Annotated in this window: 49 protein-coding genes, 1 tRNA gene, 1 pseudogene and 1 CRISPR repeat array (1 of these 52 running past the window's edge); of the genes and pseudogenes, 23 read left to right on the plus strand and 28 right to left on the minus strand. The window is 41.8% G+C overall.

Annotated elements, in window-relative coordinates:
* Positions 1-157: 157 nt before the first annotated feature.
* Positions 158-2,599 carry a hypothetical protein gene (locus ACM0OX_RS12270; RefSeq protein WP_414515116.1) on the minus strand — a complete coding sequence of 814 codons (2,442 nt, stop codon included), beginning with the start codon at positions 2,597-2,599 and terminating at the stop codon, positions 158-160.
* A 172-nt stretch (positions 2,600-2,771) separates the two neighbouring features.
* Here ACM0OX_RS12270 and ACM0OX_RS12275 point away from each other — a divergent pair, with 172 nt between their 5' ends.
* From ACM0OX_RS12275 to ACM0OX_RS12290, 4 genes are all read left to right on the plus strand, one after another.
* Entirely contained in the window at positions 2,772-4,121 is a 1,350-nt protein-coding gene (locus tag ACM0OX_RS12275; RefSeq protein ID WP_414515118.1) for a glutamine synthetase family protein, read from the plus strand.
* 26 nt (positions 4,122-4,147) lie between these two features.
* Entirely contained in the window at positions 4,148-5,287 is a 1,140-nt protein-coding gene (locus ACM0OX_RS12280) for an amidohydrolase family protein (protein ID WP_414515120.1), read from the plus strand.
* 835 nt (positions 5,288-6,122) lie between these two features.
* Entirely contained in the window at positions 6,123-7,292 is a 1,170-nt protein-coding gene (locus ACM0OX_RS12285; RefSeq protein WP_414515122.1) for a glycosyltransferase family 4 protein, read from the plus strand.
* Positions 7,293-7,355: 63 nt separating this feature from the next.
* Positions 7,356-8,495 carry a glycosyltransferase family 4 protein gene (locus ACM0OX_RS12290; protein WP_414515123.1) on the plus strand — a complete coding sequence of 380 codons (1,140 nt, stop codon included), beginning with the start codon at positions 7,356-7,358 and terminating at the stop codon, positions 8,493-8,495.
* 190 nt (positions 8,496-8,685) lie between these two features.
* Here the strand turns inward: ACM0OX_RS12290 and ACM0OX_RS12295 are convergent, their stop codons facing one another.
* Complete coding sequence (locus ACM0OX_RS12295) at positions 8,686-8,955, minus strand: hypothetical protein (protein WP_414515124.1); 270 nt, start codon at positions 8,953-8,955, stop codon at positions 8,686-8,688.
* Positions 8,956-9,526: 571 nt separating this feature from the next.
* Here ACM0OX_RS12295 and ACM0OX_RS12300 point away from each other — a divergent pair.
* Positions 9,527-10,825 carry a cation:proton antiporter gene (locus ACM0OX_RS12300; protein WP_414515125.1) on the plus strand — a complete coding sequence of 433 codons (1,299 nt, stop codon included), beginning with the start codon at positions 9,527-9,529 and terminating at the stop codon, positions 10,823-10,825.
* Positions 10,826-10,964: 139 nt separating this feature from the next.
* On the opposite strand, the gene ACM0OX_RS12305 is transcribed toward ACM0OX_RS12300, so the two are convergent.
* The 4 genes from ACM0OX_RS12305 to ACM0OX_RS12320 form a co-directional block, all read right to left on the minus strand.
* Positions 10,965-11,354: a hypothetical protein gene (locus ACM0OX_RS12305; protein WP_414515127.1), complete on the minus strand. Its 390-nt coding sequence runs from the start codon at positions 11,352-11,354 to the stop codon at positions 10,965-10,967.
* Between the two features lie 379 nt (positions 11,355-11,733).
* Positions 11,734-12,840: a saccharopine dehydrogenase family protein gene (locus ACM0OX_RS12310; protein WP_414515128.1), complete on the minus strand. Its 1,107-nt coding sequence runs from the start codon at positions 12,838-12,840 to the stop codon at positions 11,734-11,736.
* Between the two features lie 202 nt (positions 12,841-13,042).
* A complete protein-coding gene (gene crtD / locus ACM0OX_RS12315) occupies positions 13,043-14,557 on the minus strand; it encodes a C-3',4' desaturase CrtD (protein WP_414515130.1) in 1,515 nt (504 codons plus the stop codon).
* A 257-nt stretch (positions 14,558-14,814) separates the two neighbouring features.
* Entirely contained in the window at positions 14,815-16,746 is a 1,932-nt protein-coding gene (locus tag ACM0OX_RS12320; protein ID WP_414515131.1) for a pentapeptide repeat-containing protein, read from the minus strand.
* 316 nt (positions 16,747-17,062) lie between these two features.
* On the opposite strand from ACM0OX_RS12320, the gene ACM0OX_RS12325 reads away from it, so the two are divergent.
* Positions 17,063-17,266 (plus strand): hypothetical protein, encoded by a 204-nt coding sequence (locus tag ACM0OX_RS12325; protein ID WP_414515132.1) that lies wholly within the window; start codon positions 17,063-17,065, stop codon positions 17,264-17,266.
* Between the two features lie 206 nt (positions 17,267-17,472).
* Here the strand turns inward: ACM0OX_RS12325 and ACM0OX_RS12330 are convergent, their stop codons facing one another.
* Positions 17,473-17,628: a hypothetical protein gene (locus ACM0OX_RS12330; protein WP_414515134.1), complete on the minus strand. Its 156-nt coding sequence runs from the start codon at positions 17,626-17,628 to the stop codon at positions 17,473-17,475.
* A 109-nt stretch (positions 17,629-17,737) separates the two neighbouring features.
* On the opposite strand from ACM0OX_RS12330, the gene ACM0OX_RS12335 reads away from it, so the two are divergent.
* From ACM0OX_RS12335 to ACM0OX_RS12345, 3 genes are all read left to right on the plus strand, one after another.
* Positions 17,738-18,562, plus strand: coding sequence for an S-adenosyl-l-methionine hydroxide adenosyltransferase family protein (locus tag ACM0OX_RS12335; protein WP_414515135.1), 825 nt, complete (start codon positions 17,738-17,740; stop codon positions 18,560-18,562).
* Positions 18,563-18,892: 330 nt separating this feature from the next.
* Positions 18,893-19,549, plus strand: coding sequence for a DUF2301 domain-containing membrane protein (locus tag ACM0OX_RS12340; RefSeq protein ID WP_414515137.1), 657 nt, complete (start codon positions 18,893-18,895; stop codon positions 19,547-19,549).
* Positions 19,549-20,235, plus strand: coding sequence for an ElyC/SanA/YdcF family protein (locus ACM0OX_RS12345; RefSeq protein WP_414515138.1), 687 nt, complete (start codon positions 19,549-19,551; stop codon positions 20,233-20,235). Before ACM0OX_RS12340 ends, ACM0OX_RS12345 begins: the two co-directional genes overlap by 1 nt.
* A gap of 102 nt (positions 20,236-20,337) precedes the next feature.
* Here the strand turns inward: ACM0OX_RS12345 and ACM0OX_RS12350 are convergent, their stop codons facing one another.
* On the minus strand, positions 20,338-21,396 hold the full coding sequence (locus ACM0OX_RS12350; protein ID WP_414515140.1) for an alpha/beta hydrolase: 1,059 nt from the start codon (positions 21,394-21,396) through the stop codon (positions 20,338-20,340).
* 278 nt (positions 21,397-21,674) lie between these two features.
* Between ACM0OX_RS12350 and dprA the strand changes: the two genes are divergently transcribed.
* Positions 21,675-22,793 (plus strand): DNA-processing protein DprA, encoded by a 1,119-nt coding sequence (gene dprA, locus ACM0OX_RS12355; RefSeq protein ID WP_414515142.1) that lies wholly within the window; start codon positions 21,675-21,677, stop codon positions 22,791-22,793.
* A 387-nt stretch (positions 22,794-23,180) separates the two neighbouring features.
* On the opposite strand, the gene ACM0OX_RS12360 is transcribed toward dprA, so the two are convergent.
* From ACM0OX_RS12360 to ACM0OX_RS12380, 5 genes are all read right to left on the minus strand, one after another.
* Positions 23,181-24,200, minus strand: coding sequence for a DnaJ C-terminal domain-containing protein (locus ACM0OX_RS12360; RefSeq protein WP_334880097.1), 1,020 nt, complete (start codon positions 24,198-24,200; stop codon positions 23,181-23,183).
* Positions 24,201-24,320: 120 nt separating this feature from the next.
* Positions 24,321-24,869, minus strand: a complete 549-nt coding sequence (locus tag ACM0OX_RS12365; protein WP_414515144.1) for an AAA family ATPase — start codon at positions 24,867-24,869, stop codon at positions 24,321-24,323.
* 34 nt (positions 24,870-24,903) lie between these two features.
* The gene (locus tag ACM0OX_RS12370; RefSeq protein ID WP_414515145.1) at positions 24,904-26,193 is read right to left on the minus strand and encodes a glucose-1-phosphate adenylyltransferase; all 1,290 of its coding nucleotides are present in this window, start codon (positions 26,191-26,193) and stop codon (positions 24,904-24,906) included.
* 237 nt (positions 26,194-26,430) lie between these two features.
* Positions 26,431-26,730: a hypothetical protein gene (locus ACM0OX_RS12375; RefSeq protein WP_414515199.1), complete on the minus strand. Its 300-nt coding sequence runs from the start codon at positions 26,728-26,730 to the stop codon at positions 26,431-26,433.
* 113 nt (positions 26,731-26,843) lie between these two features.
* Entirely contained in the window at positions 26,844-28,571 is a 1,728-nt protein-coding gene (locus tag ACM0OX_RS12380; RefSeq protein WP_414515147.1) for a S8 family peptidase, read from the minus strand.
* A gap of 641 nt (positions 28,572-29,212) precedes the next feature.
* Here ACM0OX_RS12380 and ACM0OX_RS12385 point away from each other — a divergent pair.
* Positions 29,213-30,685, plus strand: coding sequence for a glycoside hydrolase family 13 protein (locus tag ACM0OX_RS12385; protein WP_414515148.1), 1,473 nt, complete (start codon positions 29,213-29,215; stop codon positions 30,683-30,685).
* 90 nt (positions 30,686-30,775) lie between these two features.
* Here the strand turns inward: ACM0OX_RS12385 and ACM0OX_RS12390 are convergent, their stop codons facing one another.
* The gene (locus ACM0OX_RS12390) at positions 30,776-31,195 is read right to left on the minus strand and encodes a fasciclin domain-containing protein (RefSeq protein WP_335196610.1); all 420 of its coding nucleotides are present in this window, start codon (positions 31,193-31,195) and stop codon (positions 30,776-30,778) included.
* Between the two features lie 149 nt (positions 31,196-31,344).
* On the opposite strand from ACM0OX_RS12390, the gene ACM0OX_RS12395 reads away from it, so the two are divergent.
* From ACM0OX_RS12395 to ACM0OX_RS12415, 5 genes are all read left to right on the plus strand, one after another.
* The gene (locus ACM0OX_RS12395) at positions 31,345-31,581 is read left to right on the plus strand and encodes a DNA-directed RNA polymerase subunit omega (protein ID WP_094351515.1); all 237 of its coding nucleotides are present in this window, start codon (positions 31,345-31,347) and stop codon (positions 31,579-31,581) included.
* A 130-nt stretch (positions 31,582-31,711) separates the two neighbouring features.
* A complete protein-coding gene (locus ACM0OX_RS12400) occupies positions 31,712-32,311 on the plus strand; it encodes a hypothetical protein (RefSeq protein WP_414515201.1) in 600 nt (199 codons plus the stop codon).
* A gap of 65 nt (positions 32,312-32,376) precedes the next feature.
* The gene (locus ACM0OX_RS12405) at positions 32,377-32,742 is read left to right on the plus strand and encodes a DUF1818 family protein (protein WP_099099025.1); all 366 of its coding nucleotides are present in this window, start codon (positions 32,377-32,379) and stop codon (positions 32,740-32,742) included.
* Positions 32,743-32,792: 50 nt separating this feature from the next.
* Positions 32,793-32,866: transfer RNA gene (locus ACM0OX_RS12410), tRNA-Pro, on the plus strand.
* A 181-nt stretch (positions 32,867-33,047) separates the two neighbouring features.
* Positions 33,048-33,398, plus strand: a complete 351-nt coding sequence (locus ACM0OX_RS12415; protein ID WP_414515150.1) for a histidine triad nucleotide-binding protein — start codon at positions 33,048-33,050, stop codon at positions 33,396-33,398.
* Between the two features lie 183 nt (positions 33,399-33,581).
* Here ACM0OX_RS12415 and ACM0OX_RS12420 read toward each other — a convergent pair whose 3' ends face one another.
* From ACM0OX_RS12420 to ACM0OX_RS12430, 3 genes are all read right to left on the minus strand, one after another.
* On the minus strand, positions 33,582-34,262 hold the full coding sequence (locus ACM0OX_RS12420) for a RibD family protein (protein WP_414515152.1): 681 nt from the start codon (positions 34,260-34,262) through the stop codon (positions 33,582-33,584).
* A 136-nt stretch (positions 34,263-34,398) separates the two neighbouring features.
* A CRISPR array of direct repeats spans positions 34,399-35,667; the repeat unit is 37 nt; unit sequence GTTTCAATCCCTAATAGGGATTTTAGTTGATTGCGAT.
* 253 nt (positions 35,668-35,920) lie between these two features.
* Positions 35,921-36,688: a circadian clock KaiB family protein gene (locus tag ACM0OX_RS12425; RefSeq protein ID WP_094349010.1), complete on the minus strand. Its 768-nt coding sequence runs from the start codon at positions 36,686-36,688 to the stop codon at positions 35,921-35,923.
* Positions 36,689-37,068: 380 nt separating this feature from the next.
* The gene (locus tag ACM0OX_RS12430; protein WP_414515153.1) at positions 37,069-38,352 is read right to left on the minus strand and encodes a type IV pilus twitching motility protein PilT; all 1,284 of its coding nucleotides are present in this window, start codon (positions 38,350-38,352) and stop codon (positions 37,069-37,071) included.
* A 730-nt stretch (positions 38,353-39,082) separates the two neighbouring features.
* Here ACM0OX_RS12430 and ACM0OX_RS12435 point away from each other — a divergent pair.
* Positions 39,083-39,454: a hypothetical protein gene (locus ACM0OX_RS12435; protein ID WP_094349008.1), complete on the plus strand. Its 372-nt coding sequence runs from the start codon at positions 39,083-39,085 to the stop codon at positions 39,452-39,454.
* 260 nt (positions 39,455-39,714) lie between these two features.
* Complete coding sequence (wecB, locus tag ACM0OX_RS12440) at positions 39,715-40,827, plus strand: non-hydrolyzing UDP-N-acetylglucosamine 2-epimerase (RefSeq protein WP_414515155.1); 1,113 nt, start codon at positions 39,715-39,717, stop codon at positions 40,825-40,827.
* 121 nt (positions 40,828-40,948) lie between these two features.
* On the opposite strand, the gene ACM0OX_RS12445 is transcribed toward wecB, so the two are convergent.
* The 6 genes from ACM0OX_RS12445 to ACM0OX_RS12470 form a co-directional block, all read right to left on the minus strand.
* Positions 40,949-41,539: a peptidoglycan-binding protein gene (locus ACM0OX_RS12445; protein ID WP_414515156.1), complete on the minus strand. Its 591-nt coding sequence runs from the start codon at positions 41,537-41,539 to the stop codon at positions 40,949-40,951.
* Between the two features lie 261 nt (positions 41,540-41,800).
* Complete coding sequence (locus ACM0OX_RS12450) at positions 41,801-42,220, minus strand: response regulator (protein ID WP_414515157.1); 420 nt, start codon at positions 42,218-42,220, stop codon at positions 41,801-41,803.
* Between the two features lie 194 nt (positions 42,221-42,414).
* Positions 42,415-43,125, minus strand: coding sequence for a Crp/Fnr family transcriptional regulator (locus ACM0OX_RS12455; RefSeq protein ID WP_414515158.1), 711 nt, complete (start codon positions 43,123-43,125; stop codon positions 42,415-42,417).
* Between the two features lie 80 nt (positions 43,126-43,205).
* A complete protein-coding gene (locus tag ACM0OX_RS12460) occupies positions 43,206-43,952 on the minus strand; it encodes a Crp/Fnr family transcriptional regulator (protein WP_414515160.1) in 747 nt (248 codons plus the stop codon).
* Positions 43,953-44,149: 197 nt separating this feature from the next.
* On the minus strand, positions 44,150-44,878 hold the full coding sequence (locus tag ACM0OX_RS12465) for a Crp/Fnr family transcriptional regulator (RefSeq protein ID WP_414515161.1): 729 nt from the start codon (positions 44,876-44,878) through the stop codon (positions 44,150-44,152).
* A gap of 219 nt (positions 44,879-45,097) precedes the next feature.
* Positions 45,098-45,238 (minus strand): hypothetical protein, encoded by a 141-nt coding sequence (locus ACM0OX_RS12470; protein ID WP_414515163.1) that lies wholly within the window; start codon positions 45,236-45,238, stop codon positions 45,098-45,100.
* Between the two features lie 467 nt (positions 45,239-45,705).
* On the opposite strand from ACM0OX_RS12470, the gene ACM0OX_RS12475 reads away from it, so the two are divergent.
* The 3 genes from ACM0OX_RS12475 to ACM0OX_RS12485 all read left to right on the plus strand — a co-directional run bounded on the left by ACM0OX_RS12475 (position 45,706) and on the right by ACM0OX_RS12485 (position 48,956).
* Positions 45,706-46,743, plus strand: coding sequence for an NADP(H)-dependent aldo-keto reductase (locus tag ACM0OX_RS12475; protein ID WP_414515164.1), 1,038 nt, complete (start codon positions 45,706-45,708; stop codon positions 46,741-46,743).
* Positions 46,744-46,904: 161 nt separating this feature from the next.
* A complete protein-coding gene (locus ACM0OX_RS12480; protein ID WP_414515165.1) occupies positions 46,905-48,032 on the plus strand; it encodes an aryl-sulfate sulfotransferase in 1,128 nt (375 codons plus the stop codon).
* 252 nt (positions 48,033-48,284) lie between these two features.
* Positions 48,285-48,956 (plus strand): glutathione S-transferase family protein, encoded by a 672-nt coding sequence (locus ACM0OX_RS12485; protein WP_335233340.1) that lies wholly within the window; start codon positions 48,285-48,287, stop codon positions 48,954-48,956.
* A 190-nt stretch (positions 48,957-49,146) separates the two neighbouring features.
* Here the strand turns inward: ACM0OX_RS12485 and ACM0OX_RS12490 are convergent, their stop codons facing one another.
* From ACM0OX_RS12490 to ACM0OX_RS12500, 3 genes and pseudogenes are all read right to left on the minus strand, one after another.
* Positions 49,147-50,160 (minus strand): zinc-dependent alcohol dehydrogenase family protein, encoded by a 1,014-nt coding sequence (locus ACM0OX_RS12490; protein ID WP_414515166.1) that lies wholly within the window; start codon positions 50,158-50,160, stop codon positions 49,147-49,149.
* 177 nt (positions 50,161-50,337) lie between these two features.
* Positions 50,338-51,360, minus strand: coding sequence for a tetratricopeptide repeat protein (locus tag ACM0OX_RS12495; protein WP_414515168.1), 1,023 nt, complete (start codon positions 51,358-51,360; stop codon positions 50,338-50,340).
* A 254-nt stretch (positions 51,361-51,614) separates the two neighbouring features.
* Positions 51,615-51,749 (minus strand): annotated as a pseudogene (locus ACM0OX_RS12500) (ATP-binding protein); the annotation flags it as partial.
* Positions 51,750-52,024: 275 nt separating this feature from the next.
* Here ACM0OX_RS12500 and ACM0OX_RS12505 point away from each other — a divergent pair.
* Positions 52,025-53,905: an ABC transporter ATP-binding protein gene (locus ACM0OX_RS12505; RefSeq protein ID WP_414515170.1), complete on the plus strand. Its 1,881-nt coding sequence runs from the start codon at positions 52,025-52,027 to the stop codon at positions 53,903-53,905.
* 232 nt (positions 53,906-54,137) lie between these two features.
* On the opposite strand, the gene dnaK is transcribed toward ACM0OX_RS12505, so the two are convergent.
* Positions 54,138-56,060 (minus strand): molecular chaperone DnaK, encoded by a 1,923-nt coding sequence (gene dnaK, locus ACM0OX_RS12510; protein ID WP_335188392.1) that lies wholly within the window; start codon positions 56,058-56,060, stop codon positions 54,138-54,140.
* Between the two features lie 426 nt (positions 56,061-56,486).
* The gene (locus ACM0OX_RS12515; protein WP_414515173.1) at positions 56,487-57,305 is read right to left on the minus strand and encodes an SDR family oxidoreductase; all 819 of its coding nucleotides are present in this window, start codon (positions 57,303-57,305) and stop codon (positions 56,487-56,489) included.
* A 194-nt stretch (positions 57,306-57,499) separates the two neighbouring features.
* Between ACM0OX_RS12515 and ACM0OX_RS12520 the strand changes: the two genes are divergently transcribed.
* Positions 57,500-57,671, plus strand: partial view of a TIGR03032 family protein gene (locus tag ACM0OX_RS12520; RefSeq protein ID WP_414515174.1) — the 5' portion only. The gene runs 890 nt beyond the window's last position; 172 of the gene's 1,062 nt are visible here — the first part of the coding sequence; its start codon is at positions 57,500-57,502; its stop codon lies off the right edge, out of view.

Raw genomic sequence — 57,671 nt, forward strand, 5'->3', positions numbered from 1 at the left:
GGATCAAAAGGCTGTGGTGCAACTCTAGAAGACTTGTGTGTACACCGTAGCCGCTCTTCGGGAGGGGAGACAAAGCGTAGCTTTGGCGGGGTGGGGTTCTTCGGGTTTAATAAGCAATCAAGCGGACATGATATTATGTCTTAATTGCTGTAAATACTCACCCCGCCAGCCGATACATAATTACTTTTCCTTTCCAATTTTCTTCCACAAATACCAGATGCTCGCCATTGGAACGCCGAAAAGCGCGAACACCGTAGGGTATATCAATCCAGCCACTTTCGCTGCCAACTTCTGGGCCTGGTTTTAACTGTTGTACTTGCGCTCCCGTCTTGGCATTGTAGACATATACCTCTGCGGTTTTGACTGTCACGGCAAATACATAGTCTCCCGTCACACTAATTGCTGCTGTAGACACTTCACGCTTCCCGGTGCTGTCGTAGGGTATTACAATCCGCCATTTGGGAGTACGATTTCCTTTACTCCAATTGTCAAAACGGGCAATCTCAGATCCAGCAACTCCAGCATCGTCACTAAATGCAGGACGATCTACCGTAAAGCCTGACAAAAACATACTATCTGTTTCAGGGAAATATTCGATCCGCCGCAAGTCGTTAAATATTTTGGGAGCAGTTTGCTTTTCCATCGAACTATAGCTGTAGATGGGGTTGCCTTTAGGATCTATTCCCTGTAAAGGATAGTGTCGAATGCCATCTTCTGTTCGCAAAGCTTTCCAAACATCTCCTTTGCTGTCTACCCACCAACCGCCGAGATAAGGATAATCTTTGCTGCGATCGTATTCGTTCTTTTCAAATTTGCCATTACCGTTGCGATCGCGCCAGATCCATTCCCCTTGTTCTGGCTGATGCGGTGGCCAATTTCCGTTGAAAAATGGTTTATCTGCGCCATTAGTTCCGACAAACATGCCGGCGGGGATGGCAACTTTACCATCTGTGGCGGCATTAAAACGATAGATTTGCAGAAAGCTGTTATACATATCTGTGAGGAACAAAAACCGCTTCCCTTGGATGCGGCGAACAAAGGTTCCATCTGGGGATGTATGCAGACGTGGATCTTGAGGATATTTAAAAGGATTTAAGGTATAGGCTTTGTAATTCCATTGCTTACCAGCAGCCTGACTGTAATCCATCAGATAGTGTTCTTGTTTGGTGAATAAATCTACACCATCAGTTTTAGGATCGGCATCTGCATTATCGACGAATATCAATCCCAGCGATCGCCACATTAGTTTTCCCGATGGCGAAAATTTCCGCAAATCTGTTCCTGATTTGTTGAAACCATTACTATTTATATAGATATTGCCGGAAGCATCTGTACCAACTCCGGTAAGTCCGTAAAGTTTCAAATCTCGAACTTCACCAGCAACTCCTGCATAGATACCGCCTTTAGAACCAAAACTACTCACCTGCACTGGCCGATCTTTGATGTCATAAGTCAACATTTGCTGACGCGGGCCATTTTCTGCTACTAAAAGCTTACCTTGATGATTAATAGCGATCGCTGTTGGTTCAACGATATCTGCAATCTGTTGGGGCAATTGCTTTCCACTTTGGGAATAATGTAAAATTTTTGCAGGCTTACTACCATTTTTACTTTGAATAATCCACAGATTTTTTTGTGGATCGATAGTTATTGCTCCCGGATTAGCAACGGCAAAGCTGCGAAGTTCCTTCATCGTCTCAGTATCATAAACACGAATCTGGTTAGCAGCAAAATCACTCACATACAACTCGTTTTCCACAGTTGCTAATCCAGTCACTTCACTTTTAGTACTGGTAATCAACATACTTTTATCCCAACCACGTCCATTCGGAAACGGCGCAGGTTTTCCTGATAAGTCATAGCGTCTAACGCTATACCAAGTTGTTCCTTCTGATGGGTAATCTTCTTTTGTATCGCCCCTCGAACCTTGAGTCATGGCAATGTAAACATATTTACTATTTGCGGTTACAGCTTTGCCACCGCCACGACTCCAGCCGTGAGTATCCCCAAGGGCAGCAATAACTTTACCATCTTTATATATTCCTGCTTCCATTGCCGCCTCATCCCAATGGCTGTTAGTATAAACTGTGCCATCAGGAGCAACATACATGCCCTCAATATTGTTTTGTATCCGCAGATTTCCACTGCCAATAGTATTACCTATCCACGAGGTTTTGTAGTTAAGCGCGGGTGTTTCAGTATTGTTTTGTACTTGCAGATTTTCACTGCCAATAGGATTACTTATTGGCGATATTTTGTGTGTAAGTGTGGGTATTTTAGTAGTGTTTTGTCCCCACAGAAGTTCGCTGCCAATACTATTACTTATTGGTGATATTTTGTGTGTAAGCGTGGATATTTCAGTATTATTTTGTACCCGCACATTTTCACTATCAATAGTATTATGTGTAAGCGTGCGTGTTCCAGTTGTCGCCCAATCTGTTGTAATTCCAAGGGTAGTAACAATGACTCCAACAGTCAGACTGAGTAAAAAGTTGAAAGTTTTATTTCTTTGCAAATATCTAGTATTAGATAATTTTTTGATGGATTGATTGAGCTTGTAACGTAGGTTTTTTAACCACGCCAGTAATTTATTTATCATATAATTTTTAGGTTTTAATTATTTATATACAATCATTGTTTATGAAATCCGTAAAAAAATATAACTATTTTGAAGTGGTTAAGATCCAGTCTATGTATGGACACGGCATCTGATATCACTCTGTCATAACTTTCATGAGAAAATAATTGAGTAAAAATAAAAATAACTAACAATGGCTGAAAAAAATAACTTTAAAAAAATACGAAAATATCTTGAAGAAGCTGATGTTAAATTTGTGCGAGTTCTTTGGTGCGATAATGCTAATATTATCCGTGGCAAAGCTGTGCATCTGGGAATGTTAGCTCACTACTTTGAACATGGAGTAGGGATTTCTGTAGGGCAGCAGGGAGTTCCCGTTATGTATGATGCAGTTGTGCCAGAAACAAATTTAGGGCCAGTAGGTGAAATTCGCTTAGTCCCAGATTGGTCTAGCCTCAAGCCTTTACCTTATAGTCCTGGTCATGCTCGTGTTATGGGCAATATGATACTAGATGGTGCTGCTTGGGGGTTATGCCCGCGAAATTTTTTGAAGCGGATGATTGCGGCAGCTAAATCAACTGGTTGGGAAGTACGAGCAGCCTTTGAAAATGAGTTTTATTTACTACGGCAAACACCTGATGGCATCATTCCGGCTGACTCCACAGTTTTTGCTTCCACTCAGGCAATGGATCTCCACCGCGAAGTAATTGATGAAATCGCTGATGCACTTATTGCCCAAGGTATACCTGTCGAACAGTATTATCCTGAATCAGGCCCAGGTCAACAGGAAATTACCATGCGCTATACCGATGCTTTACAAGCAGCTGACTGGCAAATTGCTTTTCGAGAAACTGTCAGAGCGATCGCCCACCGCCACAACCTCATCGCTTCATTTTTACCTAAAATTTTCCCGGATGCCGCTGGTAGTGGTTGTCATATCCATCTGAGTCTTTGGCATAGGGAGAAAAACCTATTACCCGATCCTCAGAGTATCTATGGTCTTTCTGAAGTGGCATTACAATTCATCGCTGGTATCCTACACCATCTGCCGGCACTGATGGCACTAACTACCCCAAGTACTAATTCTTACCGCCGCATTCTTCCTCATAGTTGGAGTGGTGCTTTCCGTTGTTGGGGATTAGATAATCGGGAGGCTGCTGTTAGAGTCCCTAGTAACCCTGCTTTGGGCTGTCCCAGCCACTTTGAATTGAAAACAGTAGATGCCTCAGCGAATCCTTACTTAGCTTTAGGAGCAGCGATCGCAGCCGGACTTGATGGCGTGCAGCACAGTCTCACACCACCAAACCCAGTCAATCAAGACCCCGGATATTTATCAATTGAAGAACGCAGTGCTAATGAAATAGACCCATTACCAAATAATTTGGGGCAAGCGATCGCTCACCTCCAGCAAGACGATATTCTATTAACAGCTTTAAATCCCCAGTTAGCCAAAGCGTTCTTAGCAGTGCGTCAAGCAGAGTGGCAAGCAATGAAAGATTGGGAATTAACGGCAGAAGTGAAAGCATTATTAGAAAAATACTAGCACCCACTCTCTACTCCCTACTAAAAATGAATCTGGCTGATATTCCTTTAATTGACCAACACGCCCACAACATCTTAAAACCAGAAGTAGCTGCCCAGTCTCCTTATGCAGCTGCCTTTACTGAAGGCTACGATCCAGAAATCATCAACTACCATGCCCGTCATACCTTCTTTTATCGGCGTAGCTTGCGCGATATTGCTGCTTTATTGAACTGCGAAGCTGAAGAAACAGCAATTTTGGCACGGCGAGAAAGTCTAGGATTAGAAGAACTAACGCAGATTTATTTTCGGGCTGCTAACTTAGAGGCGATTTACTTAGATGATGGTTTGCAGCCAGAAACTATCTTACCTCTGTCGTGGCATGAAAGGTTTATTCCTGTGCGAAAGATTCTGAGATTAGAACTATTAGCAGAACAGCTAATTGGGCAATCTCCTGATTTTGCTACTTTCCTAGCCAGATTCAACAGTGAACTCGATCCCCCACCGCTGGGAGTAGTTGCTTTTAAAAGTATTGCCTGTTACCGGAGTGGTTTGGATATTCAATCGGTAACTGACGAGGTGGCGGCGGCTCACTTTGACAACCTCAAGCAACAACTGCACAATCAACCTCTGCGACTGACAGATAAACCACTGATTGATTTTTTGTTACAACAGGCATTATTAGTAGCAGCAAAATACCGCTTACCAGTACAATTTCATACTGGCTACGGCGATCCTAGCTTGGATTTACGATTGGCTAATCCTCTAAATCTGCGATATTTATTAGAGTTACCGCAGTATCGCCATGTACCAATAGTATTGCTACATGCTTCATATCCTTATATGCAGCAGGCTGGTTATTTAGCTTCTGTATATCCCCAAGTTTATCTGGATTTCGGTTTAGCAATACCCTTTTTAAGCGTATCTGGAATGCGGGAAGCAATCAGGCAGATGTTAGAATTAACTCCCACTACTAAATTAATGTATTCTTCTGATGCTCACTCAATTCCAGAATTGTACTACTTGGGTGCAAAGTGGGGTCGTCAGGTTTTAGGGGAAGTGCTAGAGCAAGCAATTATAGATTCTGACATAACTGTAGCTGAAGCTGAGGCCATTTCTTTAGCAATTTTACGTGAAAACGCCTTAGTTCTCTACCAATTAGCAAGCGAAACAAGTACTAAGCGTTAGCATTATTTATTACGGGACTTCCAACAAATAAATTATCCAATCTTGTGGGGTGGACATCTTGTCCGCCCAAGGCTTGGGGCTATCGTGTCGCCCATCCTACAAAAAGTAGTTGAGTATTTTTTTATTTGGAGTTTTCTACCCCAATTACTCTTGCTTTCAAATTTGGCTCAGATTTTTCGTTGAACAGAGTGATTGCAGAGCGATATATAAGTGGCAAATTATTTTACATAAGCTTTATGTAGCTACCCTTATTCTTGAAATTTTCAGTTAATATCTTTAAAACATTATTTAAGCTCGACTTTATCCAAAATTAAGAACTTGGTTTTCTTTATCCGGTAAAATTCTAGATTTTTGGTAAATACTTTTTCCACGTCACAAATATCGATGAAGTTAAAAAAGTAAACCTCGCTTTCCACAAAGGTTTTAGCTTAGGCGCTCGTGCCGTGACACCGCAGGAGTATCGCGTTGCGACAAAAATGGATATAGTCGAATTAAGGTATTCTTATTTACTTATTTTTAAATCAAAATGGTAAGCATTAATACAAAAACATTCTATATTTATTACTTTATAGCAGCTTTCCTCTCTCCCTATATAGCATTCACATTTCTGAGCTGATAGGTATCATATATATCTATCTCGGTGTTATATAGTTAATAAAAATACAGATATAATTCCTTGTTGACGTTGATATATAAATAGTTTATAAATTGGTTTTCTATACAAAAATTATTATTGGTAATGTGTATTCATAAATTCTATTGATTCAGGTTTGCATACAGATATAAAAGCGTACAGATGTGCGCCTGTTTTATTATATTTATAGGAGATACATTAGTGGAAAATAAACTAAAAAATTTTGCTTCCTCATCTGCATCTATTCTCACGCTGGGATTAGGCTGGTTCCCCAAAAGTCCCGGAGGACTAGAAAGGTATATTTACGAACTAACTCATAAATTAGCAGCAAATCAAGACCAGATTGAATTATGTGGAGTTGGGCTACCAGAGGCTGAAATAAATTCGCCCATTAAGCTGACTAACTTGGCGAGTCCCGATAGTGCGATTTGGCAAAGATTATGGTCTATTCGCACCAACTTTCAGAAAACAAGAACTAGCAAACCAGATGCTATTAATTTGCACTTTGCATTATACAGCTTTCCAATTTTAGATATTTTACCAAAGGGAGTACCAGTTACTTTTAACTTTCATGGGCCTTGGGCTTCTGAGAGTCAGCAGGAAGTTGTTAACAAAAACCTAAGTCTTTTAATCAAACACTGGCTAATCGAACAAAACACTTATAATCGTTGCGATCGCTTCATTGTTTTGAGCAAAGCTTTTGGTAAAATTTTACACGATCAATATCAAGTACCGTGGAGCAAAATTCATGTTATTCCCGGCGGAGTTGATATTAATTGGTTTCAACCAAATTTATCACCCCAGGAGGCTTGTGCAAAGCTAGGCTGGCCTAATAATCGCCGGATTATATTTACATCACGCCGCTTAGTGCATCGAACCGGAGTTGACAAATTATTGCAAGCCCTGGCTATAATTAAGCCCAGAATACCAGATGTTTGGCTAGCGATCGCAGGTCGTGGTCACATCCAAGCTGCACTACAACAACAGGCTACAGAATTAGGACTAGATGACAACGTTAAATTTTTAGGTTTTCTCCCTGATGAGCAATTACCTATAGCTTATCAAGCTGCTGAATTAACTATTATGCCTAGCCAATCTTTTGAAGGATTTGGATTAGTAATAGTTGAGTCCTTAGCCTGTGGTACTCCCGTTTTGTGTACTCCTGTTGGGGGAATGCCAGAAATTTTATCAGGATTTTCACCAGATTTAATTACGACTTCAACAGACGCTTTGGCTATTGCTGAAAAATTAGAACAAGCACTTTTGGGAAATATCCCCATACCTTCGCGATCGGACTGTCGTAAATACGCCACCACACACTACGACTGGAATCAAATTGCCCAGCAAGTACGGAATGTTTTATTAGTTTAAACAAGTAAATTTAATAAATACTAAGGGCACTACACGGGTCAAATTAGATAAAATAGAGGTTTAATGAGAATTCTTTTCTTAGATCAAAGCGGTAAACCAGGCGGTGCCGAGTTATGTTTAATAGATATTGCTAAACCTTATGGCGATCGCGCTTTAGTAGGTTTATTTGCAGATGGATCGTTTAAAGATTTACTACAACAAAATCATATCCCAGTAGAAGTTCTCGCAACTCAAGCAATCCAAGTTCGCAAAGAAAGCAGTTGGCTACAAGGATTCAAGAGTTTGGGACAACTTGTACCTCTGATTACTAAGGTAGTTAAAAAAGCGCGGGCATACGATTTAATCTATGCCAACACCCAAAAAGCATTAGTTGTCGGTGCATTGGCAAGTTTTTTCAGTCGTCGCCCTCTGGTTTATCATTTACATGATATTCTTTCCAAAGAACATTTTAGCCAAACTAATCTTCGCATTGCTGTTAACTTAGCCAATCGTTTTGCATCATTAGTAATTGCTAATTCTCAAGCTAGTAAAACTGCCTTTATACAAGCAGGAGGACGCCCAGATATCATCGAAGTTGTTTATAACGGCTTTAATCCAAAAAACTATCAAACTGATGAGTCTGACATTCAAAAATTACAGCAACAGTTAGGATTAGAAGGAAAATTTGTCGTTGGACACTTTAGCCGTCTTGCACCTTGGAAAGGGCAGCATATTTTAATTGATGCCCTTGCTAAATGTCCGCATAATGTGATAGCAATTTTAGTGGGTGATGCACTATTTGGCGAACAAGATTATGTCCAAAAGTTACACCAACAAGTTAGTGAACTAAGATTAGAAAACCGCGTCAAATTCTTAGGATTTCGTTCTGATATTCCCCAGTTAATGGCAGCTTGTGACTTAGTGGCACATACCTCTACTTCGCCAGAACCCTTTGGTAGAGTGATTGTAGAGGCAATGCTATGTGGAAAACCTGTAGTTGCAGCCAAAGCTGGGGGCGCAACGGAATTAGTAGAACATGGCCTTAATGGTTTTCTAGCAACACCAGGAAAACCCCAGGAACTTGCACAAGTAATTATCACTTGTTTACAGGAGACGGAAATAACTGCGACTATAGCCAATAATGCCCGAACTGCTGCTAGTCAGCGTTTTGATATTGCAATTATTAATCAGCAAATTTTCCAACTGCTGTCCCACAGATTATAATTACTTCCCTAATCTTACGATCGCCGATTTTGTTTGAAAAACCCCAGATTCACATCTGGGGTTTATGGTTGTAATTACAAATCAACTTAGGACTTACGCAAGAAACTTCTCAAACTCTTATTTCTCCGTGCCCTCTGTGTCCTCTGTGGTTCGATTTTCCGTTACCTATGCGTAATATCATGTCCTCGCATTAAGCTGCTTCCCGCAGTTGTGGTTGTGAGGGCACACTCACTTCTGGAAATGAAAGCGAGAGTTGTTCGGCTTGAGGTATTGCCGCTTGCTGCAAAACTTGAACTTCAATATTCACGCTGACCAAATAACTACCTGTATCAGCACCAACTGCTTCGGCAATTAGTTTAGCAATGTCTGGGCGTTTGGCAGTCAGCGGGTCACGTAAAATACACCGATCCCATTCATGCTTGGCAGTCGGATTGAGGTTGAGAATATAATGCTTCATCATCGAACTAACCCTTGAATCCATCTTCCAGAAGGTTTTCACAGAGCCATTATGCATTTGGCTAGGCTTTGTGGACGCTATACCCATTATAGTATATTTGTACTAAATTGGGCGATATCTGAGTCAGAAAGTAGGAAATATATCATGTCCGTCCAATTGGCTATATTCCCTAATCTATGCAGAAAGCCCAAAAATCCCTTTAACTGCACGCGATTAAGCTGTTCCACATTTAACTTACATAATTAGCGTGGGCTTTTCGACCTATGCCACAAGAGTTATATAAATTTTGGATTAGATGTTGTTTAGCTTAAAAACCATTCCTAAAAGCGTATAGGTGTGTCTTAGCTATATTCACGTGCTACATCCTATTAGTTAAAGGACTTCTAACAAATAATCAAAGTACGATTTCTACGATGGGCAAAGCCAATGCCAAATTTATCTATTCCTTTCTTCTCCAATTTGATGGTATCTCTGAATTCCTAATCCCAGAAAATCTGCCTATAGGTAAATTCTAATACAAAGATATTGCAACTAAGCTTACAAAGCAACACCTTATATTTATGTAAATCGCTATATGGTAGATATATATATTATTGACCTATTTGTAATTGGTCTACTTTTGCTGATGGTAACTTTAGGGTCAGGTTGGATTACTCGCTTACCCCTTTCTTTTGCCATCATCTACCTAGTGGTTGGTATTTTTCTAGGCCCTTATGGCTTAGGGCTGATTCAATTACGTCGAGATGACGTTTTTAACACCGAACTGCTAGAGAAAATAACAGAACTTGTAGTAATTATTTCTGTGTTTAGCTGCGGCTTAAGAATTGTTCGGCCTCTAAAGTTGGGTGTTTGGGATATTACAGTGCGATTGATTTTATTTCTGATGCCAATTTCAATTTTTGCTCTGGCTGTTGTGGGTAAATTGTTTTTAGGCATGAATTGGGGAGAAGCAATTTTATTAGGAGCAATTCTTGCACCGACCGATCCAGTATTAGCATCAGAAGTACAACTCACCAGTACCAATGACCAAGATGAGTTGAGATTTGGTTTAACTTCTGAAGGTGGGTTAAATGATGCTTTAGCTTTTCCCTTCGTTTATTTTGGCATTCATGCCTTAGAAGATGACAACTGGGGTAACTGGTTTCAACAGTGGATTACAGTTGATTTAATATGGGCGATCGCAGCTGGTATTATTATGGGAATTGTTGTTGCCAAATCTATAGTTTGGATTGAAAAAAAAGTTCAAAAACGCCGTCCTGCCGATGAGTTAATGGAAGATTTTCTTGCTATCAGCACAATTCTCATAACTTATTCATTAACAGAAATGGTTAATGGCTATGGATTTTTGGCGGTATTTGTTGCTGGGTTAGTTGTCCAACGCAGTTACAGGAATTCTGAAAAACCGATAGAACAATTAGAATTTGTTGAGCAAGTAGAAAAGCTGCTAGAAGTTGGGACGATTTTACTATTAGGTTCAATATTATTATTGAAACCAATGCTTAATTATGCTATGCAATCTGTGTTAGTCATAATTTTGTTATTCTTTATCGTCAGACCTTTAGGAGTTTGGATTAGCACAATAGGTAAACGTCCTTTAGATTCACGCCGCCGAACCTTCCACCCAGGAACTCGGTTGTTATTTGGATGGTTTGGTATTCGCGGTGTTGGTTCTTTATATTATCTAGCTTATGCCTTTGGTCATGGCTTGAAAGGTGAAGCAGCCGAACAAATTGCTTGGATAACTTACACTACAATTGTCGCTTCGGTAATTGTACATGGAATTAGTGCAACTCCATTAATGAAGTGGTATGAGCGCAATTTTGCTAACAAGAGAAAAACTACTACTCCGACTACCATAGACGAATTTGAGTAAAAGCCATTTTTGCATGTAGCGACTGTCTTGAAAGTCGCTACAGTTTAATTTTCTGAACTTTACTCTCAATTTGACAGTTGCTTTGAGTCTTAATTCCCCTTTCTTTATAGGAAAGGGGTTGATATTAGGTCTATATTCCCTATTTACCTGTTACTTTTTCAATAACTTCTTTCGCTTTTTCGCCAAAACTTTCTGGGGGATTTTGTTTTTGTTCAGCCTTCAAATTTCTTTCGTAAGTCTTCTCTATAGTATTAAGATTTTTTGAATCTTTTATTGCTTGCTCATAAGCTTTTTGTCTGTCTTCTTCTTGAATGCCAACACCTGGATCGTATTCGTTAGCACGATTAATTTTTTCTTCAGAATTTGGTTTATACTCTGGAGGTACTAGTTTTAATTCTTCAAGAGTAGTTGCATAACTACTTTGCTGAACAAAAATGAAAGAACCTGTCAAGCCGATGAAAACCATCAAACAAACAACCAAAAAGCTTGAACGTAATGCTTGTTTTAAACTTAATAGAATTTTTTGCATGAAAAAAATCTCCTAATCTTTTGTGATGAGCTTTTTTAGGTAGAAGATAGGTTAGATATCTTAGGCTCACAGGCATCCTAAGTGTTTAGATACAGTTCTTTCTTCTATCTCAAGGTATATTAATTTTTAGCTAGGGTAATCTTATTCACAAGACTAAAATCCCCGATTTCTCTAAAAAATCGGGGATCTCGTTGTTCACAAATGATTTAGTAGTAGGACAAAATTGTGCCACCTTACCCGTGTACCTCTTTAAAAGAATAATCACTATAGTCAAAGATTGTCGTGCTTACTAACATACAATCTAGAACTCAACTTCTGGACTAATAGCTCAAATCTACTCAAGTAGACTGATATTTTTACTTTCTTATCGGATAGATACTTATGACCAACTGCGATCAATTTTAATTCCTCGGCTTTGCATTACCTCTTCAAATAAATTTGTTGGTAATGCTTCTTCTACAGGAAAAACTCCTGGTTTCTTGAGTTTACCTTCTAGCAATAATTGGGCAATACTACCTGTGCCGCAACCAGAAGCCAGCGCTGTATTTTCATGCACTACAGTTGAACAATAAACGGCTGTTTCACCATTTTTCTGTCCTGTAACCTCAGAACGAACTGCTACTCCAATTCCACTAAAATTATTAGTGACATCTGTCATTGAATGGCTGACATGAGACAGAAATTCAATCATGTAACGACGCTGCATTAACCACTTGGGAAAAACATGTGCCGCAATCCAAGTTAAGTGATTATAAAAATCTGGAACAGAGCCAAACTTAGTAATTACAGTTTTCACTGATGGGAATGCATGGGGAAGTGTAAAGGTTTCTGGCATATCAAACCAGTAAACTCCACTGCGTCCATAAGGAGATGGAAACTCAACTACTTCCCTTTCACTGTAAGGTTTGACTATTTCCCATTTCCCATCTATCCAAGCCTCAAAAGGATACTGCAACCCAAGAAAAGTTGTCCGCATCACTGTAATGCCGGCACCACCAGAACCAGAAACTAAATAACTTAAATGGATCTTTTCTGGTTGATCAAATTGTTCAACTCCCTGGCGTACCATGCTGTTAGAAATACCAGGAAAAATGCCACTATTAATAATTGCTGTCACGCCAGCAGCAGCAGCTTTCTCATGATAATTCAGAGCCTTGCTGGTATAAGAACGATGGTCGCTGACATCTAGATAATTAACGCCTTCAGCAATACACGTTTCGAGAACATTAGTATCTCGATAGTGAAATGGCCCGGCACAATGTATGACTAAATTAGAGTTTGCGATCGCATCTCGCAGTTTGTCAACTTCTTTCAAATCTAATATCAAAAACTGCACTTGTCCCCCCGAAGACAAGCTCACAGCCTTCCCAAACTCCGCAGAACGTCCAGTAATCGTAATTTGTGCTTGCGTATGGGTAGCTAGATCCTCGGCAACACTGCTACCAATCCGCCCTCTTCCTCCAAGAATTAAAACGCTGTCTGTCATTACTCCAGATTCGCAACACTAACCTTATTTCATCAGTTTTGCGCCCTGTCTGGCATCGGTTATAAGTATGATTTATAGTATTTAATAAAATTTCTGCTCTATCTAAATAGTTGTAAACAAGTTTGTAGTCAGGACTTTAGTCGTTATTTTCTAAGCACTAAAGTCCTGACTACAAACTCTTTATTACTAACTTGACAAAATACTACATTTGCGCTTCAATTTGCCTAACTACTGTCAGTGCTGAATAACTCACCCCAGCAGTACCTTCGCCTGGATGGGTGGAGTCACCAACTAACCACAAATTCTCGATTGGTGTCCGATTGGCGAACCCAAAGGGGCCAAAGGTGGGAATCCTTTGACCAATACCGCCAACTATACCGCGATCGCGGCCTGTGAAATGGGCAAAAGTGCGGGGTGTTGCCGCTTCTTGATAAATAATAGTTTCTGGTTTGAGATAAAAGTATTGGGCAAGACGAGCGATCGCTTCTTTGGTAAACTTTTCTTTTAGTCCTTCATAATCTTCAGTCTCCCACCACTGTGCTGGATCGACAAATGAAGAAGCAATAATTGTCGCTTTCCCCTCCGGTGCGCGGCCGTCTCCAGGATGGCTGACGGAAACAAATAGGGAATTATTCTCGCCAATGGGGCCATTGACATCATACAGAAATTGCAGGTGGGGAGGGCATTCAGGCGGAATCGCGCTGGCATCTACACCCAAATAGACCACAAACGCGCCCGATGCTTGGGGTAGTTTTTCCACACGGTTTTTATATCCAGATGGCACTTGTTCTCCCAACAACTGCACCAAATTTTGCACGGTGACGTTGCTAACTATGTGGTCGGCGGCTTCTGTCCAGACTTCGCCAGTTTTCTGATTTCTAATAACAACAGCACTAGCTTTGCCGTTTTCTACTTTGATTTCTTCAACAGTGTGGCGCATCAATAATTTGCCGCCATCTCTTTCTAAAGATTGTACCAAGCGATCGCTTAATACTTGCATACTTCCCTGGAGGTGAAATAATCCTTGGGGCAGTTGGGATACACTCAACGCCGTTGCGGCATAAAGCAATGCTGTCTCGTCTGCATCCACCTGGGAGTATAGCTTCAGTTGCAAATCCAAAAAAGTTCTCAGCCGTCGGTCATTTCCCAGTCCACATAACCGTAAAGCATCTCCTACCGTAAACAAGGTGAAGGGTACAGTAATTAATGTACTCGGACGCACCGCCTGAGTTAGCTGCCACAAATCCCATAAATTACGCGGTGGTAGTACTGGGTCGCGTCCTTGAAATTCCCAACTAGCATCAAATAAAGTTGCCATCAACTGCCAAAATGGTTCGCTACCAGGAAACTGTTTTTGTCGTTCCTCTTGCCATTTCTCTTGGTCGCGCCAAACGTTGATGGGTGTGGTTTCCCCAGGTAAATACACCGCACAAGCAGGGTCGCAAGGCGTTGCTTGTGGCAAATCTATTGATAATTCTGAGAAAATCCGGTGGTGAATTCCCCCTGGTTCCAACCCCGCTACCTGAGTTGCTCCCACATCAAAGGTAAATCCCTGGCGTTTAAAGGTTGAAGCACAGCCTCCTGGTACGAGGGCTTGATCCAAAATTAAGACTCTGTAACCTCTATGAGCTAATAATGCCCCAGCAGTCAGTCCGCCTATACCTGCACCAATAACAGTGACATGAGAGTTACTTTTGTCAATAGAAATGCTGGACATTGATTATTTTCTTTAAAATTCTTAATACTTTTACTTATAATTTTACCTTAATCTCTGACTTCAACAGGGTCGAAGGGTGCGATGGCGTAGCCCGCCGCAGGCATCGTAGCTAAAAGGGCAGTTAGAAACCGCGTCTACACAAGCAAAACCCACAGAGGTGGGTTAAAAAACTTTGGTTTATCCTTGTCCGCGTTCGCGTAGCGTTCCGCAGGAAAGGCAGTGTAGCCGCGAATTCCATTCTCTGGGTCTTAATTTGACTATCCTAAACCCAGAAAATTGGAAATCAACGGCAATAGATTGCTGCACTGTTCAACCAACTTTGTGGCACTGGGTAAACTAGCGATTGTACCTTTTAAAATTTTAATAGCCGTTTTCGCCGCCTTTTGCATCGCCCCCTCTTGAGGATTTTTCCCGGCTTCTGCTAAAGCTTTCACTTGTTCTAATGCCTCAGCTTTATCTTCTTGCGGTAAATTTGTATCAGCCTCAATTGCTGCTTGTAATTGCGTCAACAATTCCTTAATTCCCGGTTTATCTGGTTCGGGAGACGCTGGTAACTCGTTGATGGTATTTGTTACCGTACCGCTAATATCACCCAAATTTAAAGCTTGTCCACTTGCATTGAAATCTCTGCCAACACTACCAATATTAATTTGGCGGCTGGCATCATTGCTATTAGTCATATTTTTATTCTCTACTTTATTGTCAACTTGAACATTAATTGGTTTATTCGCTAATAATTTTACAATCTCTGCCATCTCGCCACTTTGTTGGCGATAGATAACTATTTCATTATCTTTAGCTTGTAATTGTGCTTTATATTTTTCTTCTACAGCTTGCAGTGCCAGTTGATAATTTTGTCTAAATTCGCCATGAATCTTTTCTTTATCGGCATCAACAGGTACAGCAACCTTAACGATAACAACCCCATCACCTTTATTTTCAATACTCTGTAGAGCTAATTCTGTGCCTTCATTTTTATCTTGCACTTTTTGGAAGGCACTAACAAAAGCTTTCCAGTCTATGCCATTGCGGAAAATAAAATCAACAGTATTTAAAACCTCTTCAAAGAGTTTAGTAAATTCTCCTGGTTGAAATTCACCACTACTGGGACGGCGTTCGCGGTCATCAGTTCCTAGTCTGAAATATTCGAGAAGATAGATAAAGCGACAATCTACATTATCTAACTTGGTTGTACTGTCAATATTCCATGCTTCTATACAAGCACCAGTCATGTGAGCATTGGTAAAATTAGTATATATAGCTTGAGTAATAGTTAGGTTTGCCCATTCTAAACAAGCTCCCTCAAAAGTGGCTACAATAATATCAGCACCTTTAAGATTAGCCTTACTCAGGTCTGCATCTTTCAGATTTGCACCTTTTAGGTTAGCACCAGCATAAGATTTTCCCCTACCATTGCAGGTAACAAGCAAGTTGAGAACAGCGCGGTTAGCTAGTATAGTGTCGTCTACTCTGGCAAAGTCTAGGTTTTTGGCTTCATAAAAACGAGTAAGTGTTAGGTTTGCTTTCCTAAAGTCTGTGTTTTCGAGAATTGCACCAGTAAAATCAGCATTAATCAAGTTAGCACTATAAAAACTTGTACCGCCTGTAGCAGCAAAGGTATTAACAACTGAATCAAACCAAGCATCTCTACTTTGAATTCTCCATCCAATCAAAATATTAAATAATATAGACGTAACGCTGATGGCTAAACCAAAGACAATGGCTAAACCTTTGGGTAATGTTCTAATTACAGGAAAAGCTTTAGGAAAGGCAACAACTAAAATAACGACTACGGGTGAGACAAAGACAAGACTGACGGCTATAACTCCTAAACCTGTTATTAAATTTTTGCGAAAAGTGACAATATAAAAAACTGCTACAACAATATTGCAGACTAAACCAATGAATACGTTTCCAATGTATCTAGTGTCAAAAATAGATGCTGCTGATAAACCAAAACTGATTGAATAAATCACTCCTTGTGCTAACAGCACTAGTGCGACTATGAGCAACACAATTGTCCAACGCCGCTGTAGTCCAGCTTTAGCACCTCTAAAATCAGCATTTTTAAGAATCGCGTTGGTAAAATCTGCTCCTCTAATATCCTTAGCGCTAAAGTTAGCCCCAGTTAGGTTTTGACCTTTAAAAGAGCGACCTCGGAGATTTTGACCGGAGTAGTCTGGCGGCATAATCACTAATTCGTAATTCGTAATTCGTAATTCGTAATTTAGAAAGTCAGATTAAATCTGGGTTTGGGGGTTTGAATTTGGTGACGGATATTAGAGAATTGGTATCACTGAGATTTTATACAAGTTTGCTGTGCAATATTTCGGATTTTGGCAAAATAAGGAAAATATAAAAATTTTGAATCCAATACGCGGTATAGGCGCATGACTGCGTAACCTTAGCTTTGAATGCTTAAGGTATCATCAGCAATATTGAAGTTGGTATCACTATACTTCAGCTGTAGTTATCAATATTGCAACTGTAGCAGTTCCCGAACTTATGGGAGCAGCTCCCGAACTTATTGGAGTAGCTCCCGAACTTATGGGAGCGGTTCCCGAACTTATGGGAGCGGCTCCTGGACTTATGGGAGCAGTTCCCGAACTTATGGGAGCTGCTCTCGAACTTATGGGAGCTGCTCTCGAACTTATGGGAGCGGTTCCCGAACTTATGGGAGTCGCTCCCGAACTTATGGGAGCGGTCTAACTCATGACGGGAGCAGCCCGTCGTAAACATCCTTTTACCAATACCTTTGAGAAATTGTTGAACGAACTTTTGCTTAGTGGAATCAATCTCGTCGCTTAAGTATGGATGATGAGCTTTTACTAGAATTGCCAGAAAACCCCCCTAAAAACAAAAAAAACCCGCCGTAGCGGGTTGCACAACAAAACTATGAACAATGAAAACTTGATTTAGCTGGAATACCTCATTTCAGCTTCCAGTTGACGAATTAGCTGTTCGTCGCCTTTTGCTCTAGCTATTTCCAGGCGATGCTCTAGGCTTCTTTGAATATTCGCTCTGTGAGTTTCTCGTGACTTGCTCAAACTTTGTAGTCTATTTTGATTCATAGTGATTACCTGCTTTAATTTTTCACTTTATGTCTTGTATTCTTAACATAGCACACATTTTGTAGCTGTTGCTACAGAAAATATATTTTTTATATAATTTTACCAAAATATGTCTAATAACCAGATAGATGAACAACCACTCGTGACTTTACTGAGCGATTTCGGCGATCGCGATGTTTATGTAGGCATAATGAAGGGAGTCATAGCCCAAATCAACCCCAGACTGACGGTGGTAGACTTAACGCACCAAATTCCGCCGCAAGATATTGTCGCAGCCAGATTTAGCTTGATGAATGCTTATGCTCATTTCCCCATTGGGACAGTGCATCTGGCAGTAGTAGATCCAGGTGTGGGAAGCAAGCGACGAGCGATCGCAGTAGAATTTGCTCAAGGGTTTTTGGTCGGCCCAGATAATGGTATCTTTAGCGGGGTACTTAGTCAAAGCCCCGCGATGTCTACGACGGGCTACGCCTACGCAGCCGTCGAACTTACAAATCTTAATTATTGGCGCACTCCTCAACCAAGCAAGACTTTTCATGGTAGGGATATCTTTGCACCTGTGGCAGCTCATCTTGCTAGTGGTGTCCCCCTCAAACAGCTAGGACAAGCAATCGAACCAGTAAGTTTAGTAAACCTGGATATAGGCAAATGCAAGCAAACAACCACCAGTGTAGTGGGTTGCATTCAATATATTGACTACTTTGGCAACCTAGTGAGTAACATTCCAGCGAGTTACGTGCAAGGCAAAAGTTGGTATGTGCAAGTTGCCGGATTGAGTGTACCAGGCTGTGAAACTTACAGTGAGGTGAAAGTGGGAGAGATAATAGCCTTAGTTGGCAGTCACGGCTGGGTAGAAATTGCCATTAATTGCGGAGATGCTCACTCACAATTACAGATTAATTTACAAGATGTGGTAGAAGTCTTGTTTTTTTAAGAAAATCAGACCAGTGAATATTGTTAAAGTTAAGACAGTGAAAAATCACCAGGCTGCAAAGTGCCTGTTGCTGATTTGTGGAGAAGTCAAAGAAAGGGGAAAATTCTAGATATAAAAAGGAGGATGGGCAACTACATACCACTTAAAAACAAGCATTTTCATTCACCGTAGGCAGTGCCAATTCGACAAAAATTTCCAGAAAGCAACTGCTAAAAGACGTAAGTTTAGGAATGGTGACATGAAGTTCGCCTTATTGCTCATAATAATAAAAGTAACCCTTGAGCAATTTCCTGTTGTACTCTACTAGAGAATCATAATTATATTCTTGCTATGACTACACAAACACTCTCTGCATCAGAAGTTTATCAAGGTCAGTTTGGGGAATTTACAATTACTCAGAGCGATCGCACTGGCGTAATTATCTATCGCGCTGGGTTAATGGTAGCAGCACTGAGCTTTGCCATCGGCAGCGCCTTGATTTTACTCAACAATAACCCAACTGTTGTAAGTTTACTGACACCTCTATATGCTTGTTTTAGCCTCGCGCTTGGTGTAAGTTTATTTACCATCCATATTTATATGGCATCACTGCACCGAACGTTGCAAGTTTTTTGGGCGATTGGTAGTATCGCATCAGTGATTCTGGCGATCGCTAGTAGTGAACCTTTAGCTCTTGCTGTTTACAATCAGCCAATTACCTTATTTGGGGTTGGTTTTATCTTTGTAGCTTTGACAGGTATTTATTTTAAAGAGGCTTTTTGCTTCAATCGCCTAGAAACCAAAGTATTAACTCCAATTGTACCGCTACTGTTGTTAGGACATTTGGTAGGAATTTTACCAACTCAGGGAGAAAGCATTTTATTAGGAACTTGGGCGATATTATTTTTAGTGTTTGCCCTACGCAAGACAGTCCAAGCAATTCCTGCTGATATTGGAGATAAGTCTGTGTTTACCTACTTGAAAGAACAACGTTTAGCTAAGGTTTAATGCGGATAAAAAATCGTCGGTGTCAAAAATTTCCCAAAATCAAACTAATCAAACGCCAAGAAATGTGGACACTTACGGCTCAAGGGTGGGCGATTGCGATCGCTTTGATTGTTTATTTAATATTTTTCATTTTTACTCATGTACACTCATTTCTCGCCGTAACTTCCCCGATCCAATCAGCAGACGTATTAGTTGTTGAAGGATGGCTACCAGATTACGCTATAGAAGAAGCTTTGACTGAATTTAAAACCGGTTCTTATCATCAAATAATTACTACCGGAGGCACATTAGGAAAAGGAAGTTATCTTACCGGATACAAGAACTTTGCAGACGTGTCGGCTGACACCTTCATAAAACTCGGTTTAGAAGCAGAAAAAGTAGTAGCTGTTCCAACACCTTTCGTGGTTAAAGATCGTAGTTATGCATCTGCTGCTGAATTTGAACGTTGGCTATCCAATTCAAATTTAAAGATAGAATCGATTAATCTTTTTTCCTTGGACGTTCATGCCCGTAGGAGTTGGTTTCTTTTTAAAAAAATACTTACCCCTCAAATTAATGTTGGTGTGATTGCTGCAACAACACAAGATTATAATCCAAACAAATGGTGGAATTCTAGCGAAGGCGTGCGGACGGTTCTTGATGAAGGTATAGCTTATCTTTATGCACGGTTGAATTGGAAAGCCTAACAGTCGTAATTCGTAATTCGTAATTCGTAATTTATAGCTCCCCGACTTCTCAAATAATTTGGGGAGCTATTTACTGAGCGTTTTATGTTTAATTAGGTTGACCTACTTAGCTAGGATTTGTAATAATGCTTGCCGATAAATTTTCAGTCCCTCTGCATTCAGATGGTCGCCATCGCTGGTTAAATTTGCTTTCAAAACATTATTTTCATATAATGGTGCTAGTCCGGCTGCGGCAACTGGCACTTTTTCTGTTTCAGCCACTTGATTAATCAGAACATTAATTTGTTCAACTTTAGAATTTGGGGCTGCTACAGTTGGATCTGAGCTTGCTGCAACTGTCGAATAAAAAGCCGGAATCAGAAAAATCTCTTTAGTTCCCATTGTGCGAACAAGTGCGATCGCCTCTTGGAGATTTTTGCTAAATAACTCATCACTAATTTTATACAAAGCATCATTTCCACCTATGGCAATAATGGCTTTTTCGCATTTCACCTTGGTAGGAATTAAACTTTTCAGTTGTTCTAGTAGTGAGATTGTACTCAGACCATTTAACCCAAAATTAAAAGTACCACTCCCAAGGGTATTGCCAAGTCCAGCCGAAATAGAATCTCCAAATAAGCAACCTGAGAATTGTTTATCCTGGGCGGCGAGTGTTTGATATTGTAGGGCAACTTTCCCTAAAGGTGAAGAACTTACGTCATCTTTCGGCGGTGCATCAGCAGAACTAGCAGAAGAATTTGCCATACCGACCAGCTTCTTAATTTTTGACACCTCAATAACTAGTTGATCGCTGGGATAGGCTTCTAAAAAGCTGGTTATTCCTAGACCTTCTGGCGATCTTGCTCCGACGATCAGGGCAGATCGTAGTGCTTGTATACTAGCTCGATCGCGACGAGCGATCGCTTGGGAAGCAAAAGATAAAATTTGCTTGCCCATTCCTGTGTTTACCAGCTTATCTAAAGCCACAATATCAAGCGACATTTTCACTTGCAGGGCTTCTTGAAATTTCTGTTTTTCTTTAGCGCTGAGGTAATCTAGAAAAGATTTCAGATCGCCAGAAACCTTTTGTGTCTCATCATAGTTGCGTATATCTGCCACCGGGATCGATTGCTCAAACAATCCGTACCTGACGGTAACTTTTTCGGCTGCCAAACTAGGCAACAAACCAAGTCCACTATGTACCAGTAAAAATATTAAGCACCCAGATAGGCTTATTAGAAGACGATAGAAATATTTCATCACACAGGATAAGAAGATAGATAGTCAATAGTTAATAGTCAAGAGTCAAGAGTCAAAAGTCAAGGGGAATTGGGAAAGAGGTCTTTGTAGAGACGGCGATTCATCGCGTCTCTTGCCTTAACCGCACAGTATCGCCCCTACTCCATCAACAGCCAACCCTAATTTGGGAATACTCAATCCAGTGGCGTGAGGATATAACGGTGGTAGAAGAAGGCGCATATTGGTTAGCTTGGGCACAAATTTCCGGAATTGGGCCAGTATTACTGCGACGGCTGCAACAGCATTTTGGCACGCTGGCAACAGCTTGGAACGCTACTAAGGTACAGTTAGGAGAAGTAGAGGGTTTTGGTTTTCAGACACTAGAAAAAGTAGTACAACAGCGATCGCGTTTGCACCCAGAACAACTCTTCACCAAGCACCAGCAGGAAAACTCTCATTTCTGGACGCCAGCAGATGCAGATTATCCCCGTTTACTGCTAGAAACTCCCAGTCCACCGCCAATTTTGTACTATCGCGGTGAAGTCGAACTCCAAGAAAATCTCGGACAAAAACCAATGGTTGGGATTGTCGGAACCCGCCAACCCTCAGAATATGGTATCCGTTGGACTCGCCAAATTAGTACAGCTTTGGCTAAAAATGGCTTTACAGTCGTTTCTGGTATGGCAGAGGGAATTGACACCGAAAGCCACATCGCCGCCATGAAAGCAGGTGGACGCACAATCGCAGTTTTGGGAACTGGTGTAGATGTCATCTATCCGCATAAAAATCGGGATTTGTACAAGCAAATTTTGACTGCTGGGTTAGTTGTAAGTGAGTACCCCACAAAAACCCCACCCGATCGGACTCACTTTCCCCGTCGCAACCGCATTATTGCAGGCTTAAGCCGCGCCATTCTGGTAATGGAAGCGCCTTTAAAATCTGGTGCCTTAATTACTGCTACCTACGCAAATGAATTTGGTAGAGATGTCTATGCATTACCTGGAAGACTAGACGATTATCCATCCCAAGGATGCTTAAAATTACTGAGTCAGGGAGCTTCCTTCATTCTTAAAGAACTAGACGAACTGTTAACAATGCTAGGAGCAATACCACAAATTGATACGATTGAGGCTTCTACAGCACCAGAACAGTTAAGTTTACCAACTTTATCGCCAGAATTGCAAACAGTAATGAATGCGATCGCAAGTGATGCTTTACCCTTTGATTTTATTGTCCAACAAACCGGGATGGCTGCTGGCTCAGTTTCCGGTGCTTTGTTACAGTTGGAACTTATGGGTTTTATTTCGCAATTACCAGGTATGCGGTATCAAAAAAGTTAATAATTAAAAGATAACAACATTATTTAGCTTTGTTTTTAGCAATTTAATCATCAGATTTATGGCAATATAAAAATACAATTTTTATATAAAAACAAACTACTTAAAATAAGGAATCAGTGGGCTTTTGAATACCAAGTAGAACTATTGTGCCTCGAAATACAATTCCAAGGCTAATAGTTCAAGTTCTCTTAACTGGACTAAACAACAATTAATCTCAAGTTCGTTTAAACACTCACCCAAACACGATCAAGTCCACTTGAGTGAACAGTAGCTCTGAGCCGCAGAACTTAAATTCTAGCCAGGATGTGGTTTAGCATAATACTTTGACTGTCACCAAAATGTGAGTAATGACGAGATTTTCAATTATGGGGATTCTTTTTTTGCTTGTTAAAGCCTAAATTGGTTCAAATGACTGCGGGGATTATAAGTACGTATAGCCCGGATTTTTTCATAATACTCCCGCTCTTGTTGGCTGAGGTCTTTTGGTGGAACGATCGCCACTTTCACCAACTGATCGCCGCGTCCACCTTTGGGGAGGGGCCAACCTTTGCCACGTAAACGTAGAGATTGACCAGAACGCACTCCTGCTGGTAGTTTGACATTCACTGAACCATCAGGAGTGGGTACATCAATAGACGCTCCCAAAGTCGCTTCATCTGGTGTGATTGGCACTTCGCATACCAAGTTATCGCCTTCCATTTGGAAGAAGGTGTGCGGCTGAAGTTCGACTTTTAAGTATAAATCTCCCCGTTGTTGAGTCATGGGGTTAATCTGACCTTTGCCCCGCACCCGTAGGCGAGTACCAGTTTTAGCCCCAGATGGAATGTTGACATCTATTGTTTCATTACCTAAACTGAAGCGCTTTTTCACACCATTAAATGCTTCAGCAAAAGTTAAAGCGATCGCAGCTTCACTATCCTGGGTACCAGCCGCACCTCCATCTTGAAACCCAAAATCGTTAAAGCTGCTGCTAAAATGGGTTGAAGTACCCGGAGAAGTGCGGTAAGAGTGACTTCGTGCCTGACTTTGGCGCCCCGCACCTGCACCACGAGGAGGAGGGCCACCAAAGCGTCCTAATAACTCATTAATGAACTCATCAAAGTTGCCGTATTGACTGAAGTCAAAGTTACCCATATCGGGAGCAGCGCCGCCAGATGGGAAACCTTCACCAGCTTGTTTCCAATATTGACCGAATTGGTCGTACTTTTTGCGTTTATCTGGGTCTGACACAACTTCATAGGCTTCGCTAACTTCTTTGAAGCGTGCCTCTGCCTGTTTGTTGTTTGGGTTGACATCAGGATGGTATTTGCGGGCTAGTTTACGAAAGGCTTGTTTAATTTCCTCCGAACTGGCAGTCTTGCTGACTCCCAAAATAGCGTAATAGTCTTTGAAGTCGGTTGCAGCCATCTACCAGCCTCCTATAGAAATTCCCGTTATGTTTTTTTTGAAGAAGAGAGATGTTTAATTTGCCTGGTATAGTGCCAAACAAAAAGAATATGATTTCAAATTAACAAAAAATATAGAAAATCAAGTGTGGTTCTCGCTCACCAAGGAATCGCAATTCCCGTACTCCGATTTTTCTGATAAGCGGCTGAGGCTGTCTAATCCTTCTTCCCGACTTGGGGGAGCATCCCGGAGCTGACGGTGCATCCGCAAAATAATTTCTTCTGGAACTTGGCGCGATCGCCTTTTATTTCGTGCTAAACACAGCCAAACTGGTGTATCCACCCAAATTCCCCTAATGTCGGTAAAGCCCAAGTTACGGGCTAAAGCAATGACTTCACGACGATTGCGGCGCTGGGCATTAGTGGCATCAAAAATAGCTGTATTAGTTGTGGAAATAGCTTGTTGAAATTGCCGCTCAATTTCGCGCCAAATCAGTAGCCATGGCCCTTGAATAGCTTGGGAACCGAACAATTTCCCCCGAATGGCATCGGTAGAAATTAATACCATTTGAGGGGATTCTGCCAGTAATTGTTTTGCCAAAGTTGACTTACCGCTACCTGGAAGACCAATCAGCAAAAAAAGTGAAGAGTGAGAAGTGAGGAGTGAGGAGTAATCAGAATTTTTAGTCATTAACTTCTAACTCCTAACTCCTAACTCCTAACTATTAAATTATTGTTCCATCAGGAATCACAGCATTTTTCATCACGACAACGATGCCACTACGGATGTAAAAACCTTGACTTTCTCGGTCAGCTTCTTGCACGTTATCTTTATTGATGATTTTGACATCGTGACCGATACTGGCATTTTTATCAATAATGGCACCGCGAATAATCGAGTCAGTACCAATACCTACAGGAATGTCACCTTTTTCCACATTACATTGACGTTCTACAAAAGCTTGATAAAAATCTGCACCCATGAGTAGGGACTCTTCGATAACACAACCAGATTCAATTCGCGATCGCACTCCCAACACTGAATGTTGAATGCGGCAATTTTTCAAAATACAACCTTCGCCGATAATTGATTCTGTTACCTGGCAATCTAAAAGTTTACTTGGAGGTAAGTAGCGAGCACGTGTATAAATTGGCGCTTTTTCATCATAGAAACTAAAGGGTGGCTGAGGCTGTTGAGTTAGGGCTAAATTCGCATGATAAAATGCTTCGATTGTTCCAATATCTTCCCAGTAGTCATCAAAAAGATAAGCTTGAACATTGTAATCTTTTGAGGCATCAGGAATAATTTCTTTGCCGAAATCAGTCCTTTCTACACCTTCTCTCAATAACTTAAACAAAACCTCTTTTTTAAAGACATAAATCCCCATTGAGGCGATGTAAGGCTGTAGCTGGGCTTGTTCTTTTGATAATCCCAGTACACTTGTATCAACTTGCATTTGGAGTAACGCTTCACCTTTGGGTTTTTCGCTAAAATCGATTACCCTACCAGAATCATCGATTTTCATCAAACCAAAATCTGAGGCGCGGCGCTCATCAATGGGGATGACTGAGAGAGTAATATCAGCCCCCGTTTCTCTATGGCGCTGGATAAACTGGCGATAATCCATGCGGTAGAGATGATCGCCTGAGAGAATTAGATATTCGTCTGCATTCCATTCTTCCATTAACCACAGGTACTGACGTACAGCATCGGCTGTACCTTGGAACCAGTTAGGGTTTTCTGGTGTTTGTTGTGCAGCTAGCACTTCTACAAACCCTTCATTGAAACCAGTAAAGTTGTAAGTACGGGCGATGTGACGATTCAGGGAAGCTGAGTTGAATTGTGTCAGGACGTAGATTTTGAATATTTCGGAATTTATGCAGTTACTAACAGGGATATCGATTAGGCGATACTTCCCTGCTACTGGTACTGCTGGTTTAGCGCGGAGTTTGGTTAGCGGGTAAAGCCGAGTACCCGCGCCACCACCAAGGATGATTGATAATACTTTTTTCACAAAATTTCTCCCGACTGCCTTTCAACTCTCATCTTCAGTTTAGGACTGTCTGCCACCACACGTAAGGGGGATCATCTGATTCTTAGGGATGAATTTTACAGAATGCTACTGGTGATGAATAGTGGGGCTGATAAGGAAAAAAGATAGAACATTTGTATTAATTGGGATGAAGAATGGGGTGCGATCGCCATACCCGAAAAATTAACAGAGAATTGTTTTTGGAATATCACATCATAATCAAGCACTGAAGCTACCTAAACTTTTCCTCTGATTTACCAAACGCAATTGCTGCGATCGCTTCAAATACTTCACCCAAGGTTGCTCTGATAACTGGGAAATGGCATTTGGTGAAAGTGTTGCTGTGAAAATATCTTTGCCACTGCTAACACCACTGACACCAAAGCTTTCTAAAACAGCAGTTGCAGCAGAGTTTAAAATTGGTTCGGTATGGATAAAAACTGCCAAACTAGTTTCTTCTGAATCTTGAATATCATTTAGCGCTGTAGCAAGAGCGGCATCTAGTTTCTGATAATTCATCAGCAATTCCTTGGTAAACAGGGCAGACATTTCTGCCTACCCTAACCTATCAAATTTATCGGTTTTTGTTACCTATCCTTGTACAGAAATAATATCCACCTTTCTCAGTCTAATTACAGATTAGCTGCATTAATCACTCCATAACCCCATTTGTCATCAAATGTGCCTGCGGGTTTTCCGGGAATTGCACTATTTTTACGTAGTAAGTCTTTCACAGCAACCGGATCGAGTTGAGGATCTCGCTGCAACAGCAGTGCTACTAACCCACTTACGAATGGTGTCGCCATACTCGTACCAGCCTGAACCACAAACTTGGAATTAATCATCGATGAGCGGTCAAAATTAGCATCGGCAGAAAGCGTGGAAATAATCATCGCTCCTGGTGCTGCTACATCCGGCTTCTTCCCATCAGTGCGTAGAGGCCCTTCACTACTAAATTCCGAAATAGTATCCAATTCTAAGCCCATTTCTCGCACTTGGCCATCAATATCTGTGTATTTGGTTTTAGTCGTATAGGCGGCAACTGTAATTGCACTGCTGGCGGCTCCCGGCGAACCAATTTTTAACGCATCTTTCACACTTTTACCTGTGAAAAATACTGATGAACTATCATCTAGCGTCCACACATTTAAACATGTGTCAGTTGAAGAAGTGTTGCGGACTCGCAGCTGCCAAACACCTCCCATAACTTGCGAGGGGCCGATACCGCGTATTTGCACAAAGAAATTATGGTCGCCGTTAGCTTGGTCTGGCGCTGGTGTCGCTAATTGTACCCGTGCATCTGGTAATTGGTAATCTTGGGCGGCATTACCGTCAGTAATGATTTTTTGAAAGGGGGTGACAAAACCGTTAGGACTCCGCACAGATACTTCTAATTCGCTGTCTTTGGCATACCAAGCGTTTAACCAAACTATGCCTACTTGATTCAAAGGAACATTGAAGCGCATACCACGAGTGCGTCCACTGGGTATGGTTGCTTGTCCATGAATGTTATCGTTTCCTTCGTTACCCGCTGCACAGCAAACAATTCTTCCAGGGCCAGTTTCGGCATCGATAACTTTGGATAGGGAATCGCTACCATCATGGGCATCAGCGTGTCCGCCCAAACTGAGATTTACCACTGCTGGGCGTCCCAACTCTCTGGCAACTCGGAAAATATAACGCACACCATCTGCAATATGGGCATCCTGTAAATCTGACCTGACGACAACTAATTCTGCTTCTGGTGCGACACCGCCATAACTCGCATCAGCACCAGCTGCAATGCCAGCGACGTGAGTACCATGACCGCCAGTATCCTGAGAAACTGTCAGTTGCGCTCCGCTAAATTCAGCCCCATAGCCGCCCTCTGTGACTCCTGGCCCTGGCAATGTTTGATCCCAAATGCGTAAAATTCGTCCAGCAAAAGCAGGGTGTTTCGGATCGATACCACTGTCTATAATGCCGATAATTACTCCTTTACCAGTCAATCCGGTTTGATTCTTAAATTCCGGCAGTTTGACTGTGCCCATTGCAGTGTCCATCCTCAAATGAAGTTTGCGTGATGGCTTAATCCGCCGAATCACATCTTCTTCAGATAAGACATCTAAACTCTCTATGGGTAAGAAAGCTGTCCGCACACTCCCAGAGTTTTGATTGACTTCAATATTATATTGTGATAGATAACTTAAGTCTGCATCAGGATCGCAATAAATAAAAACGACGCTCTTAGTGGGCTTAACCGGACTTTTGTGAGCAATGATGCCCAGCGATCGCTTATGTGTAACTAAAGCTTGATCTCCTTCATTTTGATAGTCTTGAAATGCCAAAAGTAGCCCAGGAGAAAGTTTTTCGTGTCTCATTTTTACCTTAAATTAAATTGAGTTGTCGTCAAGAAAGTAGTGATTTTAGCAGGATAAGTCGCTCTAGGATTAACGCAGACTATGTAGTTTTTTAGCTTCGATTATTTGATGCGACTATAGTTATCTATTTATCTTATAGATAACATCAAATAAGTTTAGGAGGTAAGAGTTATTCCTAAGACAATTGCTAATTTATAACTCATATTCTGGAATTACGTATCCCTCATAGTGATTTTCTGTAGTTACTGAGACATCTTTGATCGGTTGCATCTAAAAATTCCCTAAATCTGAGGTAACAGGTAATTTTTATGAAGCTATTAAACTAATCCATTGTCTGCCTAAATAATTACGGACAAAATTATAAAAATAAAATTAAGAATAATTAAGTAATAAATAAATTTTTTAAAGAGAATTCAGGAATCAGAATGCAATCAGTGACGAGTCTATCTAGTTGAACTGTTAAAAACTAAAACAAATTGTAGGCAAAATAGTTAAGACTGATAACATTTGCGTATAAAACAGCATGAAAAAGGCTAAATCACTAATGAATACTGAGAAATGACAGATTCTCTATCATAAGTAAGAGCCATAAAGAAGCTAATATTTGCAACGATCGCTTCTAAACATACAAAAAGTTATTTATGCAAATTCAAACACCAGACTGGGTGAAGCACGCTGTTTTCTACCAAATCTTCCCAGATCGTTTTGCCAGAAGCAAACAGCCGCGCAAACGGTTATTGCAAGAAGCTCGTTGGGAAGATTGGGATTCTATGCCAACCCTCCAAGGCTATAAAGGCGGCGATTTATGGGGCATTATGGAGGATTTAGACTACATCCAGAATTTAGGGATTAACGCGATTTATTTCACACCCATTTTTCAATCCGCCAGTAATCATCGCTATCATACCCACGATTATTATCAAGTTGACCCGATGTTAGGGGGCAACGAAGCTTTTAAGGAATTACTCAATGCAGCCCATCAACGAAATATCAAAGTTGTTCTTGATGGAGTGTTTAACCATTCCAGCCGGGGCTTTTTCTTTTTCCACGACGTTTTAGAAAATGGCCCCCATTCACCTTGGGTAAATTGGTTCAAAATAGAAGGTTGGCCGCTTTCAGCTTACAACGGCGATTTTCCTGCCAACTACGTGGGTTGGGCGGGAAATCGCGCCTTGCCAGAATTTAACCACGATAATCCAGAAGTACGAGAATACATTATGGAAATTGCCGAATATTGGATTAAATTCGGCATTGATGGTTGGCGATTAGATGTACCATTTGAAATCAAGACTCCTGGTTTTTGGCAAGAATTTCGCGATCGCGTCAAAGCCATCAATCCCGAAGCCTATATTGTGGGTGAAGTGTGGGGAGATTCCCGCGAGTGGTTGGATGGAACGCAATTTGACGGCGTAATGAATTATCTATTTGCCGGGCCGACAATTGCCTTTGCAGCAGGCGATCGCGTAGTCTTAGAACAAGTCCAAAGCCGCGACTATCAACCGTACCCACCCTTATTTGCTACCGAGTACGCCACCAAAATTCAAGAAGTACTGCAACTTTACCCTTGGGAAATTCAGCTAACCCAACTCAATTTGCTTGCAAGTCACGATACAGCCCGATTGATGACCATTGCAGGCGGTGATATAGCCAGTATAGAATTGTCAACTCTACTGCTGCTCACCTTTCCCGGTGCTGCCAGCATATACTATGGTGACGAAGTTGGCTTACCTGGAGGAATAGATCCCGACTCACGTCGTGGTTTTCCTTTAGAGACTAACTGGAATCAAGAAATTTTCAATACTCACCGCCAGTTAATTGCCCTCCGCCACACTTACCCAGCCTTGCGTACAGGTGATTACCAAGTTCTCTTTGCTCAAGGGCAACTTTATATCTTTGCGCGAACTTTGGGGACAGAAGAATTAATAATTGCCATCAACGCTGGTACAAGTTCGGCAACAGCGAATGCAGATGTCCCCACTTTGCATACTCAACCCAACAAGCTTTTATATGGCACTGCTGAAGTTGAGTGGAATGCTGAAGGAGAAACTCAGCAGTTGTCATTGACTGTTCCCGCACGGAGTGGGTGCATCCTGGGAGTGGGGAGTAAGGAGTAGGGGAGAAGTTGTAGTAGGTCTTTTCCCTCTGCCCCTCTGTCTCTCTGCCCCTCCGCCCCTCTGCCTCTCTGCCCCTCTGCCCCTCTACCCTTACTTCCCCGCCACCATTGCAGGCATCAACACCGCATCAATTATATGGATCACGCCATTGTCTGCCAGAATATCTGTTTTGAGGACATTGGCGTTATTTACTTTAAATTTACCGTCAGCAGATTCAATGGCGACAATTGACCCTTCAAGTGTCTCTGCCTCGTTAATCTGTACCAAATCATCAGACCTAACATCCCCACTAGCGATATGATACGCCACAATTTTCTGGAGCTTGGGGATATCTTGTAGTAGCGAGTCTAAAGTTCCCTCTGGCAGATTAGCAAAAGCTTCGTCAGTTGGTGCAAAGAGCGTGAAAGAACCAGGGCTTTTCAAAGTTTCTATGAAATTTACAGCTTTAGCAGCCTTTATTAGGGTATTGAAATTACCCGCTGCGATCGCAGTTTCCACAAGGTCAGCCATGAGGTGCGTTATTTAATACTACAAGTTACTTATAAGTGACTAAAATACTCTTAGCCTCTATCAACAGAGAGGTTGCTGGCGATTTAACAGACAGCAGTAGACTGATTTAGTACTGTTACACTGGAGAATGACCCCAAGAACCACTGATTATGCTAAAGCGCTCTAAGTTCGAGACAACTCAATCTCAGATTATGCACCGGGCTGAGGATCTGATTAGTGCAGCCTCAAATCGATACCGCATTACGGTTCAGGTAGCAAATCGTGCTAAACGTCGGCGTTACGAAGACTTTGAAAGTAACGAAGATGCGATGATGAAGCCGGTGCTAAGGGCAATTATCGAAATGTCCGATGAATTAACTCAACCAGAAATTATCGGCGAACTATAAGATTGAGTGCTGAGTGGTGAGTGCTGAATTCTGAATCAGGCAAATTCATCTTTTCACTCAGCAACGCCCAAAATATTGTTCTATGAAAAAGAAAAAATTTCTATTTAAATCAATTTTCTCAAAACTCACAATTCAGCACAAGCGAAACGCCCCGCTCCCGCTAACACCACTACTGCTTACCTTAATACTAGTGAGTGTAATTGTTTTGGGTTCAGGAGCGGATAAATCAATACATAGAAATATATTTAGTATCCAACCTGCTTCTGCCCAGAGAATCACGCCTAGCGATGTTTGGCAGCTAGTGTATCAGCAATTGCCAGATTTCCCACGGGAAAATAAGTATATCAGTAAAGAAAATGGGAAAGTTGCCGAAAGCAACACCTTAGCAAATCGCCTAATTAGATATCACATTTATACCAAAGGGCGTGCCCCCATTTATCGCTTAGATTGGAAGCTGACTTTAGCTGATTACCTGGGTGTAAATGAAATTATGTATGATACTACCTATCCAGGAAATGATGCACTACAGAAAAATCCGATAGAAGGCGATCGCAAAGCCATCAAGAGCCTCACCCGCAGCCAGCGAGATGCCCTAGTGCAAGTCTTAGTCAATATATTTAATCCTACTTCCCAAAACACCGTACCCCCTAACTCCAACACCGCACCCAGTCCAACTACATCAACTACCCCACAGCCACCGCAACAAGGAGGTGCCGAACTACTAAAATGATCAATTTTCCTTTGCGTCCCTCTGCGTTACACCTCTGCGTACCTCTGCGTTTAAAAAACTAAACTATGGAACGCGTTGTCAAAACCGGATCGGGTTGGCGTATTGGCTGGAACCCCGATACACCTGAGTTTAAAGGTTTAGTTGGTACAGATGATTGGGCAATTGAGTTAACCGAAGCCGAGTTAAATGATTTTTGTCGTCTATTAGCACAGCTAGCAGACACCATGAAGCAACTCGCAACTGAATTGATGGAAGAGGAAAAAATTACTTGTGAAGCCGAAAGCGATTTATTATGGATGGAAGTAGAAGGCTATCCTGATGATTACAGTCTGCGCTTCATCTTGAATACAGGGCGATGTGTAGAAGGTAAATGGAATGCTTCTGCGGTTCCAGATTTACTGCAAGCTAGTGGGATGCTTAAGGTTTTTTAAAATTGCCTCTTGATTATCCTACAGTTTTGCTATATGATAGGAATTCTGACCGGGGCGTAGCGCAGCTTGGTAGCGCGCCACTTTGGGGTAGTGGAGGTCGTGGGTTCGAATCCCGCCGCTCCGATTGATGATAAGCCATACCTGCTAGTCTTTTTAAAAGATTGGCAGGTTTTTTCATAGCTTTTTCCTGAAAAAACCGAACCGAACAGTAAATCTGGGTGTACCCGCACAATCAAATTTTCTCAATGATAAGTAATTAGGCGGACTTAATATAAAATCTCTAGCAGATTAGTAGGTAGATTGGCATGAGTGAAAGTACAGAAACGATTTTCAGCAAAATCATTCGTCGGGAAATTCCCGCTGATATTGTTTACGAGGATAATTTAGCCCTGGCATTCAAAGACATCCATCCCCAAGCGCCCGTTCACATCCTCGTTATTCCCAAAAAAACCATTGCGACACTAGCTGACGCTGAATCTGAGGATCATGCTGTGTTGGGGCATCTTTTGTTAACCGCTAAACGTGTTGCCCAAGAAGCTGGACTAAAAAATGGTTATCGAGTTGTCATCAATGCTGGTGATGACGGCGGTCAAACAGTCCATCACTTACATTTGCATATTTTGGGAGGGCGGCAGTTAAATTGGCCCCCTGGTTGATGCGAGGCAGGAGGCAGGAGGCAGGGGGCAGAGGGGCAGAGGGGCAGAGGGGCAGAGGGGCAGCACTTCGGCTACGCTCAGTGACCGAGGGGCAGAGGGGAAAAGCTTACTGCAACTTCTCCCCTGCTCCCCTGCTTTCTAGTATCAACGAGATCATAAGTTCTTAATTCAGGCAGCGCGTTTTCACTTAACCGTGCGGTAATGTAAAAACAAATCACTTCCAACCTGACGAGTTTCTATGAGTTCGAGATGAGGAGCAACATCGGGAAGAAAACCCTCTCCCTCCACTGGGCTAGGAGCGTGCTTTCCTCCAAAAATGATCGGCCAAATGGTCAACCACCAATCGTCAATTCGCCCTGCCTTGACTAGAGCAGCTGTTAAAGAGCCACCTCCCAAAGCAACGACTTTGTGAATACCCCGCTCTGCCATCAAGGTGTAGGCCCGATCCCAGTCCAGGTCTGTATCTCCCAAATCAATTAATTCAGCCAGTTTTTGCAAAGTTGTCGTATCAGAACTGCGCTCTAAAGCAGTCCGTGTGGTAAATATCCATCGCTCAATGTCCTGACTCAAAAAAGGCAAGTCCGGCGATAGGTCAAGGGAACCTGAAACAACACAAGTAATCGGCTGAGGAGACTGACCCCGAACCTCACGTGCTGCTAACAGTTCGCGATCGCTAATTTCAAAGGTTCCCCCCTCAGCCCTAATTGTCCCTGCTCCTACCAGGATTAAATCGGCAAGGGAGACTTGATATTCCACGTGTGCACGATCGACTACATTAGGTTCACGGGGCGCTTTCGGATCTACGGCACTAATTTTTCCATCGGCCGTCATGGCAAGAACCAAAGTTGTTTGGATAGCTGACATGATTATGTTGTAACGATTCTTTATAATTTTACCTTTTTGAAGCCCCCTCAATACTTTAGAGTAGACATCTTGCAAGTGTAGATAATATTAGTTGATTGCGATGTGCGCGATTGCCGTTAAAGGCTTACGGGATATCGTTTCAATCCCTAATAGGGATTTTAGTTGATTGCGATTTGGTGGGGTTTACCGAGCGACCCCGCCAACTTTGTTTCAATCCCTAATAGGGATTTTAGTTGATTGCGATGCCGCAGTTATCTCAGATGGTGAGTTTGTCAAAATTAGTTTCAATCCCTAATAGGGATTTTAGTTGATTGCGATATTAGGTGAATATGATGAAGATGAAGAAGATGTATTTGTTTCAATCCCTAATAGGGATTTTAGTTGATTGCGATTTGCTTGGCGCTTTTTGCCTCCTCTTCGCCATACTTGTTTCAATCCCTAATAGGGATTTTAGTTGATTGCGATTTTGTACTGCCTAAGCCATGAAGCGACCGCGGGAATAGTTTCAATCCCTAATAGGGATTTTAGTTGATTGCGATTCGACCGCCTTCAATTCCCCGGCAAGCAGTTCTTGTTTCAATCCCTAATAGGGATTTTAGTTGATTGCGATGAAATCGCTTCTATTTATGTGGAAGCGTGTTTAGTTTCAATCCCTAATAGGGATTTTAGTTGATTGCGATCTGATTCTGAGAGGTCGATTAATACGTTAGAAGTTTCAATCCCTAATAGGGATTTTAGTTGATTGCGATTTAGTCGTTCTTTTTCTATGGTCATTCCCTTTACTAAAGTTTCAATCCCTAATAGGGATTTTAGTTGATTGCGATTCCTGGGTAAGGCGCTGGGGGCGGTGCTAAATCTGGGTTTCAATCCCTAATAGGGATTTTAGTTGATTGCGATTCTTTCGGTGCTTGTTTGGTTCTGTATCTATTAAGTTTCAATCCCTAATAGGGATTTTAGTTGATTGCGATAATACTTCAGATGAATATTTCAGTTTTAATCTACCTGTTTCAATCCCTAATAGGGATTTTAGTTGATTGCGATCAGCTTGTTTTTGAGCATCAGCTAGCGTCAAGAAGTTTCAATCCCTAATAGGGATTTTAGTTGATTGCGATATTAAGAGCGTTGCCAGTTAAAGAAGCTTTAAAAGTTTCAATCCCTAATAGGGATTTTAGTTGATTGCGATTTGAACAAGCTAAAGAACTTGCTACAGCATTTGCACGATAAGTTTCAATCCCTAATAGGGATTTTAGTTGATTGCGATATTGTCCTTGTTTTCCTTCGATAATGAATCTACCCTGTTTCAATCCCTAATAGGGATTTTAGTTGATTGCGATCTCCAGTAATCCCGAATTATATGTCATTTTTCCTGTTTCAATCCCTAATAGGGATTTTAGTTGATTGCGATCGCAGGCATCTGAAAGGCTTGTGTTATTTGGTTTTCGAGGTTCAATAGCGCGAATGCAAAAATCATAACATAAGGACTGGCAATTGTACTAACTGTAAATAACTGAAAGTCAGTTTATATAAGGTGCGCGGATGGTTTCAAGATGCTAAAGCTCTCAAATCTTTGCAGATAAGGCAATCTAGCCATTTTTGTATTTCCCCCTTCACCAACACCTACCTATTCGCGCACTTAGCAAAAAAACTAGTCTGATTACTTAAAATTTTTCCTTAGCAGCCAACATCTGTAAAATCTTTTCTACATGATCCAACTCTCCAACGATTCGCCGAATTGGGTGAGGCCAAACCTTGACAAGGGTAGGAGTTGCAGAAACCTGATTTAGTTCTGCTTGTTCTGGATGACTTAAAACATCAATCACCTTCAGAGTATAAGGGTGTCCGAGCGATCGCTCTAACAATTCGTGTAAATTTTGCAGAATGCGTTCAGTAGAACTGCTATGTCCGGCAACAAACAAGCGGAGAACATAGCCTTGGGTGATGGCTTCTTTTTTTTGTATTATTACTGGTTGGTGATATTTTGGTACAGGTTCAGAAAGGTCTAAGCGAACAATTAAATCGTGATCCTCCCAAAGCTGCCCAAATGACGAACGATAGGTTGTTAACACCATGCGATCGCACAATCCTTCTTGCCAAGGAGCTGCTTGCCATACTAATTCTCCTGTGCCAAAAACAGCATTAAGCAAAGCTTGATGTCTAATTACAGCCGGATAAGCTTCAGCAAAAGTTCGCACTTGTTGAGTGCGCGGATCTAACCAATTGTCAATAGTTGCAGTATAACAAGGCACTAAAAAGTGCGGTGGCTCTGGTAAATCTAGAATTTCTTGCAAAGCCGAGCACAAATGCAAATGCCATCGACCTTGCTTGCTAGGGTCGATGCAGTAAATTAAATCTCCTCCAGGCGTAAATAGCGCAATGCCTTTAAACAGCTGGGGTGTAGATAGTTTATTTGTCGTCAAGTTATTCATAGAGGTTAGGGAACTAAAAGTAAAAATTCTCTCTTTTACCTTTTACCTTAGCTATAACCTCAACCAGGATCGCAAAGATATTTGGGATTGGGGAGTAAAGAAGGGAATAGGGTAAAGGTTACAGGATAAAGATTAGACTTCTTGCAAAAGTCGGGGTAAAGGGGAAGGGGAAAAGGGGAAAAAAACTCAAAATCCTTTCCCTTTAACCTTTTCCCTTTTCCCTAAGAGTGCAAAAATATATTTTTGCAAGAGGTCTATTATTCCCTATAACCTGTCACCTGTCACCTCTACCCTAATTACAATCTGCAATTGTTTGCGTAGCCGGGAAGTTGCTATAACCTGTCACCTGTCACCTCTACCCTAATTTCAATGCCCCAATCCTAAACTCGACCTCGGAGAAACTGTGCCATTTCGTTAGGAGTTGGTGACATTTCCAAAGCAGTTTCTTCAGTGATGCGTCCGTCTTGATAGAGATTGAGCAATGACTGATTCATCGTAATCATGCCATCAAAGCCAGCTTGTTTCATCAACTCGCCAATTTCATCATACTTACCGTCTTTGATCCATTCCTTAATCGCCTCAGTATTGATCAGCACATCGTGGAAAGCAGCCCGCTTACCGTCAGTTGTGCGACACAAACCTTGAGCAATTACTGCCACTAAAGACTCAGAAATCGCCACCCGCATTGCATCCTGCTCATCACCAGAATAGAGGTTAAGAATCCGCTCAATGGTTTTGACCGCACTATTGGTGTGCAGGGTTCCCATGACTAAGTGACCAGTCTGAGCGGCTTTTAGGGCGGTGTTAACTGTTTCCTTGTCTCGCATTTCCCCTACCAGAATCAAATCTGGGTCTTCCCGCAAAGCTGCTTTCAAAGCGTTGTCAAATTTCCGGGTATGCATTCCCACTTCCCGTTGTTTCACCAACGACTTACGGCTTTGATGGATAAATTCTATCGGATCTTCAATGGTAATGATGTGCTTTGCCATCTCCTTATTGATGTAGTCAACCATCGCTGCCATTGTGGTGGACTTACCAGAACCAGTGGGCCCCGTTACCAAAATTAAACCTTTGTGGTGATGACAAATATCCCGAAAAATTGGGGGTAAATTCAACTGTTCCATAGTTAAGATTTTCAGAGGAATCAACCGCAAGACCATTGCAGGCCCTTTGAGGGAGCCAAAAACATTAATCCGCACGCGAGCAAAGTCATACTGAGTTGCTCCGTCAAATTCTAAGTGTTCTTCATAGCGCTGAATTTCCCCCTCACTCATCACCTCCCGCAACCAACTCATAAAAGCTTCTTTATCTGTTGCTGGATAATCCATTGATTGAATTTCTCCTCGACTGCGGAAGCGGGGTACTTCACCTACACCCAAGTGCAAGTCAGAATATCCCTGGTCGTAAGCTTCCCTGATTAACTTCTCTAAAGTGGGCCCTGCACTGCTGTTTTGAGGGCGAACTGAATTAGGTATTGGCGGTGGACTACCCGGACGATGACCTGCAACAGGCGGATTAGTGCCCCTATCCATTGACATATCCAATGTTTGTGTCATCTGCCGCTGCGTACTAAAGGTTGGAGTTGGTGGTGGTGGCGGCGGCATTGGTGGCAAATTACGTCCGGCAGCAGAGTTAGAATTTAATGGAGACTGTGATTCTGTCATATATCTTCACATTTGGCAGTTAAAAAGTTGAATTAACGAGAAGTAAAGTCACTTGCTTTGATGACTTTTGGAGAATGCTTGTCTGCAAGCCTTAGCGGTGATAGAAGGCGATTGAAACTCTAGAACCACGGTCAATCTATTTCATCTACCTCAATTGGTATCTTTTATTTCCTAAGATTTCACTACTCAGAATATTTAGATGGATTATTTAACCTATCTAAACTGGTTTAACACACGTAAGGACTTAAAAGACCTCAGAAAATACACATAGGTGAACAAGTATATTTTAATGATTTTACTTTTAACGTAAATATTCTCATAACTTAGATGAGAAATTTATCCCAGGTATGGGCACGAATTGCCAGCAATTAACAGCACAAATACTAGCAGTTCATTTATTCAGGCTGTCTATGAATTATGAGAAAGACTACTAATTTTTATAAGAAATGTTAAGTTGAATAGGAGCGATATCGTGGGGATCAAGGTTAAAAGCTCATACCTTTTAGGTTATATACCTGAAGGTAGATGCAGTAAACAAGTTTTTCTAATAGATAGAAAATTGACTTTATATCCATAATTACAAAAAATTAACTGTAAACTTTAGTAAACAAATGCTCATTTTTCCGATTAGTTTTTATATACTGAATTTCACTGAAACAATTCAGTTTACTCGCAAAAAGCGAGATATGACTGAAATTAAAATCTGTTGTGTATTTTGGGAGGAAAAGTCATGGTTTCTGCTCAAAGCTCTAATCAAGGAAAGACCTACTCCTTGTTGATGATTAAAAGCTTTTTAATATGGACTTTTACATTAGCAGTATGTTTGTTGGTTGTGGGTTTTCCACTAGTTGTCTTAATGGCTACGGTCGGATGTCTGTTGTCGATTATCTTGCAATCTGTGATGCCTGTTAGTGCGGTTTTGCTTGTAGCAGGCGCTCTAATAATGTTTAATGTTATGGCAGTTGTATTGGCTGCGGGTGTGCTAACTGTTAAGGGAGTTCATCCTAGTGAAGTTAAATGGTTAAGTTGGCTGCATGGAGAGGCAGACCAAATGCAGGCTACTGTTTACGCTGCTTGCCCTCTAACTTGTGAGATTAAATAGTTATTACAGGTTAATTAGACAAACAGTGCGTCTGCCCGGTTAAGCCGGGTTTTTTCATGGTTTTTATAATTTAAACTTTTAAATAGTTATTACAGGTTAATTAGACAAACAATGCATTTGCCCGGTTAAGCCGGTTTTTTTATATCTTGTGTGATTTATCCATTAATATTTATGGTTTATGTGAGGATTGACTGCCTACTATTGACCATAGAGCATTGACTATAGACCATTAACTATAGATGGTAAATTACAGATGACTAATGACTAATCAAAAACGCGTTTGCATTATCTTAGGTACTCGCCCGGAAGCAATTAAACTTGCTCCAGTGATTCAGGTTTTCCAAAAGTCTTCAGAATTTCAGTTGCAAGTAATTCTAACTGGACAGCATCGTGAGATGGTTGAGCAAGTTATGCAACTGTTTAATATCAAGGCAGATTATAACTTGGAAATTATGCAGGTTCAACAATCTCTAAATGATATTACTTGCCGTAGTTTACAAGGTTTAGAAGCATTATTTAAGGCAGAAAAGCCAGATTTCGTAATCGTGCAGGGAGACACTACCACTGCTTTTGCCGCAGCTTTGGCAGCTTTTTATCAAAAAATCCCTGTTGGTCATGTAGAAGCAGGATTAAGAACTGATGATATCTTCAATCCTTACCCAGAAGAAGCTAATCGCCGATTGATTTCTCAAATTACTCAATTGCACTTTGCGCCGACTCCTTGGGCTGTGGAAAATTTGCATCGTTCTGGTGTTTTGGGTGAAATTCACATGACGGGCAACACGGTAATTGATGCATTATTAAATGTCGCTGCAACCCAAGTAGTTTGCAATGTCCCAGGCTTAGACTGGGAATCATATCGAGTTTTATTAGCAACAGTTCATCGTCGGGAGAATTGGGGAGAACCTCTATTAGCGATCGCTCAAGGCTTTTTACAAATCTTAGACAAGTTTCCTGATACAGCTTTGCTCTTACCATTGCACCGCAATCCGACAGTACGAGTCCCGTTGCAGGAACTTTTAGGGAATCATCCCCGAATTTTCTTGACAGATCCTCTAGATTATGGGGAATTAGTGGCGGCAATTGGGCGATCGCATCTTTTACTCACTGACTCTGGTGGCTTGCAAGAAGAAGCGCCCAGCTTGGGAAAACCAGTACTAGTTTTGAGAGACACTACCGAAAGACCAGAGGCTGTGGTAGCTGGTACAGCCAAACTTGTTGGCACTAAGACTGAGAACATTGTTGCAGCCGCTGCTGAGTTACTCAGTGACTCAGATGCTTATGAAGCGATGGCAAATGCAATCAATCCCTTTGGGGATGGTCATGCAGCAGAGCGCATTTTGCAGATTGTCCAAAATTACATTCATGGGTAAAAAAGTTCGTAGTAAGGACTTTAGTCCTTATTTCTCAAGCACTAAAGTGCTTACTACAAACCCTCAAAACTAGTTTGACAATATTTACCGAACCACGAGATTTTTTAAGGGTGGTTTCTGGCTAAATACCCAGAGCCGATCGAGTTTCGGGGCCGACAACGCCATCTACAAGTAGACCTTTACTTTGCTGAAAGCTTCGGACTCGGCTAACAGTTTCTTGACCGTAAATTCCATCAATCCTGAGATTACCTAAAGCTGTTTGCAGGTCTCTGACGAGCTGACCTTTTGAACCAGGGGTAAGAATCACTGTACCGCCAACACCACCAGGCCTAGTCACAGGACGATTATTAGGTCTATCACCAATCCATCGCGCAAAAACGTATCTACCTGTAGAAAGTCTGGCAAAACCATTTTCATATCGTTCAATTGCTGGAAGTGTTGCGCCATTTGGTACACAGTCCACATACGAGTAGTTGCTGCTGGGGCCGGTACGGACACGTAAACAATTGCCGTTAGTCTTTACATAGGCAGCCGAACTCACTTGAATTTGGGTTACAGCAGCAAATAATACACCGACACCAGCTAAAGCTAACCAAGCCGAAGATTTAAGCAGTTTTTTCCAATTAAATTGAGGTTGAGGAAGATTGTACTTAGTGTTTCCAGATGCCTCTTCTTGAGCAATAAACATCTGGGAATAAGCAAGATATTCCATAATGCACTCCTTGATATGAAAAAATGAGTACTCGCAGAGAATTACTTGGTCTTTCTCTGTATTTATTCTTAGTATATTTTATATCACTGTATTTTAAAAGTTTTTTATTGCTAGCGAAATTAATAAAACATAAAATTAGTCAAAAGATTCATGAAAAAATGCGATTTCTACAACGGTTTAGCTCGTCGTAGACATCGCATTTTGAAAATAAATAAAATTTAGTTAAAGCTTTTTTAGTTAATGGCTTGTCCCTGGTTACATCTAAATATGACAAACGTATTGTTTGATTCCAACTAAACTAGCAACCATAAAAGTTAACTCGTCTAAGTCTATCGGCTTGCATTGGTATATATCATAACCTGCTAATAATGCACGTTTATGATCGTCCTCGAAAGTCGATGCCGTCAGAGCGATCGCTGGAATATTTCTACCCCGCTTTGCTTCCAAATTTTTGACCTTCGAGAGTAGTGAGTAGCCATCTTCATCGGGTAAGCAAATGTCACTAATTAGGATGTCTGGTTTAAAAGATGACATTCTTTTTAGAGCTTCGTCTGCTGAAGCAGCTGCAATCACTTCTGCTCCCTCTAATTCAAAAAGGAAGGTAAGTAATATTCTCGTATCACTATCGTCATCAACAACGAGCAATCGCAGACCTTGAAAAGACATTGATTGATTAGACATTCTTTTTACCGCCCTATAGCTCAAAGAATTTAAGTAGCGATCGCAGCAAGTACTACTTAGCTTTGACGCTATTTGATGCATACTTTATTAAATCTTAAAGGAACCAATTAGCAGGCGTCTGTCCGGTTTCAGACATAGTAATTTAAAATAATTCATTGGCGATGTCTACGACGGGCTACGCCTACGCGCCTTGGCTAATTCCCCAGCAACCGAGTAAATTCTTTTTGGATAACTTGATAACACTCGCAGGAAGTTGCTTCCAAATCCTCTCGGTTCAGAATGCTAATTTGACCGCGTTGGTAGCGAATCATTCCGGCTCGGCTCAGGGTGCTAGCAGCTACTGTAACACCGGAGCGCCGTACACCCAGCATCTGAGCGATAAATTCTTGCGTGAGCGGAAAATCATCTGATTCAAAACGGTCAGAGACTGTGAGCAGCCAACGAGCCAGCCGTTCTTCTAGTGTATGAAGACGGTTGCACGCACATGATTGTGTTAGTTCGGTATATACAGCTCGTACATAGCGCAGCAGTAGCTTTTGAATAGCTCCGCCCCGATTGAACTCGGTTCTAAGGACATCTGCATCCATCTGCATTCCAGCGCCCGCAACTTGGACAAACGCTTTTGTGGTTGTTGTGTTGCCTCCTAAAATTACTGGGATACCCACCATGCCTTCATTGCTCACTATCCCAACTTCCACCGTCGAACCATCTTCCATAATAGTGACTATAGAAACCACTGCGTTTTGGGGAAAATAGACCTGTGTGATGGGTTCTCCTGGTTCGTAAATGACTTGGCGAGTGGGAAGCGAAACTAACTTTAGGTGCGGAATAAGACGCTCATAATCATTAGCTGGCAAAGCCGCGAGTAACCTATTTACTTGCGGCTTAATAATGTTGTCGCTCACTGAACATTAAAATAGAAATTCGATCGTAATACTTTAAATCAAATTACTTTTTCCAGTCTGTTCGGTTTCGCACACATAACTCAAAAAAATTTTCTGGCTCGGTTACTGGGCATGAAGCCCAGTAACCGAGCAAATTCCTTTTGGATAACTTGATAACACTCACAGGAAGTTGCTTCTAAATCCTCTCGGTTCAGGATACTAATATGACCGCGTTGGTAGGCAATCATTCCGGCTCGGCTGAGGGTGCTAGCCGCTACTGTCACACCGGAACGACGTACACCTAGCATCTGGGAGATAAATTCGTGTGTCAGTGGAAAATCTTCTGATTCCAGACGCTCAGAAACTGTTAGTAGCCAGCGAGCCAGCCGTTCTTCCAGTGTATGGAGACGGTTGCAGGCAGCACCTTGAGCTAGTTCAGAGTATACAGCTTGTACATAGCACAGCAGCAGGTTTTTAATAGCTCCGCCCCGATTGAACTCGGCTCTCAATACATCTGCATTGATTTGCATAGCAGCGCCGGCAATCTGCACAAAGGCTGTTGTGGTTGTGGTGTTGTCTCCTAAAATTACCGGGATACCCACCATGCCTTCATTACTTACTATCCCAACTTCCGCCGTTGAGCCATCTTCCATAGTCGTGACTATAGAAACCATTGCCTTATCAGGAAAATAGACCTGTGTGATGGGTTCGGCTGCTTCGTAAAGGATTTGCTGAACTTGGAGCGGAACTAGTTTTAAATAGGGGAAAATACGCTGATAATCACTATCTGGTAAAGCTGCCAACAGCTTATTTGGTCGTTGCTGAAAGAGGTTTTTATCTAATGACATTAGAAGTCACTCTCCTTAAGGTAGGTGACTTTAGAAAAGCCAACTCAGGGCACAAGGAAAGGATTAAGGTTCTGATCCTAATGTCAAAAGATGTATTCGCTAAAGAAACACGGGGACAATCTAAAAAAGCTTAAATGAACACACTTGTTTGAGTCTGTGCGGTTTCGTACATAGAAGTCTAAAAAAAGTTATTTTCATCATTTATTCGGCAAATTGCCCAATAAACGGACATATTCATCTTCTATAATCTGATAACATTCGCAGGAGGTTTTTTGTAAAGCCTCTCGATTCAGGATGTTAATCTGGCCGCGGTGGTAGGTGATGATTCCGGCATCACTCAGGATATTAGCTGCTTCGGTGACACCAGCGCGACGTACACCTAGCATCTGTGCGATAAATTCTTGGGTGAGCGGAAATTCTTCTGATTCCAGACGATCGGAAACTGTTAGCAGCCAGCGAGCCAGCCGCCTCTCTAGCTTATGAAGACGGTTGCAGGCAGATCCTTGTGCTATTTGAGTGTATACACCTTGCACGTAGCGCAGCAACAGGCTTTGAAGGGCTGTACCCCGATTAAACTCGCTTCTGAATATATTTGCATCCATCTGCATAGCACTGTCTGGAACCTGCACTAATGCTGTTGTGGTTGTGATGTTGTCTCCTAAAATTACTGGGATACCCACCATACCTTCATTGCTCACTAAACCAGCTTCTACAGTCGAGCCATCTTCCATAGTGGTGATTATAGAAACCACTGCTTTATTAGGAAAATATACCTGTGCGATCGGTTCACCTGCTTCGTGAAGTATTTGCCGATTTGAGAGCGGAACTAGCTTTAGATGGGGGACAAGGCGTTCATAATCACTGGCTGGCAAAGCTGCTAGCAGCTTATTTGCTGGTTTATCAAGGGTATTTGTGTCTAATGGCATTGGGATTCTCCTGAATGTAGCCGTCTCTAGAACAGACAACTCACGGCATAAGGAGAAAATCAAGAGTCTAGCCTTAATGTCAAAAGGTGTATTCCCTAAAAAAGTTTTAGTGAGAGACTGAGGTTTTTATACTCATATTTATAATATCACTAAATGAGTTGTTTATAGTAGCAAAAATATCCAAGGAAATTAACTTAATTAAATTTGCGATCGCATAAATTAAATGAAATTATATTCGCTAATCATATTGCTATAGATATGAGCATCGTTGTCAGCGATCGCAGCAAAAAATTCCTGATTATACAAGTCATTAAAACCTAAATCTTTTTCATTGCTACCAAATATTTTTAGCTCTCCCAACCGATCTTGGTATATTTTAACTGCCTTAAAAAAAGGTACTTAGAAATAACCCTATTAATATGAATATTTATTAAGACTTCATTCTAGAATAATCTTAAGATTTTTAGTATACTACGGTAAGTATACCGATTCATTGTACTATATACTCAGCCTAAAACAGTCCATTTCACAAATATCCAATAAAAGCAAGTGTTTTATACTACAAATTTAAAATTTGGATTACCCAAAACTAACTCACTTATTTGGTTCATCTGTGCAATAATAGACAGCTATATGCACTAACTACGTTTTGACTACCGATTTACAGTAGTATAAGTATATTTTCTCTGAAAAATTTATATTGGCTTAGTGCCAAATCCAGTATTGTTTGAAGCTAATTTACTTAAAAAATAATAATGCGCTTGACAAAATGCAAAATCTTCAATAAAAATATCACTGTTAAATTGACTGAATAACAACGCAGAAACATGAAGTATAACCAACTTGGCAAGAGTGACCTAAAAGTTTCTGAAATTTGTCTAGGTACTATGACTTATGGACAGCAAAATACTATTGAAGAAGCCCATGAGCAACTAGATTATTCTATTGCCCAAGGAGTCAATTTTATTGATGCAGCAGAAATGTACCCTGTCCCAACAAGTGCCGAAACTTATGGATTAACTGAAACTTACATTGGAGAATGGTTAAAACGTCAACAAAGAGATCGAGTTATTATAGCTACTAAAATTGCTGGCCCCGGTCGAGGCTTTAAATGGGTACGTGGAGGAGCCAAAGCAATCGATCGTGATAATATCAAACAAGCTGTAGATGATAGTTTAAAAAGATTACAGACAGACTATATCGATCTGTATCAAATCCACTGGCCAGATCGCTACGTGCCACGGTTTGGGCAAACAGTGTTCGATCCAACCCAGGTGGGAGAAACGGTTCTCATCCCTGAACAGCTAGCAGTTTTTGACGATGTAATTAAAGCTGGGAAAATTCGCTATATCGGTTTGAGTAATGAAACTCCTTGGGGAGTTGCCCAGTTTAGTAACGCTGCTAAACAATTAGGATTGCCCAAAGTTGTTTCGATTCAAAATGCTTACAACTTGCTGAATCGAGTATTTGACGGAGCCTTAGCAGAAGCAGTTTATCACGAAGAAATTGGGTTACTAGCTTATAGTCCTTTAGCATTTGGCTTCTTGACTGGCAAATATCTCAACGGTAAACCAGAGAAAGCAAGAGTCAGTTTGTTTGAAAATTTTGGTCAGCGCTATCTGAAACCGAAAGTCAGTCAAGCTGTATCAGCTTATGTAGAAATTGCCAAGCACCATCAACTAAGTCCAGCGCATTTAGCCTTAGCATTTGTGCGGAGTCGTTGGTTTGTGCCTAGCACAATTATTGGTGCTACGACACTGGAACAACTTAAAGAAAATTTAGAAAGTGTGAATGTAGTTCTCGACAAAGACATTTTGGAAGAGTTGGATATAGTTCATGCTCAATCGCCAAACCCAGCACCATAAATAATTCAAAATTCAAAATTCAAAATAGTTCGCCTCGTTACCAGGCTCCAGGTAATGCCTCCCTAGAGCCTCTGGCTCTCATTATCAGGGTAAAAGTAGAGATGCGCGATGCACTCTCTCCCAGTTCTTAGATGCAAAACTAGATATTTAGTAGGTAGAATATGACTTTTACAGCAACATTAGTTGACCAGAATACTATTCGTCGTCGGGGTACTGGTTTAAGAGCTTACAATCCCGAAAAAGTATTTAAAGGATACACACTTTTCACACCTTTGACAGGTCAAGGTGAAGTCTATCTTCTGAACTTGGAAGGAGAAGTAATACACCAATGGAATCTGCCTTATCCACCAGGCTTATACGGTTATCTTTTGCCCAATGGCAACCTTTTTTATAATGGTAAAACTCCACCAAAAGAACCCCTACGTTTTGCTTTATGGGCTGCCTTCAAAAGTGGCGTTGTTTTAGAAGCAGATCCCAAGGGAAATATTATTTGGGAATATAAGCATCCAGATCATCATCATGATGGACGCAGATTAGCCAATGGCAACACAATTATACTCGCCATTGAAAAGATACCTCAGTCTTTAGTTCCCCACATTAAAGGTGGCGTACCAGGTACAGAAGCAGATGGTGATATCTATGCGGATGTGCTTTATGAGGTGACTCCAGCAGGTGAAATCGTTTGGACTTGGCACGCTCACGAACACCTTGATCCAGATATATTTACGATTACACCCCAAGATCATCGACACGAATGGACTCATGGGAATACTGTAGGTGAACTCGCTGATGGCAACATTATAGTGAGCTTTCGTAATATCTCCACAGTTGTCATTGTCGATCGCAAAACCGGCGAAATTATCTGGACGTTAGGCGATGACGTGCTAGCACAGCAGCACTTTCCAAACGAACTAGCTAACGGTAATATCTTGATTTTCGACAATGGCGCACATCGCCGTAACATTGCTCTCAATTTCTCGCGTGTGATTGAGGTGAACCGTCAAACCAAAGAAATCGTTTGGGAATACACCGACAATCCGCCCCAAAATTTCTTCAGTTCTTATATATCAGGAGCGCAACGTTTGGCCAATGGCAATACCTTGATTACAGAAGGTGCTTATGGCCGAATATTCGAGGTGACAGTTACAGGGGAGATTGTTTGGGAATACATCAATCCCCACTTTGCAGCTCGGAATATTCCAGGCGAGAAGTCGCCGGTAACTCTTGGAGAGCAAAATACAGTCTTCCGCGCCTTCCGTTATGCACCTGAAGAAGTGCCTTGGCTGTAGGGGAAGGCAGGGGAGCAGAGGGGCAAGGGGGAGAAATAGCTCATCCCTATTCCCTACTTTCTATCCTCATCAACAATTTTGGGTTATTTGAGTATAACTCCAGTTTCAAAGTTTGGTTAGTGTCGAGAATCTTTCACGCTACATTCGCTTCAACAAGATTTTGTGACACTAACAATTTAAGATTTGGGATTTTGGATGAAAATTCAATTCCCAATGCCGATTAACAAGTCCTATTTACCAAGGAACTTAAACATGGCTGATATTAAAGTATACAGTGCAGTTGTTTGTCCTTATGCTCACCGTACCCGCTTGGTACTCCAAGAGAAAGGCATAGACTTCGATTTGATTGAGATTGATTTGCAGAATAAGCCTGAAGGATTTACCAAAGTTTCCCCCTATGGTAAAGTGCCCGCAATAACTCATGGCGATAACCGAGTTTGGGAGTCAGCGGTAATTAACGAATATCTTGATGAGGTATTTCCCAATCCACCATTGTTACCCAGCAACCCCATTGATAGGGCACAGGCTCGTATCTGGATCGATTTTGCTAACACCAGATTCGTTCCCGCTTTTTCTACCCTGCTGCGGAGTTCAGATCCCGAAAAGCAAGAAGAAGCGAAACAGGAACTATATAAACATCTGGAATTCATTGAAAACGAAGGTTTAGCAAAGCTCTCTGGAGAAGGCCCTTACTGGTTTGGTGAATCCATCAGTTTGGTAGATTTTACCTATTTTCCTTGGTTTGAGCGCTGGGCTGCACTAAAGCAGTATCGCGGCTTTGGAATACCAGAGCAATTTACCCGTCTACGCCAGTGGAAACATGCTTTGAAAGAGCGTGAATCTGTGAAAGCGATCGCTCACTCTAAAGAATTCTACATTGAGCGATATGCTAAATTCGCTGCGCCTACTCTTGCTGCTGTTTAAATGTAATTCATAACTATGTAGGACTTACGCACGAGTTACGGGATAACGAACCACAGAGGCGCAGAGGACACGGAGAAATCAGAGTTTGAGAGATATTTTGCGTAAGTCCTACTATGTTTCAAGTGGGAATTCAAACCCCACTTGAAACATAAAATTAAACTCTTTAAAATTACGAATTACGAATTACGAATTACGAATTACGAATTACGACTTTACCGAAGTGAGCCGCACTTTTGAGGTAATGATAAGCCTCTCGTGCTTCATTGAAGGGGAAAACTCGATCGATAATCGGTTTGATTTGATGCTGTTGCATCGCCTGATTCATCGCCTCAAACATTTCCCGACTGCCAACATAAATTCCCTGAACTGTTAAACTCTTAAAAAGTATTGGCATGGGGTCAATTTCATTTCCTCTACCTGACAATACGCCAATCAAACTAATACGTCCCCCAATGCGGACTGCTTGTAGCGATTTTGGCAGAGTACCTGCACCGCCTACCTCAACTACATGATCTACACCTGTGCGATTGGTTAATTGATAAACTTGCTTTTCCCAATCTGGTGTTGCTTTGTAGTTGATTGTCTCATCAGCACCAAGCTGTTTAGCTCGTGCCAATTTCTCATCACTACTAGAAGTAATAATCGCTCTAGCACCATGTATCTTAGCAAACTGGAGAGCAAAAATTGAAACTCCTCCAGTACCGAGTAATAAAACACTATCACCTGCACCAATATTACCTTTTGTTACAAGTGCGTGCCAAGCTGTGACTGCTGCACATGGTAAAGTTGCACCTTCAATGTAAGATAGGTAGTCAGGTAATATTATTAACCCATCTTGGTGTAATAAGACATACTCAGCTAGCATTCCATCGATACCGCCTCCAAGATCGGATTTCATTTTCTCTTTGCTTAAAGAGCCATAAATCCAGTCTTGGAAGAAAATACCAGCGACGCGATCGCCTATTTTCAACCGTGTTACGCCTTCCCCCACCGCCACAACTTCTCCTGCACCGTCAGACATGGGAATTAACGGATATTTCTGTCCAGCACCGTAAGCTCCTTCAATCACAAGCAGATCCCGATAATTTAAGGATGTTGCCTTCACTTGAATCAGAACTTGTCCAGCTGCGGGTTTTGGTTCAGGGCGATCAACTAATGCCAGGGCATCAATCCCAGAGTTGTTTTGAATCTCGTAAGCTTTCATAGATGTCTTTCTTCCAGCTACAACTTTGGTATTGTAGCTAGGGTAAAAAAGAATCTAGAGACGTAGCAAGTGCTACGTCTCTACAAGGGTTCTGCGTAACGCATATTTAATTTCACTAATAGGGTTGCCCTCATCCCCTAACCCCTTCTCCCATATTGGGAGAAGGGGAACTGGACGCTACAGTGAATCTATGAACTGCTGTACTTTTTCTAAAAGTGGCTGATATTCAATTTGCTCTGCTAACTCTTGGGCGTTTTGATAGCACGAGCGCGCCATTTTTTTGCGTTTCGTGGTGGCGTAAACGCTTCCCATATTTAGCAAAGTTGAAATTTCTCCGAGGTTATCGCCGAGTTCTTGATAAATCACAATAGCTTGCTTGTAGAACTTCATTGCTTGGCGATGCTCTGCCAGGGTGCTGTAGGTAAAACCAATGTTGTGAAGGGTTGTTGCCTCACCAGAGCGATCGCTAATTGCTCGACGTGTCAAAAGAACTTGATAGTAGAGCAACAGCGCTTGTTTCGGTTGTCCTAAATCATGATATACAGAAGCAATATTGTTCAAGGTGGTTGCTTCTCCAAGCAAATTCTTGACAGCTCGTTGAATTGGCAGTGCTGCTTGAAAAAATTCTAGCGCTTGCTCAAACTTACCTAAGACATTGTAGGCAAATCCAATACCATTGAGCGTTGTTGCTTCACCAGAAAAGTCACCTAATAATCGCCGCATCCTCAAAATTTGGTGCTGTAGCAACAGTGCCCGTTTTGGTTCTCCTAACCGCGTATAAATTAGTGCGACATCATTAAGAGTAGAAACTTCACTTTGAGTATCTTGCGATCGCCTAAAGATTGGCAGTGCTTTGTCAAAATATTCCAACGCTTGCGAAAAGCGTCCAAGACGGCTGTAGGTAGAACCCAGATTGCTAAGTGCAGTGGCCTCTGCTGGCGTGTTGCCAATTTCAATAGCAACCGAAAGCGCCTGATGAAAGCGCTCTAATGCTCTTTGAGGTTGCCAGCAACTGAGGTGAGCTAAACCGAGGTCGTTTAATGTATAACCTTCTCTGGCTCGGTCTGGAATTGCTCTAGCCAAGTGTAAATTTTTGGTTGCAAGATCGAGAGACTCTTGAAATTTCCCTCGTTGGTAGTAGCGGTTTGCTTCGTCACGACGTTGTTCCCATTCTTTGACTTGATTTAAAGGTTGCGTCATCTGACCTCAGTTGCATTCTGCGATAAGTAGGTAGAACATCTCTTGGGAATGAACCCCTCTTAGGTTTCCCAAATTTTAACCTCGATCTTCTATCTTTAGATATAAGACTTAAACAGACAAGTATGCTATTTTTTCATACTTACAGGAATATTTATGAAGCAATTAATACAAATACTGTAGGGACGCATAGCAGTGCGCCCTCAGATTCGCGATTTATTTCAAAAGTCGGGAATCTTGTTGTTACATCGCTATTTTCAACTCAACCGTAGCCGCAACCACAAGGCCAGTAAAGGCAATGCCAGTTGATAACCTGACTCGGCATTATAAATCAAGCCTTTGTGCTGTAACCCAGTCAGCGCATACTGAAGACTTCCACCCCTGGAAAGTCCTTGTGTTTAGCAGTTAGTTCGCCAATGATTCTGTAGGCTGCGGTTGTGAATCGTTTTGAACCGCCAAATCAAATTAAACAGTAGCAACATTTCTGGGTAGGGGACTGATAGTTTTAAGATTGCAAAATGTAAAGGGAATCATCCAAATCTTGAGGAATATCGGGTCTTAGTAGTAGTCTTGCAGTCTCTATCTCAGGCATGGTATCAGAGTAGAAAAATAAACGCTACTTTAAACAAGCGTGTTTTTTTCCAAACATTAATATAATGCTCTTACTATGAGCATCTACCAATCTCTGAAAAAATCTTATACACCAGATCGTCGGCGTGAGAATGACTGGCGGTTATTTTTGCGTTTGGTGCCCTATGCCCGTCGTAACGGACGGCTACTGGCGCTGTCGATGTGCCTACTCGTACCGATCGCACTAGCTAATGCCGTACAACCTTTCTTGATTGGCCAAGTAATCTCCCTGATTCGTAACGAACCAAGCACTTACGAATTTTTCAGGAATCGTCCCTTCTCACAAGGGCTGAATATCCTAGAGGGATTACTGGTAATTGCGATCGCCATCCAATTGCTGTTGACAGGTTTTCAAGGTTATATAGTCCAAAAGCTAGGGCAACAAATCACCGCAGCAATTCGCCAAGACTTATTTCAGCATGTAACATCTCTAGCAGTGCGCTTTTTTGACCGCACACCCGTAGGTAAATTAATTACCAGAATCACCAGTGATGTAGAAGTGTTAGGCGATGTCTTTTCGACTGGAGCAGTTGGCATCATATCCGATTTGTTTTTAATGCTGGTGACTTTGGGTTTAATGTTTTCCATCCAGTGGCAACTTTCTTGCTTGCTGGTATTGATGCTGTTACCCACTAGCTGGGTAATTGTTTCCATTCAAAAACAGTACCGCAAAGCCAATTACAAAGGGCGAGAAGAACTTTCGATCCTGAATTCACAGCTACAAGAAAATGTGCTTGGTATTAACGTCGTGCAGTTGTTTCGTAGAGAAAAATTTAATGCCGAATTATTTCGTGCTACGAACAGCCACTACACTCAGCAAATGGATAAAACCATCTTTTATGATTCATTTGTTTCAGCAACCTTAGAATGGATTGGACTGATTGCGATCGCAGGTGTTTTGTGTGTGGGTGGTTGGTTGCTGTTGGAAAAAAACTTGACTTTTGGGACTTTATCGACATTTATATTATATGCCCAGCGATTATTTGACCCTTTAAGGGCTTTTGCGGAAAAATTTACAGTAATTCAAGCTGGTTTCACTGCCATTGAACGCGTAGGCGATATATTAGATGAACCGATAGAAATTCGCGATCGCGCCAATGTCCGCTTCTCAATATTTGATGCGAAATTTGGCTACATAGACGAAATCCTGGCAAATCTAGAATCCCCAGACCTCACTTCTCCCCCAGAACTGGGAGAGATTCGCTTCGATCGCGTCTGGTTTGCTTACAAAAATGATGATTACGTAATTAAAGACTTAGATTTCACCATTCATCCTGGTGAAAAAATTGCATTAGTCGGCCCCACCGGTGCGGGTAAAACTTCCATTATTCGTCTTTTGTGCCGCCTCTACGAACCCACCCAAGGACGCATTCTCATAGATGGCGTTGATATTCGGGAAGTACCACAAGCAGAACTGCGGCGTTACATGGCAGTAATTTTACAAGAAGGCTTTTTGTTTGCTGGCGATGTTAAAAGCAACATTTCTTTAGGAGATGGCTACACCATTGAACAGATTCAACAAGCAGCCGAAGAAACCAACATTGCCCAGTTTATAGAAGAATTACCCCAAGGTTATGATACTCAACTTCGAGAACGGGGCACAAATATTTCTAGTGGTCAAAAGCAACTTTTAGCCTTTGCGCGGGCTGCCATTCGCAATCCGCAAATTTTGGTACTAGATGAGGCTACCGCTAGTTTAGATGTTGGCACAGAAGCTTCAGTTCAAGAGGCATTAAACCAGCTTTTGCTCAGACGTACCGCCATTATTATCGCTCACCGCTTGTCTACAATTCGCAATGTAGACCGAATTTTTGTTCTCAAGCGTGGCGAATTAATCGAACAGGGAAGTCACGAGCAACTACTGCAACAAGGAGGGCTTTATGCCACTTTACATAACTTGCAGATGTTGGGAAGTTAGGATATTTTATAATCCCAAGGTGGCATAAGAGAGTTAGGAGTTGAGAGTGAGGAGTTAGGAATAAAGTTAAGAATTAAGATCAAGAGTTACCAATATTAGTTCTACTCTAACTCCAAACTCCAAACTCCAAACTCCTAACTCCTAACTCCTAAAAAAAATCCCCACTCAGGCACTTGCCTGAGTGGGTAATATGAGGTCGAACAAAACAATCTTCCCAAAAGAAGTAGAGGAATTATTTGCTCTCTGTAAAATCAGCGTCAATTACATCGTCGCCGTTACTAGAACTAGAGGAACTGCTACTATCTTGAGGTTCACCACCAGATGTAGCACCAGCACCGGCACTAGCACTAGCACCAGCTTGTTGATAGATGTTGCTACCAACAGCGAATAACGCTTGTTGCAATTCTGGGGTGAGCTTCTTGATTTGCTCATCATCTTCTTTAGCAACTGCTTCCCGCACTTCTTTCACTAAACCTTCGACTTTAGTCTTGTCAGCATCGGGAACTTTATCGCCCAATTCTTGTAACTGCTTTTCAGCTTGGTATGCCAAGGAGTCGGCTTGGTTCTTGCGTTCAATCTTTTCACGCCGCTCTTTATCAGATGAAGCGTTCTGTTCAGCTTCTCTTACCATCCGGTCAACGTCATTTTTATCCAGGGTGGAAGCGCCGGTTATGCTGATGGACTGTTCTTTACCAGTACCTTTGTCCTTAGCGGTGACGTTAAGGATACCGTTAGCGTCAATGTCGAAAACCACTTCAATTTGAGGGACGCCGCGTGGTGCAGGAGGAATACCATCGAGGCGGAAGGTTCCCAAGCTCTTGTTATCGTTAGAGAATTCGCGTTCACCTTGGAGAACGTGAATTTCTACGTTAGTTTGTCCATCTACAGCGGTGGAGAAGACTTCCGATTTCTTGGTAGGAATTGTGGTGTTGCGGGGGATAATTTTGGTCATCACGCCGCCCAATGTTTCCACACCCAAAGATAGAGGTGTCACATCTAACAGCAAGATACCAGTTACATCCCCAGCCAGTACGCCGGCTTGAATGGCAGCACCAACTGCTACGACTTCATCAGGGTTAACGCTTTGGTTGGGGTCTTTACCCAATACCTGCTTCACAATCTGGTGAACTGCGGGAATCCGCGTAGAACCACCAACTAACACTACTTCGTCAATATCGCCTTTGGTTAACTTGGCATCTCGGAGGGCGTTTTCCACAGGAATACGGCAACGGTCGATTAAGTCAGAGCAAAGTTCTTCAAACTGAGCGCGAGTCAGGGTTGTATCCAGGTGCTTCGGCCCATCCTGAGTTGCGGTGATAAATGGTAGGTTAATTTCTGCTTGGGTAACGCTAGAAAGCTCAATTTTGGCTTTTTCTGCGGCTTCCGTCAGACGTTGTAAAGCTTGTTTGTCTTTCCGCAGGTCAATACCTTCGGCTTTCTTGAACTTCTCAGCTAAGAAGTCAACTATTTTTTTGTCAAAGTCGTCACCACCAAGGTGGGTATCACCAGATGTGGCTAGTACTTCAAAAACTCCGTCTCCTACTTCCAGCACGGATACGTCGAAAGTACCACCACCAAGGTCAAATACTAGGATGGTTTCGTTACTCTTCTTGTCAAATCCATAAGCCAGAGAAGCAGCGGTAGGCTCGTTGATAATCCGCAGAACTTCAATCCCGGCAATTTTGCCAGCGTCTTTTGTTGCTTGGCGTTGAGAGTCGTTGAAGTATGCAGGAACGGTGATTACAGCTTGGGTTACGGTTTCACCCAGGTATTTGCTGGCATCTTCAACTAGTTTGCGAAGAACTTTTGCAGAAATTTCTTCAGGAGCAAACGGTTTACCAGCGATTGGACAATCTAATTTGACATTGCCGTTGCTGCTGAGAACTTTGTAAGAAACTTCCGTAGCTTCGTTACTAACTTCATCGTAGCGGCGACCGATAAAGCGTTTGACTGAGTAAAACGTATTTTCGGGGTTCATCACCGCTTGGCGTTTGGCGATTTGGCCAACCAAGTTGTCGCCATTTTTCGCAAATGCGACTACTGATGGCGTTGTCCGAAAACCTTCAGCATTAGCAATTACTGTGGGTTTACCACCTTCCATCACTGCCACGCAGGAGTTCGTTGTTCCTAAGTCAATTCCAACTACTTTTGCCATTTTAGGTGCTGGCTCCGTATAACTACAAATGAATGAATGAGAATATAAAGCACTAAATTTTGAACCAACAGGGTCAATAAATCAGCCAGTTCAGCATGAATACCTTTGATTTGGCTTTCCTGGGGTTAAAACTCCAGACTATGCTGATATATATACTGAAGCTTAGTGGTAGCCAGTCCATGAAGGGTGGTTTCCCGAACCTTGCTTGGGACGGTTAAACTAACTAAATTGTGTTTTTAGTTGGTTCATGGATTAATTTGTCTTCACTCTGTCTAATGTAGAAGAATTAATACTTTCAGTAATTAGGGTGAACCGTAACGTCCGAGTGGTGTTTGCCGTCTTTTAAGGCAATAAACTACAGAAGCAGTGAGGATTGGGCATGGGGCATGAGGTATGGGGAGAAAATAATAACTCAGCACTCAGTAGTTACTCAATCCCAGAAAAAAGAGTTTCCCAGTCAATCACAGGTGGTCTTTGTCCTTGGTTGACTATTTCAAAAATTTTCCTAGAACTACTTGGCTGAAAAAGGCATTCTACACAAGCGTTTGCGACATCAATCCGGCTGGCATCACCCGAAAGTGTATCACCAGTGCCTATGACTACACCGTATTTACCCCCAGTTTTTGCTTTAAGGAGGGTGTTGAGGTCGTATGAGGTATAGGGCCCGTCAATGAGTCGTCCTGGGCGGATAATGGTGTAGGGTAATCCTGAATTAATAATGGACTCTTCGCCTTTTTGTTTGGCATCTAACACGCCAAAACCATTAAGAATACTAAAAGGAAACTGATTTTTACGGAGAATTCCACAAGAAGAGACGAAAACGAATCGCTTCAAATTCTGAGGTGCTGCTGCTACTAGATTGCTGACACCTTCAGCATCGATTTTTGCCGGACTATTTTTTGCTTTTGCTTCACTAGATTTGGGATTAAGGAAAATAATTCCCCATTCAATCAAGTTCGGGGATTGGTCAAACTCCCATCGCGCAGAGGGAAAGGCAGTAGTTCCAGTACAATTGATGATGTGGGTAACACCTGGCATTGCAGCTGGCAGTGTAGCTGGCTGGCGGATATCGCCAACGACAATTTCCACTTTTTGGTTAAACATTTCTTCAGCTTTTGCGGCATTGCGTGTCAGAACGCGAACTTTTAAACCCTTTTCGAGTAACTTACCTACCACTAATTGCCCGACTCCACCTGTAGCACCAGCAACTAGTGCCAAATCTTTAGCTGAATCAAAAGAAGTCATAAAGTGCCCTTGAGATAGTCTATAGTTCACTTGACTTTACTTCAGTGATAATACAAGAGGCAACAAGGAAAGAGGAGCCAACAGTATTGTTAATAAATTGTTAATAAGAAAATTCAGCAGGCAGGAGGCAGATAACGCAGCGTCTCGTAGAAAGCATTAGCAAAGAATTATGAACTTCCTCGCTGGGAAAAAAAATGAATCAAAATCCTGTAACTGCTTCCTTGGAGTTGAATACTTCTCGCCAGTTTACTTCGTGGCTATTCGAGCAAAATCTGAGTCTGGCGTTTACCACCTATCAAGCAGGTAAATTATTTTTCATCGGCTTACAATCTAGCGGCCAACTATCTGTATTTGAGCGCACCTTTG

Source organism: Nostoc sp. PCC 9305 (assembly GCF_963920915.1).
In the GTDB taxonomy this organism is placed as follows: domain Bacteria; phylum Cyanobacteriota; class Cyanobacteriia; order Cyanobacteriales; family Nostocaceae; genus Nostoc.

What these genes read in the sequence shown, in the direction of transcription:
- ACM0OX_RS12270 (WP_414515116.1), bottom strand. Translation starts at nt 2,599, where the DNA reads ATGATAAATAAATTACTGGCGTGGTTAAAAAACCTACGTTACAAGCTC.
- ACM0OX_RS12275 (WP_414515118.1), top strand. Translation starts at nt 2,772, where the DNA reads ATGGCTGAAAAAAATAACTTTAAAAAAATACGAAAATATCTTGAAGAA.
- ACM0OX_RS12280 (WP_414515120.1), top strand. Translation starts at nt 4,148, where the DNA reads ATGAATCTGGCTGATATTCCTTTAATTGACCAACACGCCCACAACATC.
- ACM0OX_RS12290 (WP_414515123.1), top strand. Translation starts at nt 7,356, where the DNA reads ATGAGAATTCTTTTCTTAGATCAAAGCGGTAAACCAGGCGGTGCCGAG.
- ACM0OX_RS12295 (WP_414515124.1), bottom strand. Translation starts at nt 8,955, where the DNA reads ATGATGAAGCATTATATTCTCAACCTCAATCCGACTGCCAAGCATGAA.
- ACM0OX_RS12300 (WP_414515125.1), top strand. Translation starts at nt 9,527, where the DNA reads ATGGTAGATATATATATTATTGACCTATTTGTAATTGGTCTACTTTTG.
- ACM0OX_RS12305 (WP_414515127.1), bottom strand. Translation starts at nt 11,354, where the DNA reads ATGCAAAAAATTCTATTAAGTTTAAAACAAGCATTACGTTCAAGCTTT.
- ACM0OX_RS12310 (WP_414515128.1), bottom strand. Translation starts at nt 12,840, where the DNA reads ATGACAGACAGCGTTTTAATTCTTGGAGGAAGAGGGCGGATTGGTAGC.
- crtD (WP_414515130.1), bottom strand. Translation starts at nt 14,557, where the DNA reads ATGTCCAGCATTTCTATTGACAAAAGTAACTCTCATGTCACTGTTATT.
- ACM0OX_RS12320 (WP_414515131.1), bottom strand. Translation starts at nt 16,746, where the DNA reads ATGCCGCCAGACTACTCCGGTCAAAATCTCCGAGGTCGCTCTTTTAAA.
- ACM0OX_RS12325 (WP_414515132.1), top strand. Translation starts at nt 17,063, where the DNA reads ATGGGAGCAGCTCCCGAACTTATTGGAGTAGCTCCCGAACTTATGGGA.
- ACM0OX_RS12330 (WP_414515134.1), bottom strand. Translation starts at nt 17,628, where the DNA reads ATGAATCAAAATAGACTACAAAGTTTGAGCAAGTCACGAGAAACTCAC.
- ACM0OX_RS12335 (WP_414515135.1), top strand. Translation starts at nt 17,738, where the DNA reads ATGTCTAATAACCAGATAGATGAACAACCACTCGTGACTTTACTGAGC.
- ACM0OX_RS12340 (WP_414515137.1), top strand. Translation starts at nt 18,893, where the DNA reads ATGACTACACAAACACTCTCTGCATCAGAAGTTTATCAAGGTCAGTTT.
- ACM0OX_RS12345 (WP_414515138.1), top strand. Translation starts at nt 19,549, where the DNA reads ATGCGGATAAAAAATCGTCGGTGTCAAAAATTTCCCAAAATCAAACTA.
- ACM0OX_RS12360 (WP_334880097.1), bottom strand. Translation starts at nt 24,200, where the DNA reads ATGGCTGCAACCGACTTCAAAGACTATTACGCTATTTTGGGAGTCAGC.
- ACM0OX_RS12365 (WP_414515144.1), bottom strand. Translation starts at nt 24,869, where the DNA reads ATGACTAAAAATTCTGATTACTCCTCACTCCTCACTTCTCACTCTTCA.
- ACM0OX_RS12375 (WP_414515199.1), bottom strand. Translation starts at nt 26,730, where the DNA reads ATGAATTATCAGAAACTAGATGCCGCTCTTGCTACAGCGCTAAATGAT.
- ACM0OX_RS12380 (WP_414515147.1), bottom strand. Translation starts at nt 28,571, where the DNA reads ATGAGACACGAAAAACTTTCTCCTGGGCTACTTTTGGCATTTCAAGAC.
- ACM0OX_RS12385 (WP_414515148.1), top strand. Translation starts at nt 29,213, where the DNA reads ATGCAAATTCAAACACCAGACTGGGTGAAGCACGCTGTTTTCTACCAA.
- ACM0OX_RS12390 (WP_335196610.1), bottom strand. Translation starts at nt 31,195, where the DNA reads ATGGCTGACCTTGTGGAAACTGCGATCGCAGCGGGTAATTTCAATACC.
- ACM0OX_RS12395 (WP_094351515.1), top strand. Translation starts at nt 31,345, where the DNA reads ATGCTAAAGCGCTCTAAGTTCGAGACAACTCAATCTCAGATTATGCAC.
- ACM0OX_RS12405 (WP_099099025.1), top strand. Translation starts at nt 32,377, where the DNA reads ATGGAACGCGTTGTCAAAACCGGATCGGGTTGGCGTATTGGCTGGAAC.
- ACM0OX_RS12415 (WP_414515150.1), top strand. Translation starts at nt 33,048, where the DNA reads ATGAGTGAAAGTACAGAAACGATTTTCAGCAAAATCATTCGTCGGGAA.
- ACM0OX_RS12420 (WP_414515152.1), bottom strand. Translation starts at nt 34,262, where the DNA reads ATGTCAGCTATCCAAACAACTTTGGTTCTTGCCATGACGGCCGATGGA.
- ACM0OX_RS12425 (WP_094349010.1), bottom strand. Translation starts at nt 36,688, where the DNA reads ATGAATAACTTGACGACAAATAAACTATCTACACCCCAGCTGTTTAAA.
- ACM0OX_RS12430 (WP_414515153.1), bottom strand. Translation starts at nt 38,352, where the DNA reads ATGACAGAATCACAGTCTCCATTAAATTCTAACTCTGCTGCCGGACGT.
- ACM0OX_RS12435 (WP_094349008.1), top strand. Translation starts at nt 39,083, where the DNA reads ATGGTTTCTGCTCAAAGCTCTAATCAAGGAAAGACCTACTCCTTGTTG.
- wecB (WP_414515155.1), top strand. Translation starts at nt 39,715, where the DNA reads ATGACTAATCAAAAACGCGTTTGCATTATCTTAGGTACTCGCCCGGAA.
- ACM0OX_RS12445 (WP_414515156.1), bottom strand. Translation starts at nt 41,539, where the DNA reads ATGGAATATCTTGCTTATTCCCAGATGTTTATTGCTCAAGAAGAGGCA.
- ACM0OX_RS12450 (WP_414515157.1), bottom strand. Translation starts at nt 42,220, where the DNA reads ATGTCTAATCAATCAATGTCTTTTCAAGGTCTGCGATTGCTCGTTGTT.
- ACM0OX_RS12460 (WP_414515160.1), bottom strand. Translation starts at nt 43,952, where the DNA reads ATGTCATTAGATAAAAACCTCTTTCAGCAACGACCAAATAAGCTGTTG.
- ACM0OX_RS12465 (WP_414515161.1), bottom strand. Translation starts at nt 44,878, where the DNA reads ATGCCATTAGACACAAATACCCTTGATAAACCAGCAAATAAGCTGCTA.
- ACM0OX_RS12475 (WP_414515164.1), top strand. Translation starts at nt 45,706, where the DNA reads ATGAAGTATAACCAACTTGGCAAGAGTGACCTAAAAGTTTCTGAAATT.
- ACM0OX_RS12480 (WP_414515165.1), top strand. Translation starts at nt 46,905, where the DNA reads ATGACTTTTACAGCAACATTAGTTGACCAGAATACTATTCGTCGTCGG.
- ACM0OX_RS12485 (WP_335233340.1), top strand. Translation starts at nt 48,285, where the DNA reads ATGGCTGATATTAAAGTATACAGTGCAGTTGTTTGTCCTTATGCTCAC.
- ACM0OX_RS12490 (WP_414515166.1), bottom strand. Translation starts at nt 50,160, where the DNA reads ATGAAAGCTTACGAGATTCAAAACAACTCTGGGATTGATGCCCTGGCA.
- ACM0OX_RS12495 (WP_414515168.1), bottom strand. Translation starts at nt 51,360, where the DNA reads ATGACGCAACCTTTAAATCAAGTCAAAGAATGGGAACAACGTCGTGAC.
- ACM0OX_RS12505 (WP_414515170.1), top strand. Translation starts at nt 52,025, where the DNA reads ATGAGCATCTACCAATCTCTGAAAAAATCTTATACACCAGATCGTCGG.
- dnaK (WP_335188392.1), bottom strand. Translation starts at nt 56,060, where the DNA reads ATGGCAAAAGTAGTTGGAATTGACTTAGGAACAACGAACTCCTGCGTG.
- ACM0OX_RS12515 (WP_414515173.1), bottom strand. Translation starts at nt 57,305, where the DNA reads ATGACTTCTTTTGATTCAGCTAAAGATTTGGCACTAGTTGCTGGTGCT.